General features: G+C 55.1%; 54 protein-coding genes and 2 pseudogenes (1 of these 56 running past the window's edge). 37 read left to right on the plus strand and 19 right to left on the minus strand.

From position 1 onward, the window contains the following. Window positions 1–48 precede the first annotated feature (48 nt). Both PKO02S_RS10470 and PKO02S_RS32315 read right to left on the minus strand, forming a co-directional pair. Window positions 49–789 carry a MarR family transcriptional regulator gene (locus PKO02S_RS10470; protein WP_127582260.1) on the minus strand — a complete coding sequence of 247 codons (741 nt, stop codon included), beginning with the start codon at window positions 787–789 and terminating at the stop codon, window positions 49–51. Window positions 790–969: 180 nt separating this feature from the next. Next, the gene (locus PKO02S_RS32315; protein ID WP_164821382.1) at window positions 970–1,125 is read right to left on the minus strand and encodes a hypothetical protein; all 156 of its coding nucleotides are present in this window, start codon (window positions 1,123–1,125) and stop codon (window positions 970–972) included. A 287-nt stretch (window positions 1,126–1,412) separates the two neighbouring features. On the opposite strand from PKO02S_RS32315, the gene speD reads away from it, so the two are divergent. Beyond that, on the plus strand, window positions 1,413–2,213 hold the full coding sequence (gene speD / locus PKO02S_RS10475) for an adenosylmethionine decarboxylase (protein ID WP_127582440.1): 801 nt from the start codon (window positions 1,413–1,415) through the stop codon (window positions 2,211–2,213). Between the two features lie 130 nt (window positions 2,214–2,343). On the opposite strand, the gene PKO02S_RS10480 is transcribed toward speD, so the two are convergent. Further along, entirely contained in the window at window positions 2,344–3,672 is a 1,329-nt protein-coding gene (locus PKO02S_RS10480) for an NAD(P)-binding domain-containing protein (RefSeq protein ID WP_127582263.1), read from the minus strand. Between the two features lie 184 nt (window positions 3,673–3,856). Here PKO02S_RS10480 and PKO02S_RS10485 point away from each other — a divergent pair, with 184 nt between their 5' ends. The 6 genes from PKO02S_RS10485 (at window position 3,857) to chrA (ending at window position 9,068) form a co-directional block, all read left to right on the plus strand. Then, window positions 3,857–5,212 (plus strand): glucose-6-phosphate isomerase, encoded by a 1,356-nt coding sequence (locus PKO02S_RS10485; protein WP_127582266.1) that lies wholly within the window; start codon window positions 3,857–3,859, stop codon window positions 5,210–5,212. Window positions 5,213–5,258: 46 nt separating this feature from the next. After that, window positions 5,259–5,912, plus strand: a complete 654-nt coding sequence (locus PKO02S_RS10490) for a YigZ family protein (protein WP_127582269.1) — start codon at window positions 5,259–5,261, stop codon at window positions 5,910–5,912. Continuing rightward, on the plus strand, window positions 5,881–6,690 hold the full coding sequence (locus PKO02S_RS10495; RefSeq protein ID WP_127582271.1) for a thiamine diphosphokinase: 810 nt from the start codon (window positions 5,881–5,883) through the stop codon (window positions 6,688–6,690). Before PKO02S_RS10490 ends, PKO02S_RS10495 begins: the two co-directional genes overlap by 32 nt. Before the next feature lie 128 nt (window positions 6,691–6,818). Continuing rightward, window positions 6,819–7,190, plus strand: a complete 372-nt coding sequence (locus tag PKO02S_RS10500; RefSeq protein ID WP_127582274.1) for a DUF4383 domain-containing protein — start codon at window positions 6,819–6,821, stop codon at window positions 7,188–7,190. A 157-nt stretch (window positions 7,191–7,347) separates the two neighbouring features. Then, window positions 7,348–7,746, plus strand: a complete 399-nt coding sequence (locus PKO02S_RS10505; RefSeq protein ID WP_127582277.1) for a LysM peptidoglycan-binding domain-containing protein — start codon at window positions 7,348–7,350, stop codon at window positions 7,744–7,746. A gap of 131 nt (window positions 7,747–7,877) precedes the next feature. Further along, window positions 7,878–9,068, plus strand: coding sequence for a chromate efflux transporter (gene chrA / locus PKO02S_RS10510; protein ID WP_127582280.1), 1,191 nt, complete (start codon window positions 7,878–7,880; stop codon window positions 9,066–9,068). 253 nt (window positions 9,069–9,321) lie between these two features. Here the strand turns inward: chrA and PKO02S_RS10515 are convergent, their stop codons facing one another. Next, window positions 9,322–10,380, minus strand: coding sequence for an acyltransferase (locus PKO02S_RS10515; protein ID WP_127582284.1), 1,059 nt, complete (start codon window positions 10,378–10,380; stop codon window positions 9,322–9,324). Window positions 10,381–10,534: 154 nt separating this feature from the next. Here PKO02S_RS10515 and map point away from each other — a divergent pair, with 154 nt between their 5' ends. The 7 genes from map (at window position 10,535) to PKO02S_RS10550 (ending at window position 19,501) form a co-directional block, all read left to right on the plus strand. Further along, window positions 10,535–11,290 (plus strand): type I methionyl aminopeptidase, encoded by a 756-nt coding sequence (map, locus tag PKO02S_RS10520; protein ID WP_127582443.1) that lies wholly within the window; start codon window positions 10,535–10,537, stop codon window positions 11,288–11,290. Between the two features lie 1,040 nt (window positions 11,291–12,330). Further along, the gene (locus PKO02S_RS10525) at window positions 12,331–13,323 is read left to right on the plus strand and encodes an ABC transporter ATP-binding protein (RefSeq protein WP_246066913.1); all 993 of its coding nucleotides are present in this window, start codon (window positions 12,331–12,333) and stop codon (window positions 13,321–13,323) included. Next, window positions 13,320–14,444, plus strand: coding sequence for an ABC transporter permease (locus PKO02S_RS10530; protein WP_127582286.1), 1,125 nt, complete (start codon window positions 13,320–13,322; stop codon window positions 14,442–14,444). Before PKO02S_RS10525 ends, PKO02S_RS10530 begins: the two co-directional genes overlap by 4 nt. Window positions 14,445–14,587: 143 nt before the next feature. Next, the gene (locus PKO02S_RS10535; RefSeq protein WP_127582289.1) at window positions 14,588–14,839 is read left to right on the plus strand and encodes a hypothetical protein; all 252 of its coding nucleotides are present in this window, start codon (window positions 14,588–14,590) and stop codon (window positions 14,837–14,839) included. Between the two features lie 152 nt (window positions 14,840–14,991). After that, window positions 14,992–16,776: a B12-binding domain-containing radical SAM protein gene (locus PKO02S_RS10540; RefSeq protein ID WP_127582291.1), complete on the plus strand. Its 1,785-nt coding sequence runs from the start codon at window positions 14,992–14,994 to the stop codon at window positions 16,774–16,776. A gap of 80 nt (window positions 16,777–16,856) precedes the next feature. Then, window positions 16,857–18,707: a sensor domain-containing diguanylate cyclase gene (locus tag PKO02S_RS10545; protein WP_127582295.1), complete on the plus strand. Its 1,851-nt coding sequence runs from the start codon at window positions 16,857–16,859 to the stop codon at window positions 18,705–18,707. Between the two features lie 29 nt (window positions 18,708–18,736). After that, window positions 18,737–19,501, plus strand: coding sequence for a Rossmann-fold NAD(P)-binding domain-containing protein (locus tag PKO02S_RS10550; protein WP_127582297.1), 765 nt, complete (start codon window positions 18,737–18,739; stop codon window positions 19,499–19,501). 121 nt (window positions 19,502–19,622) lie between these two features. On the opposite strand, the gene PKO02S_RS10555 is transcribed toward PKO02S_RS10550, so the two are convergent. Together PKO02S_RS10555 and PKO02S_RS10560 are read right to left on the minus strand one after the other, a co-directional pair. Continuing rightward, window positions 19,623–19,934 (minus strand): dehydrogenase, encoded by a 312-nt coding sequence (locus tag PKO02S_RS10555; protein WP_127582300.1) that lies wholly within the window; start codon window positions 19,932–19,934, stop codon window positions 19,623–19,625. Between the two features lie 66 nt (window positions 19,935–20,000). Next, a complete protein-coding gene (locus PKO02S_RS10560; protein ID WP_127582303.1) occupies window positions 20,001–20,447 on the minus strand; it encodes a cupredoxin domain-containing protein in 447 nt (148 codons plus the stop codon). Between the two features lie 187 nt (window positions 20,448–20,634). Between PKO02S_RS10560 and uptA the strand changes: the two are divergent. The 4 genes and pseudogenes from uptA to PKO02S_RS10575 form a co-directional block, all read left to right on the plus strand. Continuing rightward, window positions 20,635–21,237: pseudogene (gene uptA, locus PKO02S_RS33200) on the plus strand (undecaprenyl phosphate transporter UptA); the annotation flags it as partial. A gap of 45 nt (window positions 21,238–21,282) precedes the next feature. Next, window positions 21,283–21,759: pseudogene (locus PKO02S_RS33205) on the plus strand (nuclease-related domain-containing protein); the annotation flags it as partial. A gap of 99 nt (window positions 21,760–21,858) precedes the next feature. After that, the gene (locus tag PKO02S_RS10570) at window positions 21,859–22,428 is read left to right on the plus strand and encodes a thioredoxin family protein (protein WP_127582306.1); all 570 of its coding nucleotides are present in this window, start codon (window positions 21,859–21,861) and stop codon (window positions 22,426–22,428) included. 17 nt (window positions 22,429–22,445) lie between these two features. Beyond that, the gene (locus PKO02S_RS10575) at window positions 22,446–23,072 is read left to right on the plus strand and encodes an MBL fold metallo-hydrolase (RefSeq protein ID WP_127582309.1); all 627 of its coding nucleotides are present in this window, start codon (window positions 22,446–22,448) and stop codon (window positions 23,070–23,072) included. A gap of 68 nt (window positions 23,073–23,140) precedes the next feature. Here the strand turns inward: PKO02S_RS10575 and PKO02S_RS10580 are convergent, their stop codons facing one another. Continuing rightward, entirely contained in the window at window positions 23,141–24,037 is an 897-nt protein-coding gene (locus tag PKO02S_RS10580; protein ID WP_127582312.1) for a LysR family transcriptional regulator, read from the minus strand. Between the two features lie 128 nt (window positions 24,038–24,165). Between PKO02S_RS10580 and aroA the strand changes: the two genes are divergently transcribed. After that, the gene (gene aroA / locus PKO02S_RS10585; protein ID WP_127582315.1) at window positions 24,166–25,530 is read left to right on the plus strand and encodes a 3-phosphoshikimate 1-carboxyvinyltransferase; all 1,365 of its coding nucleotides are present in this window, start codon (window positions 24,166–24,168) and stop codon (window positions 25,528–25,530) included. Here the strand turns inward: aroA and PKO02S_RS10590 are convergent. Further along, complete coding sequence (locus PKO02S_RS10590; protein WP_127582318.1) at window positions 25,501–25,731, minus strand: cysteine-rich CWC family protein; 231 nt, start codon at window positions 25,729–25,731, stop codon at window positions 25,501–25,503. The two genes, aroA and PKO02S_RS10590, sit on opposite strands and share 30 nt — an antisense overlap. A gap of 165 nt (window positions 25,732–25,896) precedes the next feature. Here PKO02S_RS10590 and PKO02S_RS10595 point away from each other — a divergent pair, with 165 nt between their 5' ends. Continuing rightward, complete coding sequence (locus PKO02S_RS10595) at window positions 25,897–26,880, plus strand: RpnC/YadD family protein (RefSeq protein ID WP_127582321.1); 984 nt, start codon at window positions 25,897–25,899, stop codon at window positions 26,878–26,880. 9 nt (window positions 26,881–26,889) lie between these two features. On the opposite strand, the gene PKO02S_RS10600 is transcribed toward PKO02S_RS10595, so the two are convergent. Together PKO02S_RS10600 and PKO02S_RS10605 are read right to left on the minus strand one after the other, a co-directional pair. Further along, window positions 26,890–27,084 carry a hypothetical protein gene (locus PKO02S_RS10600; RefSeq protein ID WP_127582325.1) on the minus strand — a complete coding sequence of 65 codons (195 nt, stop codon included), beginning with the start codon at window positions 27,082–27,084 and terminating at the stop codon, window positions 26,890–26,892. 187 nt (window positions 27,085–27,271) lie between these two features. Next, entirely contained in the window at window positions 27,272–27,730 is a 459-nt protein-coding gene (locus tag PKO02S_RS10605; protein ID WP_127582328.1) for an SRPBCC domain-containing protein, read from the minus strand. A gap of 151 nt (window positions 27,731–27,881) precedes the next feature. On the opposite strand from PKO02S_RS10605, the gene PKO02S_RS10610 reads away from it, so the two are divergent. Continuing rightward, window positions 27,882–28,718: a helix-turn-helix domain-containing protein gene (locus PKO02S_RS10610; RefSeq protein WP_246066914.1), complete on the plus strand. Its 837-nt coding sequence runs from the start codon at window positions 27,882–27,884 to the stop codon at window positions 28,716–28,718. Between the two features lie 52 nt (window positions 28,719–28,770). On the opposite strand, the gene PKO02S_RS10615 is transcribed toward PKO02S_RS10610, so the two are convergent. The 6 genes from PKO02S_RS10615 to PKO02S_RS10640 form a co-directional block, all read right to left on the minus strand. Further along, complete coding sequence (locus tag PKO02S_RS10615; RefSeq protein WP_127582331.1) at window positions 28,771–29,808, minus strand: aldo/keto reductase; 1,038 nt, start codon at window positions 29,806–29,808, stop codon at window positions 28,771–28,773. 32 nt (window positions 29,809–29,840) lie between these two features. Beyond that, window positions 29,841–31,076: a peptidase T gene (gene pepT, locus PKO02S_RS10620; protein ID WP_127582452.1), complete on the minus strand. Its 1,236-nt coding sequence runs from the start codon at window positions 31,074–31,076 to the stop codon at window positions 29,841–29,843. A 51-nt stretch (window positions 31,077–31,127) separates the two neighbouring features. Beyond that, the gene (locus tag PKO02S_RS10625) at window positions 31,128–31,694 is read right to left on the minus strand and encodes a hypothetical protein (RefSeq protein WP_127582334.1); all 567 of its coding nucleotides are present in this window, start codon (window positions 31,692–31,694) and stop codon (window positions 31,128–31,130) included. A gap of 2 nt (window positions 31,695–31,696) precedes the next feature. Next, on the minus strand, window positions 31,697–32,416 hold the full coding sequence (locus PKO02S_RS10630; protein ID WP_127582336.1) for a hypothetical protein: 720 nt from the start codon (window positions 32,414–32,416) through the stop codon (window positions 31,697–31,699). A 297-nt stretch (window positions 32,417–32,713) separates the two neighbouring features. After that, a complete protein-coding gene (locus PKO02S_RS10635; protein ID WP_127582339.1) occupies window positions 32,714–33,943 on the minus strand; it encodes an aspartate aminotransferase family protein in 1,230 nt (409 codons plus the stop codon). Between the two features lie 64 nt (window positions 33,944–34,007). Then, the gene (locus PKO02S_RS10640; RefSeq protein ID WP_127582342.1) at window positions 34,008–34,853 is read right to left on the minus strand and encodes a helix-turn-helix domain-containing protein; all 846 of its coding nucleotides are present in this window, start codon (window positions 34,851–34,853) and stop codon (window positions 34,008–34,010) included. A 165-nt stretch (window positions 34,854–35,018) separates the two neighbouring features. On the opposite strand from PKO02S_RS10640, the gene PKO02S_RS10645 reads away from it, so the two are divergent. Then, entirely contained in the window at window positions 35,019–35,864 is an 846-nt protein-coding gene (locus tag PKO02S_RS10645) for a phytanoyl-CoA dioxygenase family protein (protein ID WP_164821385.1), read from the plus strand. Window positions 35,865–35,910: 46 nt separating this feature from the next. Here PKO02S_RS10645 and PKO02S_RS10650 read toward each other — a convergent pair whose 3' ends face one another. Both PKO02S_RS10650 and PKO02S_RS10655 read right to left on the minus strand, forming a co-directional pair. After that, a complete protein-coding gene (locus PKO02S_RS10650; protein ID WP_127582348.1) occupies window positions 35,911–37,203 on the minus strand; it encodes a hypothetical protein in 1,293 nt (430 codons plus the stop codon). After that, window positions 37,193–37,723 carry a sigma-70 family RNA polymerase sigma factor gene (locus PKO02S_RS10655; protein WP_246066915.1) on the minus strand — a complete coding sequence of 177 codons (531 nt, stop codon included), beginning with the start codon at window positions 37,721–37,723 and terminating at the stop codon, window positions 37,193–37,195. The genes PKO02S_RS10650 and PKO02S_RS10655 overlap by 11 nt, the downstream gene beginning before the upstream one ends. 337 nt (window positions 37,724–38,060) lie before the next feature. On the opposite strand from PKO02S_RS10655, the gene PKO02S_RS10660 reads away from it, so the two are divergent. From PKO02S_RS10660 to PKO02S_RS32335, 14 genes are all read left to right on the plus strand, one after another. Continuing rightward, window positions 38,061–39,728 carry a hypothetical protein gene (locus PKO02S_RS10660; RefSeq protein WP_127582351.1) on the plus strand — a complete coding sequence of 556 codons (1,668 nt, stop codon included), beginning with the start codon at window positions 38,061–38,063 and terminating at the stop codon, window positions 39,726–39,728. Between the two features lie 77 nt (window positions 39,729–39,805). Beyond that, window positions 39,806–40,546 carry an oxygen-insensitive NADPH nitroreductase gene (nfsA, locus tag PKO02S_RS10665; protein ID WP_127582353.1) on the plus strand — a complete coding sequence of 247 codons (741 nt, stop codon included), beginning with the start codon at window positions 39,806–39,808 and terminating at the stop codon, window positions 40,544–40,546. 283 nt (window positions 40,547–40,829) lie between these two features. Then, window positions 40,830–42,059: an S-layer homology domain-containing protein gene (locus PKO02S_RS10670; RefSeq protein ID WP_127582355.1), complete on the plus strand. Its 1,230-nt coding sequence runs from the start codon at window positions 40,830–40,832 to the stop codon at window positions 42,057–42,059. A gap of 630 nt (window positions 42,060–42,689) precedes the next feature. Continuing rightward, window positions 42,690–49,085 carry a PKD domain-containing protein gene (locus PKO02S_RS10675; RefSeq protein WP_164821386.1) on the plus strand — a complete coding sequence of 2,132 codons (6,396 nt, stop codon included), beginning with the start codon at window positions 42,690–42,692 and terminating at the stop codon, window positions 49,083–49,085. Window positions 49,086–49,250: 165 nt separating this feature from the next. Next, a complete protein-coding gene (locus PKO02S_RS10680; RefSeq protein ID WP_127582362.1) occupies window positions 49,251–49,961 on the plus strand; it encodes an SAF domain-containing protein in 711 nt (236 codons plus the stop codon). A 36-nt stretch (window positions 49,962–49,997) separates the two neighbouring features. Beyond that, a complete protein-coding gene (locus tag PKO02S_RS10685) occupies window positions 49,998–51,272 on the plus strand; it encodes a CpaE/TadZ family protein (protein ID WP_127582365.1) in 1,275 nt (424 codons plus the stop codon). Then, the gene (locus tag PKO02S_RS10690) at window positions 51,260–52,732 is read left to right on the plus strand and encodes an ATPase, T2SS/T4P/T4SS family (RefSeq protein ID WP_127582368.1); all 1,473 of its coding nucleotides are present in this window, start codon (window positions 51,260–51,262) and stop codon (window positions 52,730–52,732) included. Before PKO02S_RS10685 ends, PKO02S_RS10690 begins: the two co-directional genes overlap by 13 nt. After that, the gene (locus tag PKO02S_RS10695) at window positions 52,726–53,697 is read left to right on the plus strand and encodes a type II secretion system F family protein (RefSeq protein WP_127582371.1); all 972 of its coding nucleotides are present in this window, start codon (window positions 52,726–52,728) and stop codon (window positions 53,695–53,697) included. The genes PKO02S_RS10690 and PKO02S_RS10695 overlap by 7 nt, the downstream gene beginning before the upstream one ends. Before the next feature lie 47 nt (window positions 53,698–53,744). After that, window positions 53,745–54,656 (plus strand): type II secretion system F family protein, encoded by a 912-nt coding sequence (locus PKO02S_RS10700; RefSeq protein ID WP_373865205.1) that lies wholly within the window; start codon window positions 53,745–53,747, stop codon window positions 54,654–54,656. A 29-nt stretch (window positions 54,657–54,685) separates the two neighbouring features. Beyond that, entirely contained in the window at window positions 54,686–54,835 is a 150-nt protein-coding gene (locus tag PKO02S_RS32325) for a hypothetical protein (protein ID WP_164821387.1), read from the plus strand. A 29-nt stretch (window positions 54,836–54,864) separates the two neighbouring features. Then, complete coding sequence (locus PKO02S_RS32330) at window positions 54,865–55,011, plus strand: hypothetical protein (protein WP_164821388.1); 147 nt, start codon at window positions 54,865–54,867, stop codon at window positions 55,009–55,011. Window positions 55,012–55,041: 30 nt separating this feature from the next. After that, a complete protein-coding gene (locus PKO02S_RS10705) occupies window positions 55,042–55,467 on the plus strand; it encodes a hypothetical protein (RefSeq protein WP_127582377.1) in 426 nt (141 codons plus the stop codon). 39 nt (window positions 55,468–55,506) lie between these two features. Then, entirely contained in the window at window positions 55,507–55,989 is a 483-nt protein-coding gene (locus PKO02S_RS10710) for a hypothetical protein (protein ID WP_127582380.1), read from the plus strand. Window positions 55,990–56,088: 99 nt separating this feature from the next. After that, window positions 56,089–56,253: a hypothetical protein gene (locus PKO02S_RS32335; protein ID WP_164821383.1), complete on the plus strand. Its 165-nt coding sequence runs from the start codon at window positions 56,089–56,091 to the stop codon at window positions 56,251–56,253. 98 nt (window positions 56,254–56,351) lie between these two features. Here the strand turns inward: PKO02S_RS32335 and PKO02S_RS10715 are convergent, their stop codons facing one another. Beyond that, entirely contained in the window at window positions 56,352–57,206 is an 855-nt protein-coding gene (locus PKO02S_RS10715; RefSeq protein WP_127582383.1) for an SMP-30/gluconolactonase/LRE family protein, read from the minus strand. Window positions 57,207–57,334: 128 nt separating this feature from the next. Between PKO02S_RS10715 and PKO02S_RS10720 the strand changes: the two genes are divergently transcribed. Further along, window positions 57,335–57,671, plus strand: partial view of a M24 family metallopeptidase gene (locus PKO02S_RS10720; RefSeq protein WP_281280422.1) — the 5' end (the start) only. 935 nt of this gene lie beyond the right edge of the window; the window shows 337 of its 1,272 coding nt (coding positions 1–337); the start codon lies at window positions 57,335–57,337; its stop codon lies beyond the right edge, outside the window.

The following is a 57,671-nucleotide window of genomic DNA, read 5'->3' on the forward strand; positions in this document are numbered from 1 at the left end:
ACTAACTCGAGCTCGGGAGCCGCAGGGAGCAGGACAGATCTGGTTTCTCTACCGACCTAACACCAGTTCTCGTCCTTTTTCCTCTATCGTGAATCGATGAAAACGATGTTCGCCACCCCCAACAGACCGAATCAACCCTTTTTGATGGAGCTGAACAAGCAATTTACGGCATGTTGGCTTACAGACCTGCAACACCTCCCGAATCTCCTGAATCAGCACCGCCTCCGGGGAAGAAACCAACAGCCGCAGCACCTCCCGCTCGTACACGGACAATTGCATAAACTCGACCCTCTTGTTCACCCCATACTGTCCAAGCTGCTCGTAGAACGAGCGGAGGCAGGCATCGGGCCGCTTGTCGAGCTCGTCCCAGCTGAAAGGCAAGTACACGAACCGCTTCCCGCCGATGGACCGGATCTTCATCTGTTCGAACGAGTACCGCTCGCGTGTAATGGTCTCGACATGCGACACATACCCGTTCGCCTCCAGAGCAAACCATAGCGGCGTATAAAACGCATCGATGTAAGCCTTCACCCCGTTGCTAGTTACTAACTCCTTTTCCAGCACAATACCTTGCAGCGACTTAAGCGCTGGCCACACCGCCACCTCCAGCAGCTTTCGGGTCCCGGTCAAATCCCGATGCAGCATCTCCAGCCGTTGCCCGCTCGCCTCCGCCCGCTGCTCCTGCAGCAGCCGCTCAAAGGCTAGTTGAAACTCCCGTTGAAGCTCCTTCTCAAACACTCGTCCTAACTCTCGATTCCCCGAACTCATTCCCGATTCTAATGCCGTCATCCCAAACACCCTCCTGTCTCCCAACTCCATAAAAAAGCCGCCTACCTCCAATATGGAGACAAGCGGCGTATGCTTTACGCGCGTTTCATGCGTGTTCGTTCTGGTGTACTAACTAATAGTGTAACAAGCCGATGGTATCATTTGCAACCGCCGCGGGGAAAATAAACCATCGCAACCAAATCAACCCGCCAAGGAGAACGCTCGTGGACCCGACATTGACATCATCACCTGCAACTGCGCCAGATCTAGCGCATACTCCTGCTTCAGCACCAGCATCTGCGCCATCATCACCTGCACCAGATCTCGCGCTTCCGCCTGCCCCAACATCAGCACCATCTGCACCTACGCCAGATCGCGCGCGTACTCCTACTTCAACACCTGCACCATCATCACCTGCACCTACGCCAGATCGCGCGCCTACTGTTGCTTCAGCACCATCATCACCTTCACCTGCGACATCATCATCTTCACCTGCACCGGATCTCGCGCCTAGTGCTGCTTCAGCACCAGCATCTGCGCCATCTGCACCTGCACCAGATCTCGCGCCTACGCCAGCCTCAACACCAGCACCAGCATCTGAGACTTCACCAGCATCTGAGCCGACACCGACACCGAAACCCGCCATCGCCTTGCATGGCTTCAACAATTTGACCAAGACGCTCAGCTTCAACATGTACGACATCTGCTTCACCCGTACGCGCGAGGAGCGCGAAGCATACTTGGCTTACATTGACGAGCAGTACAACGCCGAACGGCTGACCAAGATTCTGAACGCCGTCGCAGACATTATCGGAGCGCATGTGCTGAACGTGGCGAAGCAGGACTACATCCCGCAAGGCTCAAGCGTCACGATGCTGGTGTCCGAAGGGCCCGTGGAGGAGGCGCCCGATTCGTCGTTCGAGGAGTCGCCGGGACCGCTGCCCGATCATGTCGTCATGCACCTCGACAAAAGCCACATCACCGTGCATACATACCCCGAATACCATCCGGACGAGGGGATCAGCACGTTTCGCGCGGATATCGACGTGTCTACCTGCGGAGAAATTTCGCCGCTCAAGGCGCTGAACTACTTGATCCATTCGTTCGACGCCGACATCATGACAATCGACTACCGGGTGCGGGGCTTCACGCGCGACACGAGCGGCTACAAGCTGTTCATCGACCACGAGATCAGCTCCATTCAGAACTACATCCCCGATCAAGTGCGCGACCGTTACCAGATGATCGACGTGAACGTATACCAGGAGCATATTTTCCACACGAAATGCAAGCTGCGCGCCTTCGATCTCAACAATTATTTGTTCGGGTACACGAAGGACCAGCTGAGCGTCGAGGAGCAAAAGGAAATTACCCGCAGCGTCCAGTGGGAGATGGATGAGCTGTTCTACGGGACGAATATGGATGCGCCCTTCACCGCGAACTAATGGAGCTACCAGCCGAGAAACCGACGACCGGGCCGCTAATACCCGACATGGCCGAGCAACGATTGACTGACTTAACGAACGTCTAAAAAGCCGCCTGCCCCCGGCCGGGAACAAGCGGCTTCTTCTCTTTTTACTCCGAGGCTTCCGACTCCGCCAACTCCGCCTGCTCGACTTGCTCCTCCTTGGGCTGCAGCTGCTTGCGAATGTACTCCTCCAGCTTGATGCGAGTGGAAGGGGGTAGGCCGGACAGCATGCAGCCATAGTGGAACGTGTCCTCATCCGGCTGAATCCGGATAATGCGTCCGGTAATCGGCGGCAAATCCGCCTCCTGCGGAAAATGAATGACAATGAACATATCCTGCGCGAGCGGAAAGGAGCTGGCGATATGCAGCCCGCTCTCGGAGATGTCGAACAGCGTGCCGGCGATATTTTGACCGGAAAACGCGCCTTCCTGCTCCCACTGATACACCGACAGCAGCAACGGGATGTCCATCATCAGCCGGATGCTCTTCCGACGATCGACGAATGAACTCTCCGCCTGCAAAATGGCCTCAATGTTCGACTCCACCTTGGAACGCTGAATCGGGGCGCCCATCCAGTCCTCGTATACTTGCACGACCGCGCTCAAATCTTGCTCCCCGAGCCCTTTGCTAAGCCCCATCTCGAACATGTTCTTGGCCATCCCGAGCATCGGCGTCGTGAGCTGAAGCAGGTCGGTGAGCTGAGTGGCGATCCGCAAATCCTTGTGCATCAGCTGCATCGAGAACTGGACGTCGAAATTGCGGTCGAGAATTTTCTCGCCCTTCAGCTCCGCCTGTCGGCTGCAAGCGCTCCCAGCAAGAACGATAGCTAAGAACTTCTCCATATGAATGTTCGCCTTGGCCGCCAGCGCCATTCCTTCGATAAACCCAAGCGCATTGATGCCGACCATCGTATTGTGCGCGAGCTTGGCGTAGGAGCCGGAGCCGGCAGGGCCCATATAGATCACCTGGCTGCCCATCGCCCGGAACACATCGTCCTGCGAGGCCAGCACATCCTCGTCGCCGCCGACCATGAACAGCAGCGTCCCGTCCATCGCAGCCGGCTTGCTGCCCGTGACCGGAGCGTCCAAGAAAAAAGCGCCTTGTTCGCCGAGCTCGGCATACAGCGTCCTGCTCGTGTGAGGAGAAATGGTGCTGCAGTCGATAATCGTCATACCCGAGTGAAGCCCTTCCAATACGCCATAAGCGTCGTAGAACACTTGGCGAATCGCCGTATCGTTGCTAAGCATCGTGATCAGCACGTCGGCATCTCGCGCCGCTTCAGCCGGTGTGGTAGACACAGTAGCGCCTAGCGCGACCAAATCCTCCGCTTTTTCCAACGAGCGATTGTATACTGTAACGGGAAATCCTTTGCGCAACAAATTCTTCGCCATCGGGGCTCCCATCGTACCTAGTCCGATAAATCCGATCGATTTCATACTCCATCTCCTCAACCGTACGAATATGCCCCCAAGGGAGACCGAGACCCCAAAAAACCGTACAGACCTCATTGTAGCATTTCTTCCAGTCGCTGTGAAACGACTCTTTCACTTGTGTTGCGGGGGCCATTCTAGTATGCTAATTTGCAAGGCATTTTGAATAAAAATGGAGGGGTGTTTCATTATGACAGAAAAGCTTCATTTTGATTACAGCAAGGCGCTTGGCTTCGTTCAGCAGCATGAAATCGATTATTTCGCGGAACCGGTACGGCTCGCGCACGAGCAGCTTCACAACGGGACGGGAGCGGGTTCCGACTATCTGGGCTGGATCGAGCTGCCGAAAAATTACGATAAAGAGGAATTCGCCCGCATCGAACAAGCGGCCAAACGGATTCAAGGCCATTCCGACGTGCTGGTCGTTATCGGGATCGGCGGCTCTTATCTGGGCGCGCGGGCGGCTCTCGAAATGTTGTCCCACTCCTTCTATAATATGCTGTCGAAGGAAAAACGGACTACTCCCGAAATTTATTTCGTAGGCAATAACATCAGCTCTACATACGTGACGCACCTATTGCAGCTGCTGGAGGGCAAGGACATCTCCGTCAACGTCATCTCGAAATCCGGGACGACGACGGAGCCGGCGATTGCGTTCCGCATTTTCCGCGAGCTGCTCGAGACGAAGTACGGTAAAGAAGGCGCTCGTGAGCGCATCTTCGCGACCACGGACCAAGCGAAGGGCGCGCTGAAGAAGCTGGCCGACGCCGAGGGTTATGAGACGTTTGTCATCCCGGACGACGTAGGCGGACGGTATTCGGTACTGACTGCCGTAGGCCTGCTGCCGATCGCTACCGCGGGTATTGATATCGGCGCAATGATGGAAGGCGCGGCGGATGCGGCGACGGCGTATTCGAGCCCGGATCTTGGCAGCAACGAGTGCTATCAATACGCGGCTGTCCGCAATGCACTATTGCGGAAGGGCAAAGCGATCGAAATTCTCGTCAACTACGAGCCTGCGCTTCATTACGTGTCGGAATGGTGGAAGCAGCTGTACGGCGAGAGCGAAGGCAAAGACGGCAAAGGGCTGTTCCCGGCATCCGTCGACTTCTCGGCGGACTTGCACTCCATGGGGCAGTTCATCCAGGAAGGGTCTCGCAACTTGTTCGAGACCGTCATCCAGGTGGCGAATGTGCCCCACCAAATCGAGATCGGCACGGACGCCGACAATTTGGACGGGCTGAACTTCCTGGCCGGCAATACGATGGACTTCGTCAACAAGAAGGCGTTCCAGGGCACGATGCTCGCGCACAGCGACGGCGGCGTGCCGAACCTGATCGTGACGCTGCCTGATATTTCGGCTTACTCGTTCGGGTATATGGTGTATTTCTTCGAGAAAGCTTGCGGTATCAGCGGCTACTTGCTCGGGGTCAATCCGTTCGATCAGCCTGGTGTCGAGGCGTATAAGAAGAACATGTTCGCGTTGCTCGGTAAACCTGGTTTCGAGAAAGAGAAGGCGGAGCTGGAGGCGCGGCTGAACGATTAGTCAGCTAGCATGTGCTCGGAATGTGGAAAGGACGGTGCATTCGCCGATGCTGGAGTTGTATCGAACGGTTCGACGCTCGAATTCGGCGGAGATCGTCATCAAGAAATCCCGCTTCATCGGCCATGTGCTGCCGGTGGAGTCGGAGGACGAGGCGCTGCAATTCATCGAGCGGATCAAGAAGGAGCATTGGTCGGCCAATCATAACTGCTCGGCCTACGTTGTCGGGGACAAGGACCAGTTCCAGAAAGCGTCCGACGACGGGGAGCCGAGCGGTACAGCGGGCAAGCCGATGCTCGAGGTGATCAAACGCCAGCAGCTCAAGAACGTGTGCGTCGTCGTCACCCGCTACTTCGGCGGCATCATGCTGGGGGCGGGCGGTTTGATCCGCGCTTACACGGACGCCACCGTGGAGGGGCTCGCGTCTGCGGAGCCGATGTATCGGGCGCTGCACCAGGAGGTGCGGGTGTCGATCGATTACACTTGGCTCGGCAAGGTGGAGAACGAGCTGCGGAACCGCGCGATGTGGATGGACGAGACGGAATTCACCGACAAGGTGACGCTCGTCTGTTTGCCTCTATATGCGGAGCGAGAGCGGTTCGCCGCTTGGATGACCGACTTGACCCAAGGGCAAGGGGAAATCGTCATGGGGGAGGCGCGCTATGTGGAGCATGAGCAAGATCCGACCGCGGTGGAGCCCTGACGAACGGGCTGGTGGCGGCGGATTTGGAGGGATTGCCGGCGACGGTTTGCTGGAGAGTGCGCCGCGGAGTTCGGCGGTCATCGATCTTTCGCTCCGTTCGCGGGCCGACCTCGTCGAAGCCGGCGAACCGCGCATCCTGATCTTCACCGGCGGCACGCTCGGCTCGTGGGCGCTGGAGGAGGTGCGGCTCGGGGACATCTTGATCGGCGCCGACAAGGGCGCGCTTTTCCTCGTACGGCACGGCTTGCGGCCGGACTTGGCGCTCGGCGACTTCGACTCGGTCGACGAGGGCGAGCTGGAGGAGATTCGTTGCGGCAGCGTGCGATTCGAGGACTGCGATCCGATTATGAAGGATTACACCGACACCGAGATGGCGTTTCATCGGGCGCTGGAGTGGCCGCTGCCGGCTGGCGCAGTGCCTCGCGAGATCGTGCTGCTGGGTGCGCTGGGCACTCGCTTCGACCACTCGCTGGCGAATGTGCATCTGCTGCGCATAGGGCTGACGCGCGGCGTCGTCTGCCGAATCGTGGACGCCTACAACGAGGTGCAGCTGATCGACCGATGCGTCGAGCTCGAACGCGGGCGATACGCCAACGTCTCGCTGCTGCCGCTCACCCCGGAGGTGCGGGGCATCACGCTGCGCGGGTTCTTATATCCGCTGGAACGGGCTACGCTTGCGATCGGCCAGTCGCTCGGCATCAGCAATGTGCTGGTCGATCCGATCGGCCGAGTGGAGCTGGAGCAGGGCCAGTTGCTCGTCATACGCAGCCGGGACTGATGCTTGGGCTTCCGTCGATGTTCCTTCTCCATGAACTTGTACTGTTTTCGCGGACAGGTTCATATGGTTAGAGTAGATCAACTACGTTTCTACTCGATGCGGGACCATTCACGGAGGAGGAGAAGGATATGGTAAAAGCGTATGCGGGCGTGGTCGGAGTGTTGTTTTTGCTGCTCGGCGTCATCGGCTTTTTCATGAAAGAGCTGTTCGGCATGATTCATTTCGACCTCACGCACAACATCATCCACCTGGTGTTCGGGGCGATCGGCATTGCCGCGATGCGGACCGACGACAACGCCGTCCGGTTCGCCAAGAGCATCGGCGTGCTGTATGTGGCGCTCGGCTTGCTGGGCATGGTCAGTCCGAACATGTTCGGGCTGATGCACATGGAGAATGCCGAGAACGTGATTCACCTGATCATCGGAGTGATCGGCTTGTACCTCGGCTTTACAGCCGCCCAGACGATCCAGACGATCAAGCTGAAGTCCAAGATGAATTGAGTGAGTCGCATCCCACGAAAGCAGAAACGAACCCTTCGTCGCCGAGATCGGCAGCGGGGGTTCGTTTTGTTATGGGCGTTTGTCCCGGGCAAAGCGCCTATAGGCGGCATACACTACCGTATCGGCAGTAACCATACATCATGTCGGAGGGATGGCCATGCATTACGTAGTGAACCCAGGCGACAGCCTGTACTCGATCGCCAGCTGGAACGGGCTTAGCGTGGAGGAGCTTATAGAAGCGAACGGGCTTACCGAGGCGGATCCTCTTTATGTGGGACAGACGATCGTCCTGCCTCGGTCTTTGTTCCCCGGTCCGGGTCCTGGTCCAGGTTTTCCAGGTCCGGGTCCGGGCGGTCCGGGGTTTCCGGTACAGAACTTCGCGCTGCAGCAGCGCATAGCTCGACTCGAGCAGCAGAACGCCGCCCAGCAGAACGAGATCCAGCGTCTGAATCAGCGGGTGAATCGGCTGGAGAACGAGGTGGACCGGTTGCGCGGAAGACTGATCAATCTAGAGCAGCGGGTGGACCGTCTGCAGCCCTATCCGCAGCCCAGATAGAAAGAGGAAGGGCGAGCTTAACAATATCTTCATAAAGTGGCTCTCCATCGCCTAATGAACTATGATAAGGGAGACTTCATCGGGATCGCAGCAGCTTTTGATACAATATTAGTACGAAGGAGTTCTCCTTTATGCATAAGGATATAACGGTGAGAAGGCTGGTCGAAATATGGCTCGTCGCCACCAAGCTCGGGCTCACCTCGTTCGGTGGACCGATCGCCCACTTGGGTTACTTCCATGAGGAGTACGTTCGCAAGCGCAAATGGCTGGATGAGCAGTCCTACGCGGAGCTAGTGACGCTCTGCCAATTCTTGCCCGGCGCGGCGAGCAGCAAGGTCGGCATCGGCGTCGGCGTCTTCCGCGGCGGTCTGCTCGGCGGACTGGCCGCCTGGCTCGGCTTCACGGCGCCGTCGGTGGCGGTGCTCGTCCTCGCCGCACTACTCATCCGCGGCGCGGATGTCGGCGGCGCCGGCTGGGTGCACGGCCTCCACCTTGCCGCCGTCGCCATCGTCGCCCATGCCGTGTGGGGCATGGGCCGCAAGCTGGCTCCGGACGCCCAGCGGGTGACGATCGCGCTGCTGACTGCCGTCCTGCTGCTGCTCGTCGAGTCCGCTTGGACCCAAGTCGCCCTGCTAGCAGCGGCAGGGGTGATCGGCTACGCCTTGTACAGGCGGAAGGCGATCGCGGACTCGCCCGAGCTGCCGATGCCGATCGGCCGGCTGTTCGCCACGGTGTGCCTCGTGCTATTCTTCGCGCTGCTCGTGGGGCTGCCGCTGCTCAGCCGCGTGGCGCCCGGCGAGTGGCTGGCCGTGTTCGACGCGTTCTACCGCACGGGCTCGCTCGTCTTCGGCGGCGGGCATGTCGTGCTGCCGCTGCTCGAGCGGGAAGTCGTGCCGAACGGCTGGGTCGACAGCGGCAGCTTCCTCGCCGGCTACGGCCTCACGCAGGCGATGCCGGGGCCGCTGTTTACGTTCGCCGCCTACTTAGGCGCGGTGACGGGCGGCATTCCGTACGCGCTGCTAGCGACGGCGGCCGTTTTCCTGCCGTCCATCTTGCTGCTCTATGGCGTACTTCCGTTCTGGGGCGTGCTCCGCCGCAGCCCCAAGGTGCAAGGCGCGCTCGCCGGCATGAATGCGGCCGTGGTCGGCCTGCTGCTCGCGGCGCTGTACGACCCCCTCTGGACGTCGGGCGTACGGAGCCCGACCGATCTGGCTCTCGCGCTCGTGCTATTCCTGATGGTCGCCTTCTGGCGGCTCCCTCCATGGCTCGCCGTGGTCGCCGGAGCGGCCGGGGGCATGCTGCTGCAGGCAGTTGCGCTGTAAAGCGAACTGAAAAAACCGCCAATCGGCGGTTTTTTCAGTAGAATGGAGGCAGTCAGCCATCAGCAAATTCAAATAAACGCTACGGCATATACGGCATATCGCTACTTTCTTCAGTTCCAACTCCACTCAGCATAACTCAGCATAACTCAGCATAACTCAGCATAACTCAGCATAACTCAGCATAACTCAGCATAACTCAACCCAACTCAACCCAACTCAACCCAACTCAACCCGACTCAACCCGAAATCCCCGTCACTTCCCGAACAAAATCCAGCTCCCCGGCACCCGCTTCAGAATCGCGACGATCAGCCACGGAATCGTGAAGATGACCAGCAAGCCACCCACGACAACCCCGTGATACTGGAAGCTCATCGGCGAGGCGACCACATACGACATCCACACGTACAGCAGGGCCGGATGAATAAAGTAAATGCCGAACGAATTCGCGCCCATCGACGACAGCATGCCGGACAATCGAGGCGACGTCTCCAGCAGATGCCGGCCGATCCAGATGAAGCTCGCGGCCACGCCGACAGCGTACAAGTTGAACAACAGCTCGAACAGATGCTGACTGTACACGATGCCGTGCCTGCCGAGGATGCTCAGTCCGGTGAAGATGGACCCTAAAGCTACAGTCGCCGCGGTCACCCACCAGACATTGCGGTTCAGCCACATGATGAAGCCGCTATAGTACATGCCGATCGAACCGCCGATGCAGAACAGCCCGATGTATGTCGGGAACAGCGTCACGCGGTGATCAATCGGATGGACATATGTGTGGAACAGATAGGCGCCTACCTGAATCAACACCCCGAACACCCACAAATAGCGGCGGAACAAGCCCCAATATTTTGCAATTGTCACGAGCAGTGGAAAGACCAAGTAGAACTGCATAATGATAATCATAAAATATAAATGGTAGCTCGTGTCTCCCCAGCGAATGTCACTCAGAAATTTCATCCAGTCAAGCTCGACGCCCCAGTCCGGGGTAATCGCAGGGTAGAACAAGTAGTAGAAGAACGACCAGATCAAGTAGGGGATCAAAATATACTGCAGCCGTTTCCGGTAAAACGTTAGGATGCTGCTGAGCTTCCAGTTGTCCATGTAGCTGTAGAACAGCACGACGCCGCTAAGCAGGATGAAAAGGAAGACAGCGAAATAGCTCAGCTTGTTGACGACGTCATAAAGCACCTGAGCTCGGCTGGTGAAAGGAATGTCCACGGTGGCGGATGCAGTGGCGTGGATGAGCAGGACAGCGGCGATCGCGACGGCGCGAACGAGGTCCAGCTCGAACAGCTTCGGTTTTCTCACTTTGAATGTCTACCCTTCGTTTGGTATGTAAGGACTGTCAATAGTATACTTGAAAAAAATGCAGATGACCACGTGGCAGCAACAGGTTGAGGGGCTGCAACGGAAACAATTCGCGCGTTTCAAACAAAGGAGGCTAATCGCGAGTATGTCCAGAATGCTGGAATTGAAAACCGCCGCGCAAATCGAGGCGATGCGTAGCGCCGGCGGCGTGCTGGCCGCCTGCCACCGCGAGCTGCGCAGCCGCATCAAGCCGGGCGTGACGACGGCCGAGCTCGACCGGTTCGCCGAGCAGTTTATGCTGGACCACGGCACGAAGCCGGAGCAAAAGGGCTATCACGGCTACCCGTTCGCGACCTGCGCGTCCGTCAACGATGTGATCTGCCACGGCTTCCCGGACGACCGGCCGCTCGAGGACGGCGATATCGTCACGATCGACATGGTCGTGAACAAGGACGGCTGGCTGGCGGATTCGGCTTGGTCGTATCAGGTCGGCAGCGGGGTATCCGAGCAAGCGAAAAAGCTGCTGGAGGTGACGAAGGCGGCGTTGTATTTGGGGATCCGGCAAGCGGTTGTGGGCAATCGGCTGGGCGATATCGGCCACATCATCCAGTCGTTCGCGGAGGCGCATGGCTACGGGGTCGTCCGCAACTTCACGGGCCACGGCATCGGGCAATACATGCATGAGGAGCCGACGGTGCTGCATTTCGGCAAACCGGGCAAAGGGATGCGGCTGAAGCCGGGCATGGTGCTGACTATCGAGCCGATGCTGACGACCGGCACCTACGAGACGTTCATCGATGCCGACGGCTGGACCGCGCGGACGATGGACGGTAGCCTGTGCGCCCAGTACGAGCATACGATCGCGATTACGGAGGACGGTCCGGTCATTCTGACCGATCAAGGCGACTGAGCGAAGAACGCCCTGAAGCTAAATACAATAAAGAAAAACCGTCCTGGCGGACGGTCCTCTGGCATAAGTGTTCAGTTGGTGCGTGGGGAGGGCAGGAAGCAATGTTGTCAGGTTAAGGACAATAAGCACACTCGCTCTGCTTTTAGTGGATGGAGCTATTTGAAGGGAAAGGGGGCGGGTGTTTCGTCAGGCCGAGCTCGGAGCGGACACAGAAGCCCTTATTTCATCCTAAAGTAGCTTGAGGGTTGGATTGGCGGACACAGATGCGCTTATTTGCCCTTTCGCCCCCTCAAAACCTCACTTTTGGCCCCAATAACGCATCGTATGTCCGCTTACCCCGTAAAATAGCCATTTTGTTCACAAATAAGGGCCGTATGGTCCGCATACTCGCCGCTGTTGGAGTCCCTAACCTGACAGCATTGGGGCAGGAAGAGGGGTTCCGAGGTTTAGTCGTTGTTGGGCCACGCTGTGGGAGACGGACGCTTCGCTTCTCCACTCCCTCTTCCCGCCCTCTTCGCTTCTGCTTTCGTTCTTGGCGTTCCGTTTTTTCTGAAAACCGTCGTTTTCCAGAGGGAGTGTGCGGAAACAGCTCCGCAAATGGGAAAATTCGGACTTGAGACCGATTCCCCCTCCGCTTCTGACACACAGTCCGAAAAAGTCGGACTAGAGCGTATACTGCCTTTTCATGCGCTCTATAAGAAACCCGGATCGGAACAATCACCGGTCCATTTTTTGGCGGTTGTGTTTAGTTGGCGCGTAGGACGGAGGGCACCTTTCTGATATGTTGAAAAAGGAGACCTCTCTCGAGGCCTCCTTTCCGTCCCAGCGGGTGGTTGGCCGAAGCCAGAACCCTGCTACAGGACAACCACCCTATTCGTCTGTGCCAAATTGCATCACACTCCTTTCTGACGAGATTAACCTTACTATAACCGATGGCGAGTCCGGCGGGTAGGGAGCGTTTGGTTAGAAGAAAGCATTCCGCCATTCGTGCTATAATGGAAGGCGTACCCATGGACAGCGGTACGGACAGGAGGCGTAGGATGGCGAAGGCAGATCCGATGGAAGCGGTCAAACAAACAGACGGGCCGGTCATTCAAGTGCAAGGGCTCGTGAAACGATATGGAGAGTTCACTGCAGTAGGCGGTGTGAGCTTCGAGGTGCGCCGGGGCGAAGTGTTCGGTCTGCTCGGGCCCAACGGCGCCGGCAAGACGACGACGATGGAAATGATGGAAGGGCTTCGCAAGCCTGACGGGGGCGTCGCTCGGATCGCAGGCTACGATACGCAAACGGAATTGCAGCATGTGAAGCGGGTCATCGGCGTGCAGCTGCAGTCCACGTCCTTATTCGATTTGCTCAAGGTAAAGGAGATCGTGCGGATGTATGCCAGCTTTTACCCATATTCCGTGCCGATCAATCCGCTCCTCAAGGATATGATTCTGGAAGAGAAAAAGGACGACCGCGTGCGGAACTTGTCCGGCGGGCAGAAGCAACGGCTCGCCATCGCGCTTGCGCTTGTGAACGACCCGGAGGTCGTGTTCCTGGACGAGCCTACGACGGGTCTCGATCCCCAGGCGCGGCGCACGCTCTGGGACATCGTGCTGAGCTTGAAGGCGCGGGGCAAGACGGTTGTGCTCAGCACGCATTACATGGACGAAGCGCATGTGCTGTGCGACCGCATCTGCCTGATGGACCGCGGCCAGGTCATCGCCCTCGACACGCCGGAGCGGCTCGTCCGCAGCCTGCAGTCGGAGAGCGCCGTCGAGTTCCGCCTGCCGGACCTGGAGACCGAGTCGACGGCTCCCGAGCAGCGCGAGGCGGTGCTCGAAGTGCTGCGCGGTCTGGCCGGCGTGAAGGAAGTGGAGCAGCGCGTGGAGGTTTACGTCATGTACACGGACTCGCTGCAGCAGACGCTCACCGATTGGGTCCGCCGCGCGGAGGAGCGCGGGTATAGCTTCACCGACTTGCACACCCGCACCGCTACGCTCGAAGACGTCTTCATCCACATGACGGGAAGGAGTCTGAGGGAAGCATGAAAGCTTATATCCAACTAACGCTGGCTCAGCTCCGTCTGTTCGGGCGCAATCGGCAGGTGCTGTTCTGGACGCTGCTGTTCCCGGTGTTCTTCATGGTCATGCTCGGCTCCTTCATGGGTAAGAACGGAGGCGTCTCGCTGAGCGGCATCGTCATCGACGAGGACCGGACGACGGCATCGGCGGAGCTTATGCATACGTTGATGTCGCAAGATCATCTGATCGACTTCGAGTCCGCCGATAACCGGACGGATGCCCTGAAAGCGCTCAAGGAAGGCGATGTGCAGATTGTTGCGATTATCCGGCACGGGTATGACGCCAGTCTCCAGCAGCACATCGGGCCAGGCAAGGGCAGCGCCTCGTCGGAAGCGGCGGCGATGGTCGAAGCGCATTATGACGAGACGAATATGACGATGTCGCAGCTCGCCCTTACGCTGCTCTCCGAGGAGGTCGACGCCGTCAGCAAGAAGCTCGCGAACTACAAGCCGGTCGTCGCCGTCGAGGCGTTCGCGGTGGAGTCGCTGCACCTGGAATACATTGATTTCCTCGTGCCGGGCATTCTCGCGATGATGATCATGTCCAACAACCTGAACGGAGTCGCAGGCCAGATTGCTTCCTGGCGGGAACGCGGCATTCTGCGGCGCATGCAGAGCACGACGCTTCGCTCCGGCACGTTCATCGCCGCCCAGATTACGGCGCGGCTCGTCATGAACAGCCTGCAGGCGCTCATCGTGCTGGTCATCGGCTCTCTCTTTTTCGGAACGCAAGTAAATGGCTCCTGGCTCCTCTTATTCCTGTTCGTCGTGCTTGGCACGCTTACGTTCATGTCGATCGGCTTCATCATCGCCGGTCTCGCCAAGACGCCGGAGAGCGCGGGACCGATCGCCGGGTTCATTTCCTTCCCGATGCTGTTCGTCGGCGGCGTATTTTTCCCGATCAAGAACATGCCGGAAATCGTACAAGTCATCGTCAAGCTGCTCCCGATCGCCCATTTGTCGACGGCGCTTCGCCAGGTGATGAATGTAGGGGCCGGCATCGGCGATTTGTGGAACGAGGCGCTGCTGCTCAGCGTCTGGATGGTAGCGGCCTTCTTGATTTCGACATTTACGTTCAAGTGGGAGTAGCTTCCGCCGATAGTTGGCAATAATAAACAAGGAGGCCGTTAACGCATTTGTCATGAAATGTTAATGTCCCGCTAATCTTCCGCTAATGCTGCGTTCATGTTCGCCTAGTACAATGAGAAGCAGAACGGGAAGGAGTGGAACGGATGATTTTGTACCAGTTGACCAAATGGATGGAAGAGCGCAAGCGGCTCAAAACGATGATAGCGGAAACCGAGGGAGACGCCAGGCTGCTGCTGCACCGCAAGGAGCTTGTCGAGCGTCATATGCTGCTGCAGGCCGAGAAATGGCTGGAGCCCGAGCGGGTAGAGCTGGAGTCGGTGCCGATGGCGTATCTGGATCCGGCGCTGGACCCGTCCGTGACCGCATCCGAGGAATTGGCCGCCGCCTTGCAATGATCGAAGCACCGGGGCATAGCACCCGTCAGCCAGTCCAATCCTTGTCCATGACATTGTCTGTGACAAGGCTGGGGCTGGTTTCTTTTGTATTGCGGCGGGTTTCCATGTAGAATGAGAATGGCACGGCAAATCCCCGAAGAAGGTTGAGTCACATGAACGTTGTCGTATCGAGCTTAAACGCGAAATATATTCATACATGCCTCGCCCTGCGCTACCTGAAAGCGTTCTGCGGCGAGGAATTCGACGTGGCAATGGTCGAATATACGATCAAAGATCCGGCGATGAACATCGTTTCCGATCTTTTTCTTAAAAATCCCGAGGTTCTCGGCTTTTCGTGCTATATTTGGAATATCGAAGAGACGATACAAGTAGTGAGGATGTTAAAAAAAATTAAACCGGAGCTGAAAATCGTCTTGGGCGGGCCTGAGGTTTCCTACGATACGGCGTATTGGATGGAGCGGGTGCCGGAGGTCGATTTTATCGTAATAGGTGAAGGAGAAGAGACGTTTCTTCATTTGCTGCGGGAGCTTCGGGACGAGCGGAAGTTTCATTTCGTATTCGGTCTCGCATACAGGTCCAAGGGAGAGGTTGTGATCAATCCCGGACGGCCCAAGCTGGATCTTGCTGCGATTCCATCCCCTCACCGGTTTGAAGAGGATTACCCTGCATTAGCCAACCGGGTCGTTTATTTCGAGACGAGCCGCGGTTGCCCGTTCAGCTGCCAGTTCTGCTTGTCCAGCATCGAGGTTGGGGTTCGCTACTTTGACATGGAGCGGACGAAAGCCGATCTGCTTCACTTGATACATTCCGGAGCGAAATTGATCAAATTCGTAGACCGGACGTTCAATATTAAGCGGGACTATGCGATGGAAATTTTTGAGTTTCTGATCGCCAACCACGGCGGCTCTTGCGTCTTTCAGTTCGAGATTACGGCTGACATCATGCGTCCCGAGGTGCTGGATTATTTGGCGGAACACGCTCCACCCGGCATTTTCCGGTTCGAGATCGGCGTACAATCTACTAATGACGCAACCAACGAGCTCGTGAAGCGCCGGCAAAATTTCGCCAAGCTGACGCGCACGGTGACCAAGGTGAAGCAAAGCGGCAAGATCGACCAGCATCTGGACTTGATCGCCGGGCTGCCCGAGGAAGATTACGACTCATTCCGCAAGACGTTCAACGACGTGTTCGCCCTGGGGCCGGAGGAGCTGCAGCTCGGGTTCCTGAAAATGCTGCGCGGTACCGGACTTCGCCACGATGCGGACAAATACGGATATGTCTACATGGACAACGCCCCCTATGAGATTTTGGGCAACCGGATTCTGCCGTTTTCGGACATAGTGCGAATCAAGCGGGTGGAGGATGTGCTCGAGAAATACTGGAATGCTCACCGGATGGATCATACGGTCGGTTATTTGATCCGCGAGCATTTCGAATCGCCTTTCGATTTTTTCCAAACGTTCGGCGACTACTGGGAAACTCAAGGGTGGCAGCGCATCGGGCATCAGCTGGAGGATTTGTTCACACGGCTGCTGTCATTTCTCGAGTATCGAGGGACGCCTGGAATGGATGTTGTTGCAGGGCTGCTGAAGCTCGATTATTTCCTGAATCATAAGTACAAGCCGCGGAAAACGTGGTGGGCTGTGTCCTTGTCGAAGAGCGAGCAAACGGGATGGTTTCGCGCGATCGCCGAAGCCCCCGACTGTGTGGAAGATAAGAGCTTCGCGCAGCTCGGTCTGGAGGAGAAAGATTTGCACAAACATGCGTATTTGGAAACGGTGCCCTTCGATCTCCATGCTTACTTGACGACCGGCGCGATCGATTCCGCCAACCCGTCGCTGCTGATCGCTTATTTCGAGCCGGATTCCCGTTCCGCTTCCCGCATCTTCGCAGCGCCTCTGGACAGCGGCTTCAAGAGCGCCGTTACGGTCCAATAGCGCTCGGCGGAATGCCCGCATCGCCCCGTTTTCCAGAACCAACCTAGTGAGCCGACGCAGGAGAGGGTGAGTCGCCTATCGTGAAACCAATTCGACATTTGTTTCGTATTTCTACCTTTAAGGGTCGCGTTCGATTCTGGGTGGGGGCGCTCATTGTGGCGATGAGCTTGCTCATCGTGCTCTCCTTGTCTTTTCTTGTGTATAAGATTAAGGAAGATGAAACGGCGGTCTACCTGCAAGAGACTGTCGAGCTGCAAAGCCGGTTCATTGACAGGTGGAAGCGGGAGCGGTTGGTGGACGTTCGCAATCTGGCTGCGCTCTATACCTCCTTCGATATTCAGGCTGACAAGGCGCGAGTCAAAACCGAGCTTGAGAACCTGTTAGAAGCTCAGATGGAATTCCGGTCGGTCTCCTTTGCGGATGCCTCTGGTGTCGTTAGGTGGAGTATTGGCGGAGCTGTAGGTACCAGTATGGCGAACCGCGATTATTTTTATCAGGTACAGAGCACGAAGAAGGAGTATATATCCGAGCTGATCGAGAAGCGCAACGTCGGCGAATCGGTTGTTGTCTTCGCGGTGCCCGTGATGAGAGGCGAACAATTCCAAGGCGTCGTAGCCGCGGAGGTAAGCCTGGAGCTGCTGATCCGCTTGATCAGGGAGATTCAGCCGAGATCCTCGGTCGATACGTATATCTTGAACTTTGAAGGATACTTGCTGACCGGGACCGATTCGGTGGCTGCGACCACCCCGGTTTCGACAGCTACGGCTCTGGGCCGCAAGTTCGATACTGCCGTCCTGGAGCGTGCCCTTGCCGGTCGGCAGGAGAAATCGGCTTATCGGAATCTGGAAGGGGTGAAGGTGTTCGGGGCTTTCGCCTGGACGCCGGATCGGTCGTGGATACTGGTAGCCGAGATTCCGCATGTGGAAGTATTCGAGCCCTATTACACGTTGATCAAGCTCATGTTCGCGATTACATTGATCGTCTTGATGGTAAGCTACGTGATCGCCATCGGCTTGACGAGCAAGATGGAGATGCTGATCGAGCATTTGCGCCAAGGGACGAAGCATATTCGGGAAGGCCACTATGGGCACCAGATCGACCAGAGCTTGATCAATTCTGCACCGGCCGAGCTTCGGGAGCTGTCCGAGAATTTCAATGTGATGTCGGAAAAATTGAAATCCACTGTAGTGCTTCTCGAAGAATCGGCTGTCATCGACCATCTGACCGAAGTGTACAACCGCCGGTTCCTGATGAACGAGGGGAACAAAATGCAGATGGCGGCGATGCGGGCGGGCAGCCCGTGCTGCATTCTGCTGATCGATGCCGACTACTTCAAATCGATTAACGATCGATACGGCCATCTCGTCGGCGACCGGGTGCTGCGGCATATCGCGACGGTGCTGATCGGCTGCGTCCGCACATCCGATGTCGTCGCGCGTTATGGCGGCGAGGAGTTCGTCGTGCTGGCGATGAATTGCGACCTGCAGCAAGGTCAGGAGCTGGCTGAGCGGATCCGCGCTTGGATCGAGAACTCCCCGTACCGGGAAGATTCGTTCACGATCCGGATCAGCGTCAGCATCGGCGTCACGCAGAACAGCCGCACCCGCAAGTTCGGCACGAACGTGCTGGAGGATATGATCGAGCGCGCCGACAAGGCGTTATACAAGGCGAAGCATCGCGGCCGCAACCGGGTCGTGGCGGAGAGCGACGAGCTGGAGGAGGCGGACTCCGATCCGTTGCAGGCGGAGCCCGGGTATAGCCGCAGGCGAGGGCAGGATCGGCTTCCTGCGAGTGAGAGCAAGGAGAAGAGCAAGGGCTCGAAAGAGGCTTCGGACGGGAAAGAAGGTGCCGCCGGAGACGGGGATGCTCCTTCACAAGGTTCGGAGGCATCTGGGAAGCCCTCAGGCGACGGTGGAGACGGCGGCGATTGAGGCCGACGGTTAGATAGGAGGAGCCGAATGTGAGTGGTAGAGGTCGCGAAGAGCGGCTTGGGCGGCAGCGTGTGGCGGTAATAGCCGGGTCTACGGGTTTGATCGGGACGCAGTTGGTCCGGTTGCTGCAGCAGCAGCGGGCCGTGTATAGCCGAGTGATCGTGCTGACCCGCCGACCTCTGCCTGCCGAGGTTCTGGCGAGCAAGTCGCCGGTACCGCTCGAGCAGCGGGTGATTGACTTCAATCGGCTGACGGAAGCGTTTCCCGACGGCTCAGAGGTGTTGACCGACGCAGACGTGTACTGCGCGCTCGGCACGACGATCAAGAAAGCCGGCTCGCAAGCTGAGTTCCGGCTGGTCGACTATGAGTATCCGCTGGAGCTCGGGCGTCTGGCTTCGCAGTTCAGCGCCGCGAGGTTCCTGATCGTGACGGCGATGGGGGCGGATGCGCGTTCGCGGATTTTCTACAACCGGGTGAAGGGCGAGGTCGAGCGGGAGCTGCGCGCGCTCGAGTTGCAGGCGCTGCGCATCTTCCGTCCGTCGCTCCTGCTCGGGGAGCGGGAGGAGCACCGCACCGGCGAACGTATCGCCGTTGCTCTGGCGCCGCTGATGAACCTGCTGCTGCGAGGCCCGCTGGCGAAGTACAAGCCGATCGAAGGCTTGGCCGTGGCGCAGGGGATGACTGCGGCGGCGACAGCCGGGTTTGATGTCGGTGTGGGTGAAGGTGAGTCTGCGACGATCGTGTTCGAGTCGGATCAAATTGCAGCGCTTGCACGCGCGTGGTTCTCTCGCTAGCCGATAGGCAGCTTCTAAAAAAGCTCCGTCTCCCGCCGATGCGCGAGCCGGTTGATCCGGCCTCCGCTCGGGTGGAGAAGGAGCTTTCTCTTTTGGTGCGTGTGCTGCCGTGGTTTCAAGGTCACCCGCCGAAAGCGTCCCGGAAATGCCTGGACAGGTGAGCCTGTTCGACATTCCACAGCTCGGCGATTTCGGAGCAGACATTCTCGTCCCACCAATCGCAGAGCAGCTTGCGGTTGCTGCCGTTGTCGACGATGAACTGCAGGTTCAGCACTACTTTTTTCAGGTACAAGTCTTCGGCGGCTACGAGCTGGGCGGGGGGAATCCATATTTTCATCCGCTTCACCGTCCGGTACAATTCGTTGTTGCAGGCCCGTCTGAGCTTGCGCAGCGTCGGTAAAGCGTTTTTATGCTTCTCGTTTGTCGGTTGCACGCTTCGGGTCACATCCTCTCCGTACCACATTATGCAGCAGGGAGACGATAGGCTACTCGGCAGAGGCTAGTCGACGACAATGTATCCGATCATCGGTCCGTTATGGTTCATGTCGGGGTGGGTGAGGCAGATGATGCGGTATACGCCTTCTTTTTCAATTTGGAGCGGGACGATCGTTTCTTTCCCTTGTTTGACCTCACCCTTGATTTGGGTGCCTTCGATGATAAAGGGGTGGCTGGCGCCGTTCACGCCGCGGATGCTCAGCTTCACCTTCTCGCCCTTGTCGACGTAGATCGTCCCGGGATCCCAGCGGTAAGCTTCGAGCTTCGTTCCGTCCGGCATCGTGGCGTTGAACTCGCCGGTCACCAGGTGGATGACGCGTTCCTCCCGCATCGCTCCGGTTGCCGCGCGCAGCTCGTTGCGCTGGAAGTACAGGATGGCGGCGGCTGCCAATATGGCGATGCCGAGCGTCAGGATCAGATGCTTGCGGTGAATGACATAGAATTTGGTCATCGGACTTGATCTCCTTCTCGGTATGATCAGGCGCTGGCGATGCGGCCTGTCCTTCCTCCTATTACTTATGCGGGGGCTTGTCGCCTCATGACTGGGCCGGATGCTGGGTGGGGGATAATTATGGTAGAATACATGTAGGCTCTGGAAGCAATTTATTTCATAGGAAAGTAGGCTTGCTAACGTTATGATGGATTTCCTTCACCAAATCGTCGATTCGGTCATGTCCTGGATCACGCATCTCGGGCATTGGGGCATTATGCTGGGTTTGATGATCGAAATTATTCCGAGTGAAATCGTACTCGCGTTCGGCGGATATCTCGTGTCTACGGGCGATATCAACTTCTGGATGGCGGTGCTGTTCGGCGTCATCGGCGGCGTTATTGCGCAGATTTTCGTGTATTGGATCGGGCGTTACGGCGGCAGGCCGTTTCTGGAAAGGTACGGCAAATATATTTTCATCACCAAGCATCACATCGACGTCTCCGAGGATTGGTTCAATAAATATGGGACCGGCGTGATCTTCACGGCTCGTTTCATCCCGGTCGTACGCCATGCGATCTCGATCCCGGCGGGAATCGTGCGGATGCCATTGATGAAATTTACGATATTGACGACGCTGGCTATTATCCCTTGGTCGATTCTTTTCGTGTACCTAGGTAAGACGCTGGGCGAAAATTGGAAAACGATCGATGAGAAAGCGGCGCCTTATGTGCACTGGCTCATGTATGCGGCGATTGCGGCAATCGTGCTGTACGTGGCGTACAAGCTATGGAAGCGCGGCAAAAAGAAGTCTTATAGCCAAGGCTACGAGACTTCCGAGAAGCAGCATACGGCTCAAAAGCTGCGGTCGCTCGGCGCCGATTATCGCGTGCTGAACACGCTGACGGTTCGCTCGAGCAGCTCCTCGCAGTCGATCGACCACGTTGTGGTCGGGCCGAACGGGGTGTTCCACGTCGACACGAAGTGGAGCACGGGCAATGTGTATTTGGCGGAGCCTGCGGACGCGGCGCTCTCGGTAGGCGAAGCGGGCGCGGCCAAGCCGGGCGAGGATCCGACGGCGCAGCTGTACCGTCACGAGTTCGCGCTGAAGGAGCTGCTGCGGGAGCAGCAGCTGCAGGCCGACGTCGTCGGCATTTTGCTGTACCCGCACCCGGAGGTGCGCCTGATCGGCAAGAGCCCGGCGTTCGCAGCGATGAAGCCGGATCAGCTGGTGGCGTACATCCAGGCTTCTAAGCCGAAGCATCCGCTAAGCCAGGAGCAGGTCGCCGAGATTGCGAAGCAGATCGAGAACCGCAGCAAGCCGGTTCGGTAGTGGCGATTGGTGCAGACGGTCGGATTTTGCTAATATAGAAGGATGGAATTCAATATTAGGGCGGTCTTCTGGACTTGCCCGACCGGGAGGGTACATACGATGAGCACCAACAACTTGTCGGCCAAAATTGGCAAAGGCTTGACGCCTTCGCAGTTCGTCGAGGCGATGACGAAGAACCAGGAGCGGTTCCATGAGCTGCAGAGCGGCTTTGAGTGGGGAAGCGAGGTTGACAAGAGCTTCTACGAATCGCTCAGCAACCGGGATGACTTGCGCTGCTTGATTCTGGCTTCGGACTGGTGCGGCGACGTCGTGCGCAACGTGCCTGTCGTGTTCCGCGCGCTGGAGAATTCGGGTATTCCGGTTGAAGTGCTGATCATGGAAGAGCACACGGAAACTATGGATCAATTCCTGACGATGGGCGGACGGGCGATTCCGATCGTGATCTTCGTGGACACCGGCGGTTTCGTGCTGGGCCAATGGGGACCGCGTCCGAAGCATGTCCAGGCCGTTATGACGGCGTTCAAGCAAGCGAACCCGGACCGCCATGCACCGGACTACGACGAGAAGATCAAGGTGGCCCGCACCGAGATGATGGCGCAATACGGGGAAGGCACGGCTTATCAGCAAGTGATCGTTCGCGAGCTGCGGGAGCTGCTGTCGCAGTTCTGAATGTTGCGGGAGGCGCTATGCTGAAGATTGAGAAATTCGAGCTGGGACCGGTTCAGACGAATGCGTACTTGCTCAGCACGGAGGACGGGAGCCGCGGCGTCGTCATCGACCCGGGGATGAACCCGAAGCCGCTTCTGAAGCGCATCGAGGGGATGCAGATCGAGGCGATTCTGCTCACCCACGCGCATTTCGATCACATCGGCGGCGTGGACGAGATTCGCAAGTGGAAGGGCTGCCCGGTTTACTTGCACGATGCGGAGGCCGACTGGCTGACGGATGCGCGCAAGAACGGATCGGCACGGTGGCCGGAGCTTGGGGCTCTGATCGAGAGCGAGCCGGCGGACTATGCACTGGACGAGGGTATGACGCTCGAGGTGCTCGGCGAGCGGCTGCAGGTGTTCCACACGCCGGGGCATTCGCCCGGGAGTGTGAGCTTTCTGTACGCGAACAAGTATTTGTTCAGCGGCGATGTGCTGTTCCGGCTGTCGGTTGGCCGGACCGATCTGACGGGCGGCAGCGAGCGGGTGCTGCTGGAGACGATCCACGGCAAGCTGTTCGAGCTGGCCGACGACGTTGTCGTCTACCCCGGCCACGGCGGCAAGACGACGATCGGGTATGAGCGCGAGCATAATCCCTATGTTTGACTGGTTGGTGGGAATCGGACTGGAGCAGTTGGCTCCAGTCCGATTTTTTGTCGAGCGGCGGCGTGCCGCTATTTACAGAGAAAGTCCGCCAGCTCCAGCGAGAACAACGCGGCCGCATGAGACTGTGCCCCCTCGGGCATCGTAACGACACCGATGGATCTAGCGGGAATCAGCTCCACCGCGCGCAGCTCGAACAGTCGGCCGTCGGCGAGCTCTTCCACCACGAACTCACGGGTCGTGAGGGCGACTCCCATGTCCCTGCGCACGAACTCGAGGAGCAGGTCGACGCTGCCGAGTTCGATGTCCGGGACGAGCGAGAGGCCGTAGCTGTGCAGCAGCGCATGGAGATAGGCGCTAGTCCGGCTATGAGCCGAGAGGGTGACGAACGGATGCCGGATGAGCTCGGCGAGCGAAATCGGACCATTCCCAAGCTGTCGCGCTAGGGCCGGGCCTGCGATAAAACAGCTCTCCAGCTCGCGTGAGGCGAGGACATTCACATGGGCCCCGTCCTCCGCCGGTAGATGGACGATTGCGCAGTCGATCTCACGTTTCACGAGCCGTGAAGTGAGTTCGGCGCTTTTCCCGTGAGAAAGCAGGATGCGGATGCCGGGGTGAGCCCTGCGGAATCGCTCCAGGAACGGCAGGGCGAAATGCTTGCACAACGAGTCGCTGGCTCCCAGCCTCACAACCCCGGAGGCAAACGTCTTCATCTCTCCGATTTTGCGCTCCCCCGCCTGCAGCAGCCGGTACGCCTGCTCCACGAAGTGAAACAGCGCCTGGCCTTCGCCGGTCAGCTCCACGCCCTTCGCCTTTCGCTCCAGCAGCCGAACGCCCAATTGCTCTTCCAGCTGTTTGATCGCGTAGCTGGCGCTCGGCTGGGTGATGTACAGCTCTTGCGCCGCTTTTGTCAGGCTGCCGCTCAGCGCCGCTTGGTAGAATACTTTGTAATAATCCATTGTACTCATCAGACATTAATCCTCTCTATGGAATGAATACAAAATTTTAATTTTATCTATACCAATACTCCTTTTATACTATAGAAAAAGAACCCTTAAGGCAATTGTTGTTGGCCAACAAGGGAAAGGAGACGCGTATGGATCCCGTACTGACGTGTAATCAGGAAGCAATCGGAGAGGTGGAGCTGCAGCCGCCGCCGCATGCTCCGAGCGGGGCGACGATTATGGTTCCCGGCAGCAAAAGCTATACGAACCGGGCTCTTTTGCTCGCCGCTATGGCGGAAGGGACTACCGTCCTGCGCAACATCCTGCGAAGCGACGATTCCGCCTGGTGCTTGGATGTGTTGACCCGGCTAAGTGTGAAGTTTACGATTGATCCAGCCGACCCGACCACTCTTGTCGTCGAAGGCACTGCCGGACATTTTACATCCGCCTCGCTGTACATGGGAGCCGCCGGCACGATCGCTCGTTTCTTACCAGGGTTGCTTGCCGTCAATGGAGTTAGGGGAGCTGCCGCTGCTTGGACGCTAGACGGCAGCCGCAGGCTGCGGGAAAGGCCGATTGCCCCGTTGGTGGAGGCCTGGAGGCAATTAGGCGCTCACATCCGCTACGTCGGGCCTGAGGGGATGCTGCCGATCGAAGTGCTATCGTTGACCGGCGGTATCCGAGGAGGAGAAGTTACGATGTCTGGCGCGGTGTCGAGCCAGTTTATTAGCGGCTTGTTGCTGGCGGCTCCCTATGCACGAGAAGGCGTAACGATCTGCTTATCCGACTCGATCGTACAGCTTGCCTACGTGGAGATGACGATCGACCTCATGCGCCGATTCGGAGTCCATGTCGAAGTAAGCGACACATTCGATAGATTCCATGTGGCTCCCGGGCAGCGCTATCTCGCACAGGACATACAACTGGAATCGGATGCGTCTACGTGCGGTTACTTTTTGGCCTATGCGGCCGTAACGGGTGGACATATTCATCTGGCAGGGCTAGATCCGGCAACCAAGCAACCGGATATCGGGCTGTTGTCTATTTTGGAACGAATGGGTTGTCGAGTAGAATGTTCGGAAGGAGCGGACGAGGGGATCGACCTATGGGGGCCGCAGACGTTGAAGGGAGGCTTCACCGTGAGCCTGCGAGAGTTGTCCGATCAGACGCTTACGATTGCCGCGCTGGCACCGTTCGCCGACGGACCGATTACGATCACGGGAGTGGAGCATATTCGCCAGCATGAATGCGATCGGATCCGAGCGATGTGCGAGTCCCTGACCCGGCTGGGCATTGAAGTCGATGAGTATCCAGACGGGTTGAAAATAGTCCCGAGCCGACCTCAGCCTGCGGTCCTGGACACGTACGACGACCACCGGATGGCGATGTCTCTCGCTCTGGTCGGCGCCAAGGTCGGCGGCATCCGGCTGCGCGATCCAGGCTGCGTGGCGAAAACATGTCCGGACTATTGGGAGCGGATGCAGCAGTTAGGGTTGATCGTCAGGAGGCTGGCTTAGCCACTGCCCAGCCTTAAACTGCTCCAAGCAGGCTTGGCAAATGCACGCCTTCCCTCTGAGCTCGGACGGGATCAGTTCGAAAATCCCTTCGGGAAAGCCGGCGTTCAAGCACCAGCAAGATTCGATCGGCTGCCCGTCCAATACGCCGCACTTGTTGCTTTGTTTGCAGATGGAGCAAAGCTTAGGATCATGTTCCGACAAACGGCACTCTCCTTTCCGTCACACAAATGATCTTTCTTTCCAATGTTTCCTATGATATCCTTAACTTTAGCGGAAGCACCGCCATTCGTAAAGCCTAGCTAGTCTAGCGTTTTGCGAGTTGGCCGGTGCTTATTTTTGTTTTGGAGAAGAGGAGGGATCGGAGGTTTGGCGGTTGATCATGATCGATTGTTTAAAGAGCTGCTTCAAACGTTTTTCGGAGAGTTCATTCATTTGTTTTTCCCGCAAGCCTACGAAGCGATCGACTTCGATCAGCTTAAGTTTTTGTCGGAGGAGGTGTTTACCGATGTGACGGCTGGAGAGAGGAGACGCGTCGATTTGCTGGTGGAGACGAGGCTGCGGGAAGAAGATGTGCTCATCCTTGTGCATGTGGAGCCGCAAGCGTACTACCAGAAGCTATTTGCCGAGCGGATGTTTATTTACTCTACTCGCTTGTATGAGAAGTATAGGCGGCGTATTATGCCGATCGCCATCTTCAGTTATGATACGCCGCGGCATGAGCCGAGTTCATTTGGCTGGGGCTTCTCTTTTTTGGAGGTGCTTCGTTATCATTTTTTCAGCGTCGAGCTGAAGAAATGCAATTGGAGGGAGTACATCCGACAGGACAATCCAGTGGCTGCTGCGCTTTTGAGCAAAATGGGCTATACTGAGGAGGAGAAGGTGCAGGTCAAATTGGAGTTCCTGAAGATGCTCGTTCGCATGGAGCTGGATCCGGCCAGGATGCAGATGATCGCGGGCTTTTTCCACAATTACTTAGTGCTGAATGAGGCTGAGGAGCAAACGTTGAGGGAGGAAATCCGAATGCTGGATCGCAAAGTGGAGGACATCGTCCATAACAATCTAGACTATTACTGGGATAAGGCTACGCTTCAACGAGGTGTCGAGCAGGGCATGGAGGAAGGCCTGGAGAAAGGCATCGAGCAAGGACTGGTACAAGGCAAACTGGAAGAAGCGCGCCGAATCATCGGCAAGTTCCTGGAAGCCCGATTCGGAGAAGCAGGCGTACGTATGACCGACCAAGTTGCCGCCATAGACGATCTAACACAACTCGAGCGTATGGCAGATTCGCTATTCATGGTGAACCGGCTTGAAGAAGCCGAGCAACTAATTGCTGAAGCGTCCTCGAAATAAGCGCAGACTTCAGCCACGCTTCGAGAAAAGTTGCATGATTTTGTTTTTCTTCCGGTTCTGCAGCTCCTTCTTGAGCGCCGCTTCCACGGATTCCGCAAGCATATCGAATTTCTCCGCAACGGTATAATCGATCACTTTCCCGCAATGGGCGCAGTTCCGCCACTGGAGATCGGTTACTTTGGAGCAATGAGCGCATCGAAACATTAGAATCCCACCTTCAGCCGAACAAGTCGGAAGCGATTGCACAACCTTTATAGCATTATATCGACAGGTTAACGGTGTTTTTTGACAGGTGGTATCATTTTTTTTGTATGGAAAAATTGGTGAAATTCGCCTAATAATTATAAAACCCCTATTCCTCTGGCGAGGAACAGGGGTATTTGCTAACTCCCTACCACTGAAAGTTCATCGGCTTCCCGGTTTCCGCGAGCGTCTTGATGTTGCTCAAGATCAGCCACCAATCCTGTGAAACGCGTTCGTAAGAAGGATGACCGTCCGTCCACTCGTCATTTACGAACGTCAGCTTCGTGCAGTTGTACACCGTCTCCAGCGTGTAGGTCATGCGGGTTTGCAGCTCGGCATGGTTGTCCCAATAGGAAGGTCCCGGATGTTCGGTCATGCTGATGCGTTTGTTCGGCTCATACTCGAGGATGGTGCCATAGACGTGAACCGTTTCGTCGCCGTCTTTGCCGGGTCCCACATATTGATAGGGCTCTCCGACTGCGAAAGAAGAACGGAGCTCGCTGCCGAAAAAAATTTGACGCACGCCTTCTGGCGAGATGAATGTGTTCCAGACCGTTTCCAGCGGAGCATCGATATAAAACTCATATTTCAAGGGGGTCAAGCTCATTGTGCGTTTCCTCCTGCCAGATATAGATTGGATGAAGACGGAGCATGCAATTGCAGAGGTTGTAAAAGGTTGTTAGTATGAAGTATACAGGTTGTCCAAGCGCATTGTCTTGTAAAAACGCGACACCCATGCCGAGAGGAGTGACCGTTCCGTGACTCAAGTCCAATTGAAGCCCAGCATGGGCGTGTTGAAGCTGCATCAGCAGGTGGAGGCGAATCGATTTCGGCTGGTGCGGTACGCGCCGTCGGAGGAAATCGGTTTTTTCGTGAAGCATTATTGGATCGTATCCTGGGATTTGACCGCAGCGGGGGATGAACCCTTCCTGCAGGAAGTCGTGCCGAATCCTTGCGTCAATCTGGTTGTGGAGCGAGGAAAGTCCGCTATTTTCGCCCCTGCGAAGCAAAGGCATGCCCACTACATCGAGGGGAAAGGAACCGTGTTCGGCGTCAAATTCAAGCCTGGCGGGTTTTATCCGTTCGTGAAAACAGCAATCTCCGGCATGGCAGAGCATCCTCTTGGCTTGCATGAGGTGTTCGGAGCGGAGGCAAGGGAGACGGAGCACGCCTTCCTGACGGAGGCGAATGGCGATGAGCGGATGGTGGAGTTGGCGGAAGCCATGATTCGACCGAAGCTACCCGTGCCGGATGAGAATGTGACGCTGATCAATCGGATCGTCGACCAGGTGTGTGAAGATCGCACGCTGACCAAGGTGGATGAGCTGTGCGAGTCGTTCGATCTTAACAAGCGCAAGCTGCAGCGGCTATTCGAGCAGTATGTCGGGGTTAGCCCGAAATGGATGATTCGATTGTATCGAATTCAGAATGCCGCTGAAGCAATCGACCTCGGCGAGGAGCACGACTGGCTGCAGCTGTCGCTGAAGCTGGGCTATTACGATCAAGCGCATTTCACGAAAGATTTCAAGCTGCTGGTCGGCAAAACGCCTGAAGAATACGGCCGGAAGCAAGCGGCGATTCATGATCCGGCGTAACAGCAAACCCTCCATCCCCCTGATTGGGAGTATGGAGGGTTTTTTGTGTTTACTAGGCAAGAACCTCTCTAATAGCGGCCGATTGTTCTGGCTGCAGGATGAGCTTGCCTCCGGCGGCATTCGATTCGAGCTGGCGGATCGAGGTGGCGGATGGGATGACCGGCCCCATTCCGGGCAAGCTCAGCATATAGGCGATCACCAGCTCGCTAAGCGGCATCTCCCATTTACGAGCAAGTCCGCTCAGGCGGTGCAGCTTGTCCATGTCGGCAGGCGAAATCTGATCCGCGACACCTTCATCATACAGTCGATCGCCTGGCCCGACATTCGCCAGATCCAGGTAGCGATCGGTCAGCAGGCCACGAGCTAGAGGGCTCCAGGCAATGAAGGAAGCGCCGCACGCCGCGCAGTAGTCGAGTACGCCGGCCCGCGCGGGCTGCTCGCCATGGAGCAAGTCGAACTGGTTCTGCACGGCGACGAACCGCGAGCGCAGGGAAGGCGAAGCCTGGCGATATTGCTCCAGCTGAGCGATCGTGAAGTTGGAGACGGCGAAGTAACGCACTGTTCCGCGAACGACCAAGTCTTCAATGGCCAGCAAGCTTTCCTCTACAGGAGTTCCCGCGTCATATTGATGGAAGTACAGCAGATCGATCCGATTCGTCTGCAACCGTTCCAAACTCGCTTCCACGGAATCGAGAATGCTCAGGCGGGACAGCCCGCTATGATTGGGCGTGATTCCGTCCATGGCGCCGCATAGCTTGGTTGCCAGGACGATGTTCCGGCGCTGGTCGCCGTTGTGGCGCAGCCAGCGGCCGATGACGCGCTCGGAGTTGCCGGACGCGGCATTATAGCGGTTGGCGGTATCCCAGAACGTTACGCCCAGCTCGACCGCCCGGTCGAATAGCGCGAACGATTCGGCTTCGCCGACCCGTGCCCCATCGCCGGTTTCGGGCAACCCGAGCTTCCAGGTCCCCAAACCGACGGCGGAAACTTGCAGTCCCGAGCCTCCAAGCCGCCGGAAGGGCATGCCCTGGAAGTCGGCGTTCGTGAAAGGAATGTTGTACAAGTCAGGCCGTGGAGTTAAATAATCCATTGGATTGATCCTCCTTTGTGTTTCGAGTTGATTTATTCGGCGCGTTGCTCGAACAAACGAGCGATTTCGATGATCACGCTTACCGCTTTCTCCATGTTGTCGACGGAGACGTATTCGTAGCGGCCGTGATAATTTTCGCCCCCGGTAAAAATATTCGGAGTAGGCAGCCCCATATAAGACAGTTGCGAACCATCAGTTCCTCCGCGAATCGGATGGACAATCGGCTGAATGTCCAAATTCTCCATCGCCTCACGGGCGATATCGACCACTTCGCGGACCGGCTCGATTTTCTCGCGCATGTTGTAATATTGATCGTTCATGTCCAGAGTGACGCTGCCGAAGCCGTAACGCCCCTGCATTTCTTCCACGATCGAGACGATTTGCGCCTTGCGCGCCGCGAAACGGGCTTTGTCGAAGTCACGAATCAAATAGTGCAGCTTCGTCTCCTCCACATCTCCGTGAATCGAAATCAGATGGTAAAACCCTTCGTAGCCGTCCGTAAACTCCGGAGCTTCGTCAGCAGGCAGCCGGCTTTGAATTTCCATGGCAATCTTGGCGGAGTTGACCATTTTGCCCTTGGCTGTCCCCGGATGAACGATTTTGCCGCGGCACGTGATCAGCGCCCTAGCGGCGTTGAAGCTCTCGTACTGCAGCTCGCCGAGCGGGCCGCCGTCCATCGTATACGCGAAGCTCGCGTCGAAAGCTTGTACATCGAACCGATGCGGCCCGCGGCCAATCTCCTCATCCGGCGTAAAAGCAACCCGGATTCGTCCATGTTTGATCTCCGGCTGTCGGATCAGCGCCGCCATCGCGGTCATGATCTCCGTAATCCCTGCCTTATCGTCAGCTCCGAGCAGCGTCGTGCCGTCGGTCGTCACTAATGTATGCCCCTTATAACGGGACAGCTCCGGGAACTGGCTCGGGGAGAGCACGATGTTCAGAGCTTCGTTCAACACGATGTCTTGGCCATCGTACTGCTCCACCACCTGCGGCTTGACACCGTCGCCGGTGAAGTCCGTCGCCGTATCCAAATGGGCCATAAAGCCGATCGTCGGAACTTGCTTGTCGGTGTTCGCGGGCAAGGTCGCCATCACGTAGCCGTTCTCGTCCATCGTCACCTCCGCCATGCCGATGCTCTTCAGCTCCTCGACGAGCTGGCGGGCCAGCGTCAACTGACCGGGCGTTGTAGGGCATGTCGTGCTCTCATCGCTTGATTGGGTATCGATAGTAACATACGAGGTGAAACGCTCGATAATCTCTTTTTTCATCCTATAGATCATCTCCTTGCCCCCATTATAGCCCATTTCCGAGCCTCCAGCCTAATGGTCAGGGGTTGTCCGGTTCAAGGCTCTGGCCGCATCGCGGCATAGGAGGAAGAGCAGCAGCATGGCGATGATGCTTATGACAGCCAGGACAATCGTCCCGCCCTGTAGAAGATTCGGCGAAAGATTGATCGTGAACGGCAAGAAGATGAGCATGGCAGCGTAGGAAAACACGACAAACCGTCGTCCCCGATCCACCGTTGTGGCGAAACTATGTGCCGACAGATCAAGCGCATGCTGAGTCATTTGGCGCAGGAACGTCTGGTTCAGCAATAAACCCAGGATCACGGTGACGCTCTGGTAGACGAACCACGAGATCGAGATTCCCGTCCCCTGCTCAGGCATGCCGGCTATAGGAACTAGTTCATGAATCGAGAGGACCGTTAAGAGTCCCGCCCAGGGGACCGCCTTCCGATACCCGGCCTTGACTTGATTCAATTGGAGCAGCGCACTCCAGACCAATCCATATCCCACAACATCCGGCAGCACATCGAAATTTTGAAGACGGAAGTCCAGGATCACCAGCAATAATCCCCAGGCATAGCGATGAAAGGCAGCTGACACGTTTATGACTCGTCACCTCCCTGTCGGTACTTTTTCACGTAGAACGCGAGGTCGCTCTTATATAGTTCCGGGCGTTTATCGATGAATTCGGTCGCCACCCGCATTCCGTCGATGTCCCAATAATGAATCATCAGCTTGTAGGCATTAAATCTTCTGCTGTCCTTAGGCGGTAGTTGGAATCGATAACCTACATCGATAGTGCTTCCGGCAGGCAATACGATTGGCCAGCTACTGAACCGTTCTTCTGACGTTGACTTTTGCATCAATTCAATAACATCTGCCAATTGCTCTTGGAAGCTGTAAGAAGCGGAGTGCAAGGTAACGTCCTTCTCTGCTTGAAAAACGCTGTGACCTGTGCCGTCGGATGAGCTGCCGCCTGACAGCATGCGGAGATGGTTGGGACTCCTTGGCAATATTGTCGGGTGTATAAGGAGTTCGCCGATCTCAACCGTGTCCACCGTTCCGTCGCTGTACCAGACCTGTAGCTGTTTTAATGTTCTCGGTTCGGCTACACGGTCCATAGTTTGTTGATCCAACGAGACCGTCACTTGATATAATTGCAGTCTGCCGGAATGATCAAGACTCTGGGTGTGCGAGACGTTCATGATCAGACCATTCGATAAATCGAATCGGAACGGTTTTCGTGTAGCGTCGCGATTATCAATGTAGTAGAAGTTGCTCATGTCCAATATGTTCACTGGATTGTCATAGCAATGCTTCAAGAACAGCGGTTTCTCCAGTTTCTGCGAATGATATACCCATCCGTTGCCAACCCAGGCTGCCGCCACGATTACGATCAGCAGCGAAAAGGAAAGATACCTCCTCATAGGATCACGAAATGCCGTTCGCCGGTGTAGCGCAATTTGCCTTCCTCCCTTTTCGTTGGTACACGCATAGAGCGTCCTCCTTCCGGATTCGCTGCATTTTGTTCTGATTGTATCATCATTAGGCAGAGAAATCTTGGGAAATTATGCAGGGGTTATATAAGACGAGGTGCTATATACGATTCGACAACTAGGCTAGCGACCTTCAGAGGGGGCTTCGGTTCGATCCAAAACCGATTCTAGCGTCTCCAGCATCGTATCGATCTCCGCTTCCGTCACAATCAACGCCGGCATTAGCCGGATGGAGCGCGGATTCGGCGAATTGATCAGGAGCCCCTCAGCCAAACAAGCGGCTGCGACCTCTGCCCCTTGCTCCCCCGGGAGATCGAAAGCGAGCAGCAGCCCTTTGCCGCGAATGCGAGTCAAGCCGTACTTGTCGGCCATCTGATGAAGCCGCTCGACTAAATATTGCCCCATCCGAGCCGCATGTCCGGACAAGTCGTGCTGCACAATCTCGTTCACCACCGCGTATCCTACCGCCATGCCCAACGGCTGCCCGATATAAGTGCCGCCTTGGTCGCCCGGCTCGAACAGGTTAAGCTTCTCGCGCGTCAGCACCGCAGAGAGAGGAAAGCCGCCGCCAATCCCTTTACCAAGCGTCATGATATCTGCATCAACGCCGTAATGCTCGGAGGCGAACAGCTTGCCGGTCCTCCCCAACCCCGTCTGAATCTCATCGAAGATCAGCAGAATGCCGACTTCATCGCAAACCTTCCGCACCTGCTTCAGGTACTCCGTTTCGACCGCGTGAACGCCGCCTTCGCCTTGCACGAGCTCGAGCATGACGGCGCAGGTGTCAGGACCGATCGCAGCGAGGAGAGCATCGATATCGTTCTGGGGAACATGTTTGAAACCCGGTGTTTTTGGCGCGAAGAGCGTCTCCCAATGCTTCTTCCCGGTTGCCGCCATCATCGCGAGTGTACGCCCATGAAATCCGTTGATCGTGGTAATGACCTCAAAAGCCCCTTGACGATGCTTCGCTCCGAATTTGCGGGCCAGCTTGACCGCGCCTTCGTTGGCTTCCGCACCGGTGCTCGCGAAGTATACCCGATCGTACCCCGATAAGCGAGTGAGTAAGGAGGCGAATTCGATTTGCCGCTTATTGTAATAGGAGGGACTTGCGTTCACAAGAGTGGTCGCTTGGTTGAACAATGCATCGCGTATCACGACAGGAGAATGACCCAGACAGGTCACCGCCCAGCCGCCGATAAAATCCAGATACTTCTTTCCCTCCGTGTCCCACAAATACATGCCTTCCCCGCGCTCCATCACGATGTCCGGGCGATTGGCGGTAAATAGGAGCGACCGCTGTGCCTCCTCCAACAAACTGGCGGTGTCTTGATGAGTCGATGTATAAGTATTCATCCATGCATTTCTCCTCGTATCATGATGTATTATTATACATTTATATGAATATAAATACAATCCGTTATTCCCACTTTTCTCTAGCTTGTTTCCGGTACAAGGTTGGACTGCATCCGAAATGCGCATTAAATTTTCTTGAGAAATAATAGGGAGACTCGAACCCGACATCGACGCTGATTTCATTCACTTGTCGACCGGTATATTCCAACAGCTTGGCCGCTTTCTGAAGTCGGAGGGTAAGGAGGGTGCCGATAATGCTGTCGCCGTACTGCTCTTTGAACAAATGGCACATCCGCGAGACCGACAAATGGAAGCGCTCCGCCAGTTCGGAAAGCTGCTGCGGTTCCTGCAGATGCTCGATCAAGTAGCTAAGAATCTGATTTGCTCTGCCGTCTTGAGAACGCTCGTGCAGGCTCAGATGCTCGGAATGAAGAAGGACAAGAATTTCGGACAAAGCGATGGAAGCGAGCTGCTGATGCCAAACGCCTTTGCGCGAGCTGTCCTGAATCAAACGACGAAACGCGTCTTGAATGCGAGCCTTCACCGACTCATCTTGCAAGGTCAAATAAATTAACTGCTCCTTCGTTCGCGGCAGCTGGAGCCATTCCAACCAATCCGGGAGAGGGACGAAATGCACCCACAATAACTCCCACTGGGAATTAGGCGCGGTTGCATAATGATGCGGCATGCCTGGGGAGAGGATGGCTACATCGCCGGCGGAGCAAGTTTGGATATCTCGATCGATTCTAAATTGTCCGGCTCCCGAGACGGTGTATACGAGCAGCCAATCCTTAGTCCCTGCCGGCCGATGCCCGTAAAACCCGTAGGTCTCCCGGAAATGATCCGCAATCAGAATGCCGTATGGCGGCGATGAGGTCGCTTTTTCGCTTACATGCAAATATTCGTTCATACAGCTCACCCTCCTATTTTGAGAGTATCGCTCTCCTTGCGGGCCGTCAATAAGTGAGGATTGGATCTAGCAAGATAGTGCATGCGATCAGCCAGCGGGTCCATTTATTTCAGGATGGGGCGGGATTACAATGTGGCTAAAAGCACTATGAGGAGTGTGGGAGATATGTCGATCGATCACGGACGTATGAAGGATGCAGGGGGAACAAACGATTGGCTGACCTCGGGGAGAAAGCTTTATTTCGATACGGAGGGGTACTGGGTGGCGCGAGGGCTGTTTACAAAAGCGGATGTGGAACAGGTGCTCGGCATTATGCATGCGCTGAACGATAGAAAGCCGATCGAAGGCTGCCACGAAACGATTGCCGCTAACGTGCCGTTGGATGATCCATTGAGGATTTACCCGAGAATCCTTTATCCTCACCGTGTGAACGAGTGGTTGCTGGGCAAGCTGCTAGAGGCCAAGCTGATGGACGTCCTGGACGAGCTGTTCGGCGAAGAGGCTTTGCTCGCGCAGAGCATGCTGTATTTCAAACCGCCGGGGGCACGGGGTCAAGCGCTGCATCAAGACAACTACTATTTGAAGGTGTCACCGGGAACTTGTATGGCCGCCTGGGTCGCTCTCGATGCAGCCGATCAGGACAATGGCGGGTTGGTCGTTGTGCCTGGGACGAACCATATGGATATCGAGTGTCCGCATGAAGCCGACAGCAACGAGTCTTTTTTTCGCGATGAAGTTCATTTGCCGCCTGGTGCCGCCGTCGTTCCGATTCAGCTGCAGCCTGGGGATGTGCTTTTTTTCAACGGCAGCACCATTCACGGCTCTTATCCGAACCGGTCGAAGGATCGATTCAGACGTTCGTTCATCGCCCACTATATCGGTCGCTCTACCGTTAGTACGAATCCTTACATTCGAGATGATCTGTATAACCGGCATGGCGAGCGGGTGATCAGAGAAGCGAATCCGGACGGAGGGCCTTGCGGGACGCCCTTTACGGGAGGAGCTCATTAATAAAGCTGAGGCTGCTGAACTAAGTTCAACAGCCTCTCTCTATGTCTTAACGTTGCTGGAAATAACGGGTAGCGGGTAATTGGAATATCCACGGCCCTCGTACTAGAATTTGTGGATTTGTTAATTTTAGCTTCATCTGCTTGGCGTCCGGATTTTCAAGGCTAAATTCGATGTACTCGATCGCACCGGTTTGATCGTTCATTCGGGCCATATGACTCCTAGCATCGATTCTGAAGTTGTGCAACGATTTCGAAGCTTGGGGATCAAAGTGCAAATCCAGATACAGGCGCAGCCCTGGTCCCTTGTCGGTTAGCCGCTCTGTACGAGTGATTGTAACCGGAAACCCTGCAAGGTTAAACGGTATGTTAAGATTGTCGACGGAATGTGTAGGTACTTGAATCGTAACTGTGTCGTCAACCTCCATATTAATCTCCGGGATCGTAAGCGTGTAGACTTTTTCGGCGGCGTTAGCGTCTGCTCCCAAGCGGAAGTGGAAGTCTCTGGCGGGACTAAACAGTCCCGGGATTAACTTCATCTGCATCGGCTGACCGGTCTCGTCGGTAACACTCAGCTTTTTCCCGTTGTGAATCCCATACCATCCATAATCCGCTACTCGCATATCGTCCGGATGCTGGGAGAGCAGCGACAAACGCCCGTTCTCTCCCTCTCTTGAAGCTACGGCGGTGATGGTGATTCCGTTCATCGAGACCGTTTCGCCCAGTTCTTCATAGCTGCCGACGGTTTCCGCCTGAACCAGTGTGAATGGAATTTCATACTTATCCGATTCTCCAAGCACAATTTTTGCAGGTCCAGCATGGATGTCAAGCTTCCCATTATACCAGTAACTAGCGGACCACTCGGCAGTTGACCATGTGGAAGTCGATCGTTGAATTTGGAACTCGACACCGCTCGAGTCGACCAATTCCAGCTGATCAGCCCTCTGGGATGGTTGGTTACCGGATAAAATCAGGAAAGTCATCTTGTCGTCTATTTGTACGCCGGAGAGGGTAATTTTGCCTTCGCCAATCTGGGTTGTCACGGAATTCTTCAGGATGAGACGCTTGAGTGGCTTCTCTTCCGTCTTCACAATACCTACCCCTGGCACGAATTGAAGCGCCTTCTGGATCGCAGCTCTTACTTGCGGCTGGAGCATAGCCGTTCCGACGAAGAGCAACAACAGGATACATAGGGCTCCCACCCACGGGCGTGGTTTCGCAAGCCGGGTCCGCCTTCGTTGCACACTTTCGGCTTGAGCCCGTTCAATCCCGAGGAGACTGCGGCTATGCAGATCGGAGGGCAGGGGGATCGACTCGAGCTCTTTTTTCCAGTTACCGTTCATTCCAATCTACCTCCTCCGCTTGTTTCCGCAGCTTTTTTAAGGCGCGATACAGAATCGTTTTGGCCGAACCTAGCGGCAACTCCAGCAGCTCAGCCGTTTCCCGAATCGTGTAATCGTAGTAAAATCGAAGTAAAACTACACTTTTCTCCGACTCATCCAGCAAATCAATCATGTCTTGGAGTGAAATAGATAAAGGAATATCCGGCGGCGAATGGTCATCGGCCAGATGCTCTTCGAACTCGTGTGAGAGGGGGACGAACCTCTGACGGCTTCGCAGCAAATCGATCGAGCAGCGAATAGTGATCCGGATCAGCCACGTTTTGAAAAACGAAGGTTCCCTGAGCTCCGGCAAAGATTTGTAGGACCGATATGCCGTCTCCTGCACCACATCCAGCGCATCCTCCACATGGTTCAAGTAGACGTGTGCAATCCGGTAAATATCCGCCTCGTATTGGCTGAACAACTGGAGATAGGCGTTCTGATCGCCCCTCTGGGCCAACTTCACCAAGCTTGAATTCAAGCTGCGCTCACCTGCCTGTACATGCTTTCTATAGATTAGACGGAGGAGATTCTGTTTTGGCTTTCGTGAAAATAAAAACTCTTGGTAACTTTCCGAGGTGAAGCCGCGTCTATATGTAAGGGAAATTATTCCATGCTTGTTTGGAGGGGCCGATATGCGTCGAAAGCTATGGTTCGGAATTTCTTTCATTATGCTGGTATTGGTTTTGGGATGCAAAGAGGAGTCCGTTTCTCCGACGGAAAGTTTCCCTTCACCCCCTCCGCTGAGCTATAATGACACCTCGACTAATCCGCCAACACCATCTCCTATTGGGACATCGTCACCGCAGACGTCGCTGGTGTTAGCGCAGGTTAGCTTCCGAGAATCGCTTGTTCAGCTATCGTTTGGCCAGAGCAGTGAGCAGTTGGGCTATGTGTTCCAGACCGTAGCGCGCGGGCAGCTTACGGAGGAGCCGATCAACGTGGTGAGGCATCTGGATAAGGAATTTTCCATTCGAATGGATTTGATGGACATGGAGCCTCCTGTGAAGGATCAGCTCTTGACACAAATTCGCACGGAGGGGAGCGTCGAATCCAGATTGGTTCCTGACTCTCAGGGGGCCGTGCTGCGCTTGACCGGGATGGCCGACACGTTCCAAGTGCGGATAGGCGATTTGCCTCCCATCCGTGTCACTAGGGCGGAGCCGTTGGACATTACCTTGGATTTGTCGGCCATGCAGAGGCCCGTGTTGGCGCTTTTCGGCCCGCTAGAAACCGTTGGGTCCGCCAGAACCGTTCTGCTATCCGAGCACGAGACGCAGATGGTCTTGGTGTTTTCGGAAGATATGAATCGAGCCTTCCCGATCAATCGTGAGCTGACAGGGGAGTGGCTGGATAACAGGCGATTTCGGATCGATCTTCGAAGACCGCCGCAGCCCCAGGTGCCTGAGCGAATCGAGACGGAGATCGATCTGACCACGTTCCGATCGCTTCGGGGCAATTATACGGCTGCTCATGATTGGGGGCTGAAGCTGTTTCAAGTGAGGGAGGGCGAATGGCGGGACGTAGTGAGCGGGGAGCGGATGGGATGGTCGCCAAGAGATCTATTCTATGAGACAATCGCTTTCGCGCCGGATGGGAAGAAATATGTCGGGGCGGTTAGGGTCGGGATGCCGGAAGGCGATGGAATCGGGCTATACTATGCGTTCGTTCTCGAGGAGGAGGGGAAAGCGCCAATCGTGATTGAAAATGCCTTGTTTACCAACTTTACACAGCAAGGCGTCCCGATTCAATGGTTGGATAACGATCGGCTTCTTTATGGCAGCAGCAATCAATTGTATGTTTACTCGATCGGCAAGGGGAAACGCACGACGGTTAGCGGGTTGGAGAATTTGGGCAAAGACGGCACTTGGCTGCATGCCGCGGCGGCGGATGCTTATAGAGGCTTGCTTCATATTCTGACGGGATCTTACGAGAGTGTGAACGGGGATGAGAGGGTTGTGATTCATGTCTATACTTATAGAGACGGACAGGAAAAGCCTTTGGAGGTCAGGAAGCGATGGGCGAATGTGCCTATCCATCAAAGTCGAATCGGCTACCTATTGTCGGTCGTTCCGGTTGAGAATGGGCTGTTCAGGACATTGATCAATGATGCGGAACAGATGGTTACGCGCTACGAAGACATGCAGGGGGCGGTGGTGGAGCTTCCGGGCTTTGTGCAGTATGCAGACAATGAGATTGTGTATCTGCTGGAGAATGTCCCAGGTATGGCTGGAGCTCCACCGTTTCAGCGGCTATGGACGTGGCGGTACGGGTCTGAGACGGACTTGGTGCAGTTGCCTGCATCGAGCGGTTGGATGCAGATGGTGGGCCGGCTGCCTGTAGCGGTGACGGAGCAAGGCTTTGAACGTTATGATGCGGATACTAACAGCTGGGTACCATGGGTGAGTCCGGAATTGGGGCCGATTCTGGCGGTTTCGGCGCAAACGAGGAAAGGGATGTACAAGGTGGGCGGCGTGGATTCTTGACTTGCCGGTTCGGGTTTGCTAAGTTAAGTTCAAAATTGGGGCCTATACTTTAGCAACCTTGGAAAGAAGGGACATTCGTGAAAGAGCTAGTCGATCTTCTGCATGCTCATCGTTCGATCCGCAAATTCAAGTCGACTCCGGTGCCGGACGAGGTTGTGGCAGCCATTCTCCAGTCCGCCCAGTCCGCTTCGACGTCAAGCAATGTTCAGGCTTACAGCGTTATTCGGGTCACGGATCCGAGGATTCGGGCGGGCATTCAGGCCGTTACCGGGAATCAGCAGGCCGTGGGAGAGTGCCCGTTATTCCTGGTGTGGTGCGCGGACCTGCATCGGAATAAGCTTGCCTGTGAATGGAACGGGGCTTCCATGGTCTCGGAAGGGATGGAGAATTTCATTATTGCCACAGTAGACACGACTCTTGCAGGACAAAATGCGGCCGTGGCTGCTGAGGCGCTTGGTTTAGGCGTGGTCTATATCGGTGGAATCCGCAATGATTTGCGTGAAGTGACGCGGTTGCTGCAGTTGCCGGAGCTGGTGTATCCCGTGTTTGGCATGTGCATCGGCTACCCGGACCATGATCCCGGCCAGAAGCCTAGATTGAGCGGCACGGCTGTGTTGCACAAGAATGTTTATGCGGACGACGAGGCGGTCAAGCAGGGAATCCAAGAGTATGACGAGCGGATGCATGCTTACTACTTGGAGCGCACGGGCGGGAAGCGGGATACGACTTGGTCGAACGAAATGGCGGACAAATTCAAGCGCAAGCCAAGGGCTTATATGAAGGAGTATTTGGAGGAACAAGGCTTTCGTTTGGATTAGCGATTGATCTTTTTGCGAGAAGGTGCTTGACAGCATTTGTCGGGTTATGGTATTTTTTGTATTACAGACGAATACGTTCGGAGCGGAAGCACCGCCTGGAATCGCACACTGAAGTTGAGGTGTCGGTTTGGGGCGGTTTTTTGTGTCGATTGGCGAGCTAAGGGGAATGAATGTGGTTCGGTTGGAAAATTGTGGTGGACGAAAGGAGGAGGATGTGATAAAAGAGAAATTGGATGAATTGATTGTGGAAGATAATGTTAAATATTAATAGGAGTGATGGACTGTGAAGAAGAGTTGGGGGAAGGTTGTTGCTGTTTGTTGTTTGGTTGTAGGACTTTGGGGGGCGGTGCCGCCAGGATTCGAGGTATCTGCAAGCTCTGAAGGTCCGTTGACCAGCAGTTCCCCCGCGAAACTCCGGTCGTTTTCCGATGTGGAGGGGCATTGGGCAAAATCGTCGGTCGAGACTTCGATTGCCAAGGGATATGTGGACGGCTATGAGGATGGAACCTTTCGCCCGGATCAAAGTGTGACACGTGCCGAATTTGTGAAAATGACGGTCACGGCTATGAAATTGACGGTTGGTGGTATTGGAGGCGGAGGCGAGTGGTATTTGCCATACGTCAACTCTGCGGTTGGTGCTGGGATCCACAGGTGGTCCGACTTCGGTACGGGTGACTGGAGCACGCCGATTACTCGGCTTGAGATGGCGCGTATGATCGTTCGAGCTACGGACAAAGGACTTCAGAAACCCGAAGTGATCAAGTCGGATGCGGAGATGTTCTATCTCGCGACGAAAGTCGGATTGATCCAAGGTTTAGGAGCGGGAGTGCTCGGCGAACAGGAAGCTACTACTCGAGCTCAATCGGTGACGGTCATTGAGCGTATCCTTAAGCTGAATGCCGGCGGTCAGCTTGAGGTAGATCCATACGCGGTAAACCGGGCGGACTTGGCTTGGCGAAAGACGAATATTTTTACGGTGATGCCGCACGTGTTCGGTGGGGAGATGTATCCGGGCGGGACGCTTTGGGACCCCAACAACTTGCGATTGGACACACCGGACGGGTTGTGGAGCGGGGAGTTGGAAGCCTTGATCGCGATCGATCTCGAGGATCCGAACGATCCTCACCGCGCGCTGCTGCCGCCGATTTCGGAGTTGAAGTGGTACAAGTCGGCCCGGTTCCCTCAGCCTATGGAAGAGATCATGCCTGCTTATTTGTTGTTGTTCAAGAGCAAGGTGCATTGGAATTATGATCCCCAGTTGTATCCGGGGGATCGGTTAAGGCATGGGATCTCTGGGATTGATGATTGGACTTCTAGAACGACTTATGATGTTTTAAGTGGTACAGCCATTGTGTATCAGCATACAGTTTCGGATCTCCCGGCTATACTTCTGCCTAAAAAACTAAAAACTCGTGGTTATATTTTAGTAGACTATCATGAGCCAATTATTGCACCTAATTATTTTCACGATACCAGGGTTCATTGGGTAAAGGCCCCAGAATGGATCGAATAGGAGGCGTGATTGAAAAGAAACAGAATAAGAATCCTGCTAGTCATTTTTGTTTTTTTCATTTCTGTGATATCAGTAGTTTCTACTTGGTCTCCTTCCAATGTTCGGGCTGAAATGCTTGAACTAGAGTCCAGCACTTCTGCCTTAAATCAGAATCGAATGAATGCAAACAAGGCGCTGACATTAAATAAATCAATTTCAGCTCTTGCAGGTGAGCGCATCAAAAAAGTTGATCTTATTAACACCAACAATTCTAGCAGAAATGAGATAGTAGATGCTGCTGGAGAAATCACATTTAACTTTATAAAAGAATTAAATGGAATTCAAACTCCAGTCAAGTCAGTGACAAATAAGACTGAATCAGGTTACTATGCTTGGTACAGATATGGTGTACAAAGTGGAGATCCGCTTTGGTATGCTAATTTTTCTGTAATTGATGATAGCTATAGTATGTATAACACTCATCGAACTTGCGGTAGTGGAAGCGATCCTGTGTATCCTTCATTAGCTTATTTTCCAGGTTGTATTGATACAACACTCACACTCACTGGGAGCAGATCAACAGATTTTTATACGATAACTACAAATCTTAGAGTAGAATCTCAGTTTATTAATATTGAAGATGTCAGCGGCTTGTGGAGAGTAAAAGATGATCAAAGCATTGACGGTCCTGAAGGACTTAATGGACTCCCGGACCCAGGCACCTTCACCGACCAGGTCGTAGACGTCACGCCCGACTTCAACACCGTCATCGTCCGCCATACGGGCCACTTTGACTATGAATCGCCCTACTCCAAGGATCTGGCGGCTCCAGGCGCCAAACTAATGGTCTACTTCAGCATGTACGAGGTCGATATCATCTCCAACACGTATCAATACCCCTACGTCCTAGAAGTTACTTACGAGCAACTGGAGAAACCCGACCTGGCCGCGATTCAAATCCAAGCGACGACCCCGCTGGTCGTGAACAGCAACTCTACGTTCCAAGTGAAATTCCAGAACGGCAGCAAACCGACCGGCCCCTTTAACGTTTATCTGTACCAAGGGACAGCGGAGTGGGGGAGATGGGGGTATACGTCAGGCGCCAGTCCGAACCAAGTGTTCACAGAGTCCGTCACTAAGCTCCTTCCCGCCGCAGGCAGCTTGACCCTCACCCTGGTGGTGGATGGCGACAATCAAGTTACCGAGTCCAGGGAGGACAACAATACGCTCAGTGTCACATTTACCGTCAACACCGGCACCATCACAGGCGACTTCGACGTTGTGCCGAGCACGATCCAGTATCGCGAGCCGTTTCAACTGGTTCCGAAGAACATTTCTGGAACGGCTGGTTGTACGTATACTTCGCATATTTTTCGCTTGAGCAAAGGCTCTACATGGGATTCGCCCTGGCAATACGCCCCCACCGCGGCCTATACATTTACGTATCCGAGTCTCTACCCGTCACCTATAGCAGCAGGAACAGTCGACGTCATGATGAAGCTAAAAGGAAGCTGCGGAGAATCGGGCTGGATCAGCAAAACGCTCAACGTCAGCGCGCCTTCGGCGAATAGTCCGCCTTTTTTCAAAATTGGCTGGTTCCACAACGGTGATCACTCAAGCCTAACCCCGCTCACCAAAGTTGTTCTCGGAACCAAAGTTTTGGCACGAATCATTGAAGACCCTCTATCCCTGCCTTATCCGTCACCCAGCGATCCAGAACAGGATGCCATCACGTTCACCGGTTGGGACTTCAATCGCAGTGATACATGGATCAAAGGACTGCCGGCTCGTTATGGATTCGATCCCGGACAATCCTACTTGCCCAATATCGACACAGACGCGCTTGGATTCCATACGATCTTTGCCACGTTGACCGACACGTTCGGAGCGGCCTACACGGCATCCAGCACCATCGAGGTCATTCCACCGAACCCGGTACCAGTAGCTGTTTGCCCGCCAACCGTAAAAGAAAATCGACCGATTTCGCTCCAATCCTTTGATGCCAGCCAAAGCTACAGCCCAATGGGCCGCACGGTTGACCATGCCCGTGATGAATGGACCAACAGACTCACCGCCTACACCAACGGAACGCTCCAAGATATTACCGTCCAAGCCTCGCTGCATGTATGGGACAACGGAACACCGGCGCTGAAGTCCGTAACTCCTGGCACTTGCAGCATAACGGTTAAGCCGGATCTCGTCCCCATCGGGAAGCTCGACGTACCGCCGCTTGGGATAAGGAATCAAGGGTTCGATCTCTTCAACAAGTCCTACAGTCCGGACGGCGATTTCCTCATCAGCGCCACTTACCGATATAAGTACGATGCCGCCAATGATGGGTTTACCAACGACAGCTGGGTGACCCTTACCGGTTCCAATCTAACGAAGGCATCCTTTACCCCGACGAAGGTCGGTAAATATTTGTTCGATGTGACGGTCTGCGAGGACTTTGGCAAATGCGCGAGCGCTTCAGCGACCCAACTGATCACCAGTCTTACACTGGATACGACGAATTTGGGGCCTCAAGTCTCCTTCACCGTGTCGGGCAAAAACGAACAGCCAGACATGGCGCCACCAAGCAGCTATAGCCCCTCCACCATGTTGAACAACTGGACGCTTACCCAGACCAACAGTATGAGTTCCCCAATACTCAAGAGTTGGTCCCTCAAAAACAACATGCTGTATGGCGGATTAGGGCGTGAACTGGAGCAGCAGCAGGGTTATTCGTACTACTATACCGATCCTTACTGGGGATGGTCCTCGTCCTACAGTTGGATTTATCCCTTGAATGACAAAGGCTGGGGTCCCAATAACTTGTCCCCCTACCGATCGATAGCGGCACTAGACGTCAACTCCTATACAGCCCCGCTCCTAGCGCTGAAAGCAGACGGCAAGTATGAGCCGGTCACTTTCACACAGGATGCTGGATACGGTCAGTACACGTCCATGAAGCTGCAGACCACGAAGACGCATCTATTTTATATGCGAACGAATGCAGGCTTCGGCAACAATGCCGTTTACGCGATGAGTAAAAGCAAAATGAGCCCGGCGATCGCCACTCAACTGTTGGCGGGGACCGAACCGTACATCATTGCGAATGGCACCGCTTGGAGCTACAGAGACGGCAATCCTTACGACATGGTCCTTTACGACGGAGATTACAAAAATAACCCGGACTGCACATGCCGGTCCAAGCTGGTCGATTACGCGATTTCCGATACGTCATTGCTCGTTGTTTTCCAGTGGATGGGCATGGATGAAGAGGGCTACTATCGCAATCAGTCAGGCATGGAGGCACGTGTTTACGATCTGAAAACAGGGCAATGGCGGGGAAGCGTTGGAATCCCGAGCTACTATCCTAACGCCAACACCGCATCGATTACGACACATGGGGACCAGTTCCGTATCCAAACATCGACGGACCGGATCATTACCGTTAACGGAAATGCTCAGCTTGTCTCGGACGCGTACATTCCAAGGATGAGCACATATACAATCAACGGTTCTACCGCCTACGGAACATACCCCTTCTATTGTAATGCAGTTCCGTCCAATTGGTTCAAGGGGGTGAACGGGGAGTACTTTCGATACTCCGCTTTTGTTTGCCAAGTGACCGGCGCATATCCGGATCAGGAAACTTGGCCAAACCCGATTTATGGGCAAGACATGTACCTGGAAAAGCTAGGGGCCAATCTGCAGATTACATGGAGGGCCAAGCTGCGCGGCCATTACTGGAACTGGGGACCGGTAGGGGTAGGCTCGAATGCTTTCAATGCCATTCAGGAGAGATGGCCGCAGATGGTGATAAATCCCATCACCAATGAAATCGTTGTTCGCAGCTTTACTACCAACGGTACGCCATTAGGCTGGAAATACGATGTCGTCAACATGTCGAGTGGCGCCGTGGCTGCATTTCCATATGCGTTTGGGCTCGGTGGGGCTAACTTCTCAATAGATTGGCAGGGCAACTATATTCCGAGCGATGGGAATGCTCCTCCTACTACAGTCGCTACTCCGATTAGAACAATAGACGGACGTATCACGACCGACGACAATGCGCAGAGCGTTACGATCCATGACGGGAACGGCACTGCCCTCCTGAGCTGGATTCCGAAAACCCATGCGCCGAACGGCGGAAGCTTGGATATCAAACACGGTGCCGTCACTTATGTGAACGCGATTTTTGATGAGCAGTATGTCGGGGACGGGTTGCTGGCTTCCTTCTACAACATCGGGTTCGGTACTTCGGGAGGCGGCGGACCGACGAATGATTTGATCGTCCTGATCACGAAAGGTGTTCCGTCCTCCAACCCTACAGTAGCAACGCCTTATCAGATCGGCCAATTCCAGTCTCCTTTTGCTTTAAACAATCATGAAATCAGCTTCTCGCTGCAAATGGAGCATACGAATCTTGATCAGGAGCTAGCCGGATTTTCTTTCCGGATGCAGGATCCAATGAACCGCTATGCTGTCGAGACGGACGGGACAACAGTCTATCTGAGCCGATACATCAATGGCGTCCGTACGGTGCTGCAGCAATCGCCCTACCCGTTTCAGAAACAGACATCCTACTCGTTCAAAATAAAGACAGTTGGCCAACAAATCGAAGTGTTCGTAAATGAAGTGCCTTATTTTGCGGTGTCGGACGGCTCCTTTGCCGGAGGGAAAATCGGACCGTTTACCAACAAATCGTATGTAAGCTTCGGAGCGGTCTCGACCAAAGAAGTGCAGCTGAACAATGTGGAATGGATGACCAACTATGCCATCTGGGAGGCGGGTACAGCTCGGGCTGAGGTCCGTTATGAAAGCATCCAATATGCCGACCCGGAAGGCGACCCGCGATCGGGCAGCAACAATTGGAGCTTTACCCACACACCCAAGTTTATGAATCATCAAGGCGTTTCCACGCTAGACGGTCAGTCCCAAACCGGAGAGCAGCTGCTCTTCGATAAAGTAGGCGAATACTGGATCACGCTTAGGGCAAGGGATGACCCGCATCCCGACTTCCGTTCCCCCAGCATGGTATTCGACAGCTACAGGAAACAATCGAATGCGTTCCAGCAACGTATCATTGTGCACCGAAGACCGATCGCTTCCTTCACAGTTCATCTGAACGGGGACGGAACTCTCGCCTATACGGACAACAGCTATGATCCCGATCGATGGGTCACGGCTAGCCAATACTCTCCACCCGACGCTACGGGCATTAACTATGGGACGACGCGCGGCATAATGGAGCGCAAATATTACTACATCGCACCGAGCGGCACATATGTGGAGGCGAAGCTTACACGTCCCGCAGAAACAGGTGCTTACATCGTGGGACTGGTGGTTCGCGACGAATACGGGGCATGGAGCTCTCCCGTAACCCAGACGATATCGACAGCGGTAATTCCCGTTCCCAATACGAAACCGACGGCCGTTCTTACTTATCCGACAGGCACAATCGGCACCCCTACGATGGTGTATACCGCGAGGCCAACGATTCATTGGACGCAGCTGGATACGCCAGGTACGGTGTTCAAGGGCTACCATGTCACGATTCGAAAAGAAAACGGCCAGCTAGTGGCGGAAAGCGGGGAAGCGGCGCAGAATACGACCAGCAGCAGCGGGAGTTGGGCGGTGCCTATCGATTTGCCTATCGGGGTCAAGCTGCAAGCTCAAGTCCGCGTAAGCGACGGGGAAGATTGGAGCACGTCCAATATCGGCTGGCTGCAAGTCAACTCGCCTCCCTCGGTAGTGCTGACATACCCTGCCGGATCTCGGAGCTCGCCAACCATCGTACAGGAAAACCGCAGACCGACCATTCAATTCGTGCAATCCGATCCGGATCCCGGTACCTTGTTCCAAGGGGCGCAGCTTGTTATTCGAGACGAGTGGGGAAGCGTGGTCGAACAGAGGAGCTATAATTATTCCACGCTGGCTAACGCTCATCAACTTCCAGTTCAGGTGGACTTGCCGACGGGTATTCCTCTTCAAGTGTCGGCCCAAGTTTCCGATGGAGCGGCTGTCTCCGAGTGGTCGATTACAGGATGGATGTGGATCAACTCTCGTCCCGAAGCGGCTGTAATTTCACCGACCGGCACCTTTAACGCGCCTGCGGCTGGTGGAGTGCGACCGCAGCTTACATTCCGGCTGACGGATCCGAACCCGGGCTCCACCTTTTCGCAATACGAAATTTGGATCGGGCGAGCGGACGGATCGACGGTCCTCCAAGAGCTGCGCACCGGCTTGTTCAGCGGACCGGATTTCAGCTATCAGCCTGATGTCGATCTGCCCTCCGGAGCTAAGCTTCAGGTTCGAGTTAGAGGCTGGGACCAGCACGGGCTCGACTCTTTCTGGTCTCCAGCGCAATGGTTTACGACCAATCGTCCGCCGGATGCGGACTTTACGTGGACTCCCAACCGGGTATGGGAAGGCGATCTAGTTACGCTAACGAACTTGTCCAGCGACCCTGACGGCAATCCGCTAACTTATGTGTGGGATATTGCGCTGCCTGACGGGACGACGATTTCAAGCACATCGGTCCATGTAAGCCGGATTTTCGCCGCGCCAGGAAGCTACACGGTGAAGCTGACCGTCTCGGATGGATGGGAATCCGACAGTGTAACTCGAACGATCCTCGTCGAGGCATTGACCATTATCGCGTCCGTCCATCACACCTCAACCTGGCTGGCTCACCATAGCGAAAAAGGGCACGAGACGATTCAACCTCCAAAGGATTTCTACTCCGGTGAACGATTTCAGCTGGTAGCCGAAGTGTCTGATGCGCCGGTTCAGAGCGTAAAAGCCTGGATCGACACTATAGGACGTGACGGAGGCAGCTTGATTGCGGAGACTGCGTTAACCAACCGAGTTGGTGATGGCAGCTACTTGGGTGAGCTATTTGACGAGCGCTTTGTTTCCGCTGAGACCGGACTTGAGGAAGGACTGTTGCCGGTTCATTTTCAAGTCATCTATTCCAATGGAGTCGTTCGTACGCAGATCGTGCCGGTCCGTATTATTGGTAGTGTGCAGGAAATAGTGGGTGTGCATCGCCAAAGATAAATACTCCAAATCATGTAGAGAAATGTCGCAAAAGGTGGTTTACATAATAAAACAAATATGGTAATTTAGATATATCCAATTCAACAAGTTTGCGAAGGACGCAAATGACCGGATTAACCGGCATTGCGTCCTTTTTCATTTTCCCCTTAGAAGGAGGTGAGGACCATGAGTCGCGGGAAAAGCTTGCTGATCAGCCTGACGGCGGCCTTGTTGGCTGGGGCGCTCGTTTACGGCGTCTACGTCCTGCAGCTGAAGCAAGTTCAGCTGCAGGAGACGGTAAGCGTCCTGGCGCCCAAACATTTTATCCCGGCAGGCACTTTGATTACAGCCGAGATGGTGGAGCGGATCCCGGTCACGGCAGGGTCATTTCGTGCGGGAATGGCGGCCGACGCTTCTACGGTCATCGGAGCGGAAGCGATCGTTCCTCTAGGTACGCGCGAGCCGATTTGGCTGTGGAAGGTAGATCGATTTCATCTGCTTCCTAATGCCTCCCAATCCACGTTTCAAATTCCTAAGGACTATATTCTTTCATTATCCAACGGGATTCGGGCAGGCGATTCGGTAGAAATCTATTTATCTTCGGGAGAAGGCGACTCGCGCAAGCTGTTTGACCACGAGATCCGCGTAGCATCCGTCAAATCTTCGGCCAATGTGGAGGTGGATAATCCCAAACAATCGAACCTGATGTCCAGAATCAACTCGGATGCGGAGATGATGTATGCCTCCAGAACGGAAGCGAACGGACCGATCGATCAGATCAACTTGAATTTGACGGGGGCGGAGTGGTTGGAGATCGACCGGATTTGCAAAACCAAAAAAGCGAAGCTGGTCATCGCCCTAACAGCCTCGTCGATCAAAGGAGAGGCAACCCAATAACCATTTCATGAAACTAAAGGGAGGTGCAAACCGCACATGTTGGCGTTATTGTCTTCGGACGAAAGCTTGAATCATTTATGGCTGTCTCAGAGAGAACAGTCGCCGCCGGAACTCGAGACAAGCTTTGTTGTTTATACGGAGCCGCATGAGCTTCTTACTGCTGTTGAGCGGGGAGGCGGCATCGACTATGCGGTGCTTTCCGATCGCTATTTCGATTACGGTGCCTTTTGCGAATATACGGAAGCGCTAAGAGAACGCCAACCGAGCTTGAAGCTGAGCGTTATGCTTAGCGACCGCCACGACCGGCTAGTGAACGAGCGATGGATGAAAACCTGTTTGGCGAATGGGTTCAACTGGATCTCGCCGCATCGTACACGCGACATGATTTTGCAGCAGCTGGCTGAACACCGTGGTGCCGTTCGTTCGGCGGATATGGGAAGCGGCTCGAAAATGCTTGTTTTCATCGGCTCCACCCCGAATATAGGCACTACGTTGACCGCTTTCGGTACCGCTCTGCGGCTCGCGCATGAAACGATTCATCGGATCGGGTACATCTGCTTGAATTTGAAAAGCTCCAAGCTTCACCGCTATATCGGCAACGACAAGCCGGCATTTACTCTGGATCAGCTGCGGGCGGAGCTGCGCTCCAGAAGTCTGACGTCGGAACGATTGCAGAAAGCATGCGAATCGATACGGGGGAACCCCAACCTGCATGTCCTCTATGGGAATATGCTGCGGGAGCAATCGGAATATTTTATGCCGGAGGATATCGAGTTTCTGCTTCGAGTGGCGCGAGGCGCCTTCGAGCTAGTCATCGTTGAGGTCGGAGCTTATTGGGACAATGCGGCGACGCTGTGCAGCTTGCTGGGGGCGGACGGTCGATACTGGGTGACGACGAAGGAGATTGCGCATTTTCAGGAGGATACGAATCGATGGCTGTTTAACCTAGGTTCGACTTTTGGCATTGCACCTTCCTCCTTCGATTTAATCGTAACCCAGACGGACAAGCAGGAGGGCAGCGGTCAGCTCTCGCTCAAGGATGTTCGGCTGGAAACCGGCATGCAGCTGGTTGGCCAAATTCATCGGTATCCTTATGTAGGCTCCTTATTGAATCAAGGCAAACTGTTGGAGCTGCTGACCGGTCGTCAACCGATTCGGCAAGAGCTGGCGAGAATTGCGGACGGCGTCATTCGCTACCATCAGTTGACGCGGAAACCGGAGCCTGTCCCCGAGGCTTCTACGGTGCGCAAGTGGATGGCGGGCATGAACTCCTTGCGTTTGAGAGGCAAAGCAACCAAATGGGAGGCGTAGTCGGAGAAGAGACGAAATTTTCGCTGCTTCTTTATTCCGCGGAGGCGAGGAGGGCTAAGAAGACAGCACAGGCAGTCCCGGATAGTGGGCATAAGCCTTCAACCACTGAGAAAGAGCTTTTTCAGACGACCCTGGCAGAAGATCAACCGGAATACGAGACTAAAACCGAGGACTTCGAGCGATGCGTGGAAGAAATTCGTGCCGTTCTCGTCGCCGCCGCAGGCAAAACCGACGAAGACAAGCTCAAATACAGTGAAGCCTTGAACCGTGCGGTATTGGGGTTCGAGCAGGAGCGTGGACAGTTTCTAGCGATCGTGAGCGATCAACTGGCTAAGAAACGGTTGAACCACATCCAGCCCCCCAACCGAGTGTACGAGACACTATCGGAAGCGGTATTTGCGGAAGTGATAGGTTTGCATGTGCTGGAGCTGGTGATGAAAAACCGGGACGGCTTGGAAGAAATCCAAGTTGTAGGCAGGGATATTTATGAAGTGCGTGCCGGTCATGCCATCGTTTCACCTTACAAATTCCAAAATGTGAAGGAGGTAGAACGGATCCAGCAAAATTTGGTCCTGTTCAACAATGAGGTGATCAATCCTCGCAAACGGTGGGCGGAAGTATCGCTCAAGGACGGATCTCGAGTCACAATGACCGGGTTTGGATTTACTGCAGAGCCTACGCTAACGATTCGTTTTTACACGCAGCGTTATTACAGCTTGGACATGCTGTGCGCTCAAGAATACGGAACGATTAACGAACCCGTTCGACAATTGCTTCTTACTTTGCTTCGCAGTCGATTCAATTTGGTCATCACAGGCCCTACGAACTCGGGCAAGACGAGCCTGATCAAGGCTCTGATCGCGGAACTCCCCGACGACGAACGATTGATTACGATTGAATCCCGATACGAGCTGATGCTGAAACGGGATTTTCCCGCCAAGAACATCATTGAATATGAGATAGATGAGGAGGATCGGCAGCATTCGGGGAGTCAGGCGTTCAAGCTGGCGCTGAGACAGTCGCCGAAGCGAATCTGTCATGCCGAGATTAGGGACGAGGACGCTAATATTTACGTGCGTGCTTGCACGCGTGGACATGAGGGCAGCATGACATCGGTGCATGTGAATGCGCTCGAGGATGTGCCTGATGCAATCACGGATATGTGCATGCTGGATGGGAGGGGGATGAATCCGCGGCAATTGATCAAGCGCATTACGGAGTACGTCACGCAGATAGGCATTGAGATGGGACTTGTAGACGGACGAAGAAAGGTACTGCGTATCGGTGAGTACGTTTTTGCGGAAGAGGAGGTTCGCGTGCGGGATCTTGTCCGGTATGATCATACAACAGGTGGCTGGACTTACCCGGTGCAACTGTCTAATAAAGCGTCCGATCGCGTGAAAAAGTATAATGCCCTCGATTCCGCTGTGGTGAAGAGTGGCAGTGAGGAGCGATGCTGACAAGTTTTGGGCTCGGATTGAGTGAGGGCGTCTTGCAAATCGTGAAGCTCGGATTTCTACTGGTGCTGTTCCTGCTTCTCTATGGTGCGCTTCGGCTATTGCTGTTGGCATCGCTATGCCGCTCGGCCGCTCGGCAGCGGCTTGCCTATGTTCACGAGACGGCAATTTCCAGCCGGATAACGCGCTATATGAGCCGGTTTCGCCCGCTTTACGGGCATTTGACCGATTTGCTGGAGTCGCTACGATCTTCGATGTCACTAGGGATGTTGCTTTATATGATGGTGCTGTTGACGATTGGGGGAGCCACAGCAGGAGCTTTTCTGTTCGGCAGCATCAAGGGAGCTGCGGTTCTGGCTTCCATCTCCGGGACGATGCCCTATTTGGTGCTGCGCATGAAGCTGATTGGTCTTCAGATGAAAGCCCGGCTCGATTTTTTGCCTGCGGTGGAGCTATTTTATCAATATTATCTCGTCTCCGGTCAGCGAAGCATTCGAACCGCTTTGCATGTAACCCTGGAGGAGGACCGGATGTTGTATCCGATGAGGAGCGTCTTTGAGCAACTGCACCGTAACTTGGCCACGAATCGGACTGCGGACGACAGTCTGAGGGTGTTCACCGTAGCGTTGGGCCATTTATGGGCCGTCTATTTTGCTAATATTCTACGAATCGGCCTATCGGAAGGGATCGAAATCGGGGACCCGCTGCGGGAGCTGATCCAAGACATGCGCCGCGCCCAGCGGGCCGATCAAGCCGAACGCAATCGATTGTTGGAAATACGGATTGCCAATTTTTCTTCGGTCTTTTTTCTAGTTATTTTTTTGGGCGTTAATTTCAAGCTGAACTTCGAGAACGCATGGCGCTATTATATAGACGATCCTGCGGGGCGAAATATGGTGTTGGACGGGGGATTGTTCATTTTCGCTTCGTTTTTGATGGGCATTTATTTGTCGATGCGAAGAATGTAGACGACTGTCTCATACATGGAAGGAGAGTGGAAGCAAGATTGAAGGATATGCCATTTTGGGGGTACGGCTGGTTGGATGTAGCGATTTATACCGCTTTGTTCGGCTTAGCGTTTGCGGCGTTTTATTATGCGCTGTTGTCAGTGTCCAGAAGGCGAGCCCGTTGGCCGTCCCTTGTCTGGAAAAGATGGCTGCGGCGGCAGCGTGTGCCGAAGGTGTGGCTCCGCTTGTTAGCGATCCGCACGGATTCGCCTGGCGTGGAATACAAACGGCAATTGCTGGCGAGATGCGGAGTTCGCTTCGATGCAATCGGTTATGAAACGGGAAGACGTTTGGGAATGGTCGGCGCAGGCGCCACTGTCGGTTTGATTGTTTTCGGAAAACGATTCGGATTCAGCGAGCGTCTCGATGCAGCGGGCCTTCCGCCCGTATATGTTCTACTGATCGGATCGATTGTTTTCCTGCTGCTGGTTGCGGATCGAGTGCTTTTGGAGTCCATGGGCAAATATCGCGCTCAGCAGATCATGAAAGAAATTTACACTCTGAGCCACCAACTGCTCTACTATAACGGGTCGAAAATGAATCTTCATCATAAGCTCACGCGATGCCTTCCTTTCACTAAAATGATTCGCCAAGAGCTGCAACTGCTGCTCAACGAATGGTATGCAGGCGCCGAGTCCGCGCTGAAGCGATTCAAGGAGCGGCTTGGGACAGAGGAAGCGTACAGCTTCGGGGAAACGATCAATTCCATTCGGTTGTTCGAGAACAACGATTATTATAGCTTGCTTCGCGAAAGGCTCCACGACTACAAGGAAAAGCTTGAGCTGGCCAAAGACAGCCGGAAGGAAACGACCTCTTATGCGCTGTTTGTGATCGCAGGGTTGCCCATTTTGAACACGTTCCGCATTTTTATTTATCCATGGGTGATGGAGGGTCAGAAGCTGTTTCAAACGTTGCAATAAACCCATTTATATAGAAGGGATGAATCTAATTGAGGAATATTTTGGTAACTGTCATGATGCTAATTGTAGTTGCTTTGCTCTTCACCTCCATCATCAACGACAACAACACCGGCATGCGTCGGAACATCCAGACACACGGAACGACAGCCAACACGAATATTACATCGCTTGCTCCGTAAGCAAGAGAGGTAGCGGCGGACATTCACAAATGAAGCAGATTTTGGCGGCAGTTATGCTGATCTTGGTCATCCTGGTCATCTACAGCGCATCGATCGGTGGAGAGGAGGGAATGCGTGCTCGGGTGCGCGGCAGCGGGAACACCGTAGGGGATGTCATTGAATCGATAGATCCGTGACCATTTTTTTCAGAGACGGGAGGGGGCCTGGTGAAACAAATCCTAGTGTTCGTATTATTCGCAGGGATATTGTGCTGGGCGATGTTCGCTCCGGTGTATAAGCATGTGCTGATGGTGCGAAATGCGGTGCTGCAGCAGGAGGTAGACTATTTGCTCGAGATGGGGGCGAACGGCGCTCACGGGTATATCGACAATGCGGCTATCGCGGCTTCCAGGATACGGTTGGAGCAGAAAGGATTCACGCCTTCCTTGCTTCAGTATGAGGTCGGCACGACCAGCGGTGTAGACGGCGCGAACCCGGTGCGGCCAGTCAGGCGAGGTGTCGGGTTGCAGCTCCGGATCAGCTATCCGTACGAGCGATTGTTCGAGCTGGACCGCTTGATAGGCGTTACACCTCCTGTGGCGGGAGCCCGAATGGCGGCCTCGGGAGTGAAGATGAGCGAGTACGTACCTTGACCGCAGACAGGACTAGAGAAGGAGGCTGAGAAAGAAAGCATGCACAAACTGCTGCTGTTCGTTCTGCTGTTGGCATTTTTGCTCGTAATGAATGCTTTGCAGACGGATGAGCAAGGGGCGCTGCAAGCCCTGTTCGAAGGCAAACGAGCGGTCAACCGGGCGGCTCATGCGGCGGTGCAGCAGGTGGATCAGGCTAAGCTGGCGGATGGTATCTTCGCTTTGGACGCCGTGCAGGCGGAATCGGCGGGACTCGCCTATTTGCAAGCGAATATGCATCTGGATTCGGCGAATGAGCCTTTGCCCGGAGCTTTCTGGAAGGCAGGGGCGGAAGTCGTCGTGTTCGAGGTTATTAATGAAGACAGAGCTTTCCCTTATACGTATACGAATGCCTCTTACGACGTTGAGGTGACGTTGAATCGGCCAGGTGTCGTTATGGTCGTGCATGTGGAATACCCACGAGTTTTCCGTGTGCTTCGTCCGGTGGAATGGCATTTGAAAGGTGTTGGGGAGCTGGTGTATTAGCTGCGGTGCGAGGTGCATTTGTTTCAAGAGGGGGCGGATCGGGTAGTAAGAAGCAAGGAAGCGAATCCCAAGTGTAAGATGGAAAGGAGATGTTTGATCATGGCGATCAACGAAAACCGGAATGTAGAAATCGACCGTACGACTGTCGAGAAGCGGATGGACTCCAGTCAAGTCGCTTCGACATTCATCAAGTACGCCGCTTACATTGTCATCTTCTTCGGAGCGCTGTACTTCCTCGTCCGATACGTATTCCCAATGTTCTAACATGGCGTAATTGAAAGACGGCCCTCGGCGGTGTGCTTATTCGGCACCCGCCAAGGGCTGTTTGGTTTGGTTCTGGACGAGAGCGAGCGGACGGGCGATTACACGCGATGCATCAGCTGCCACTCGCGGCCCGGCCGATTCGTTCGGAATGTCTCGATGTTGCCCTGATCCTGCAGCATCACGTAGCACGTACAGCCGTCGGGGCCGCCGAAAGTAATGTTGCTGCAGTTTTTGCCGTGCAGCTGCACTTCCCGCAGAAGCTCCCCGGCAGGCGAGACGATGGCGATCGTCCCTTTGCCATAACGGGTAATGAACAGATTGCCGTCGACATCGCAGCGCATGCCGTCCATCCCGTGATCCTCGAACTGGATGAGCAGCCGTTTGTTGCTGATCGATTGGTCCGGCGCCAAGTCGTAAGCCCATACGTTGCGCTGGCGGGTTTCATTGACGTACAGCGTCTTGTTGTCGGGGCTTACTTCGATGCCGTTCGTCGTGCCCATCCCGGCTTCGAGCAGCGTCGTCGCCCCGTCCCGATCGATGCGCCACAGCTGGCCGGTGCCTTCCTTCCAGTTCGGGTCGCTGGCGAACAATGTGTCGTCATCGGCGATCGCTACGTCGTTCGGCTGATTCATGGACGGCTGATGGGCAAATACGCTGATCGAGCGAGTGTCCGTATCGACCTTCAATATATTGTGGCCGGTGTAATCGGCTATGAACATCGCGCCGGCCCGGTTAAACCGGATGCCGTTCCCTTTGCTGCCGGCCGGCAGCTCCACGAACAGATCCGTCTCTCCAGCCGGCGTTACGCGGCCGATCGTGCCTTCTCTTGCATAATTGACGGCATATACAGTGCCGTCTTCGGCGGTTGCAGGTCCTTCGATGCCGGACGTAAACCCTCCGACCGGCGTCAGGACGGAGCTTTGGAACAGCTCGTCGGAATGTGTGGCGGTCATTTTTGTGTTCTCCTTCAGCTTTTTCCGTATAGTTTCGATGTTTCGCGGCTCGTTTCCTGCTTGACGCGCTTCCGGTGTATAATGGAAACGATAAAACTAGCCAGGGAAGTTGGAAGAGGAGAGCTGCAATGATGGGATGGAATATGGCGACTACAAGCCAGGCGTCTGACCAGACGAATGACCAGAGGAACGAAACGCTGCTGCGCCGGCGGCGGCTTCAGGATAAAATGCGTGCGCAAGCCATGGACGGCATGATCCTTACGCAGAACGTAGATTTGTATTATTTCACCGGCTCGATGCAGACCGGGTATTTGTTCATCCCGACGGAGGGCGAAGCGGTGTTCTTCGTCCGCCGCAGCTTGTCGCGGGCCGAACGCGAGGCCGCCGTCCCCGTGCGCGAGCTCGGCTCGCTGCGGCAGTTCATGGCCGGGCTGGCTGCCTGCAGCCCGCAGCTGTTCGGCGCCG

The sequence above is a fragment of the Paenibacillus koleovorans NBRC 103111 genome (assembly GCF_004000845.1).
Lineage (GTDB): Bacteria > Bacillota > Bacilli > Paenibacillales > NBRC-103111 > Paenibacillus_AA > Paenibacillus_AA koleovorans.

Bases quoted from the DNA above. Each gene is read 5' to 3' on its own strand.
- PKO02S_RS10470 (WP_127582260.1), bottom strand. From the start codon at position 789: ATGACGGCATTAGAATCGGGAATGAGTTCGGGGAATCGAGAGTTAGGA.
- PKO02S_RS32315 (WP_164821382.1), bottom strand. From the start codon at position 1,125: ATGGTGCTGATGTTGGGGCAGGCGGAAGCGCGAGATCTGGTGCAGGTG.
- PKO02S_RS10480 (WP_127582263.1), bottom strand. From the start codon at position 3,672: ATGAAATCGATCGGATTTATCGGACTAGGTACGATGGGAGCCCCGATG.
- PKO02S_RS10485 (WP_127582266.1), top strand. From the start codon at position 3,857: ATGACAGAAAAGCTTCATTTTGATTACAGCAAGGCGCTTGGCTTCGTT.
- PKO02S_RS10490 (WP_127582269.1), top strand. From the start codon at position 5,259: ATGCTGGAGTTGTATCGAACGGTTCGACGCTCGAATTCGGCGGAGATC.
- PKO02S_RS10495 (WP_127582271.1), top strand. From the start codon at position 5,881: ATGAGCAAGATCCGACCGCGGTGGAGCCCTGACGAACGGGCTGGTGGC.
- PKO02S_RS10500 (WP_127582274.1), top strand. From the start codon at position 6,819: ATGGTAAAAGCGTATGCGGGCGTGGTCGGAGTGTTGTTTTTGCTGCTC.
- PKO02S_RS10505 (WP_127582277.1), top strand. From the start codon at position 7,348: ATGCATTACGTAGTGAACCCAGGCGACAGCCTGTACTCGATCGCCAGC.
- chrA (WP_127582280.1), top strand. From the start codon at position 7,878: ATGCATAAGGATATAACGGTGAGAAGGCTGGTCGAAATATGGCTCGTC.
- map (WP_127582443.1), top strand. From the start codon at position 10,535: ATGCTGGAATTGAAAACCGCCGCGCAAATCGAGGCGATGCGTAGCGCC.
- PKO02S_RS10525 (WP_246066913.1), top strand. From the start codon at position 12,331: ATGGCGAAGGCAGATCCGATGGAAGCGGTCAAACAAACAGACGGGCCG.
- PKO02S_RS10530 (WP_127582286.1), top strand. From the start codon at position 13,320: ATGAAAGCTTATATCCAACTAACGCTGGCTCAGCTCCGTCTGTTCGGG.
- PKO02S_RS10535 (WP_127582289.1), top strand. From the start codon at position 14,588: ATGATTTTGTACCAGTTGACCAAATGGATGGAAGAGCGCAAGCGGCTC.
- PKO02S_RS10540 (WP_127582291.1), top strand. From the start codon at position 14,992: ATGAACGTTGTCGTATCGAGCTTAAACGCGAAATATATTCATACATGC.
- PKO02S_RS10560 (WP_127582303.1), bottom strand. From the start codon at position 20,447: ATGACCAAATTCTATGTCATTCACCGCAAGCATCTGATCCTGACGCTC.
- PKO02S_RS10570 (WP_127582306.1), top strand. From the start codon at position 21,859: ATGAGCACCAACAACTTGTCGGCCAAAATTGGCAAAGGCTTGACGCCT.
- PKO02S_RS10575 (WP_127582309.1), top strand. From the start codon at position 22,446: ATGCTGAAGATTGAGAAATTCGAGCTGGGACCGGTTCAGACGAATGCG.
- PKO02S_RS10580 (WP_127582312.1), bottom strand. From the start codon at position 24,037: ATGAGTACAATGGATTATTACAAAGTATTCTACCAAGCGGCGCTGAGC.
- aroA (WP_127582315.1), top strand. From the start codon at position 24,166: ATGGATCCCGTACTGACGTGTAATCAGGAAGCAATCGGAGAGGTGGAG.
- PKO02S_RS10600 (WP_127582325.1), bottom strand. From the start codon at position 27,084: ATGTTTCGATGCGCTCATTGCTCCAAAGTAACCGATCTCCAGTGGCGG.
- PKO02S_RS10605 (WP_127582328.1), bottom strand. From the start codon at position 27,730: ATGAGCTTGACCCCCTTGAAATATGAGTTTTATATCGATGCTCCGCTG.
- PKO02S_RS10615 (WP_127582331.1), bottom strand. From the start codon at position 29,808: ATGGATTATTTAACTCCACGGCCTGACTTGTACAACATTCCTTTCACG.
- pepT (WP_127582452.1), bottom strand. From the start codon at position 31,076: ATGAAAAAAGAGATTATCGAGCGTTTCACCTCGTATGTTACTATCGAT.
- PKO02S_RS10635 (WP_127582339.1), bottom strand. From the start codon at position 33,943: ATGAATACTTATACATCGACTCATCAAGACACCGCCAGTTTGTTGGAG.
- PKO02S_RS10640 (WP_127582342.1), bottom strand. From the start codon at position 34,853: ATGAACGAATATTTGCATGTAAGCGAAAAAGCGACCTCATCGCCGCCA.
- PKO02S_RS10645 (WP_164821385.1), top strand. From the start codon at position 35,019: ATGTCGATCGATCACGGACGTATGAAGGATGCAGGGGGAACAAACGAT.
- PKO02S_RS10650 (WP_127582348.1), bottom strand. From the start codon at position 37,203: ATGAACGGTAACTGGAAAAAAGAGCTCGAGTCGATCCCCCTGCCCTCC.
- PKO02S_RS10680 (WP_127582362.1), top strand. From the start codon at position 49,251: ATGAGTCGCGGGAAAAGCTTGCTGATCAGCCTGACGGCGGCCTTGTTG.
- PKO02S_RS10685 (WP_127582365.1), top strand. From the start codon at position 49,998: ATGTTGGCGTTATTGTCTTCGGACGAAAGCTTGAATCATTTATGGCTG.
- PKO02S_RS10690 (WP_127582368.1), top strand. From the start codon at position 51,260: ATGGGAGGCGTAGTCGGAGAAGAGACGAAATTTTCGCTGCTTCTTTAT.
- PKO02S_RS10695 (WP_127582371.1), top strand. From the start codon at position 52,726: ATGCTGACAAGTTTTGGGCTCGGATTGAGTGAGGGCGTCTTGCAAATC.
- PKO02S_RS10700 (WP_373865205.1), top strand. From the start codon at position 53,745: ATGCCATTTTGGGGGTACGGCTGGTTGGATGTAGCGATTTATACCGCT.
- PKO02S_RS32330 (WP_164821388.1), top strand. From the start codon at position 54,865: ATGAAGCAGATTTTGGCGGCAGTTATGCTGATCTTGGTCATCCTGGTC.
- PKO02S_RS10710 (WP_127582380.1), top strand. From the start codon at position 55,507: ATGCACAAACTGCTGCTGTTCGTTCTGCTGTTGGCATTTTTGCTCGTA.
- PKO02S_RS32335 (WP_164821383.1), top strand. From the start codon at position 56,089: ATGGCGATCAACGAAAACCGGAATGTAGAAATCGACCGTACGACTGTC.
- PKO02S_RS10715 (WP_127582383.1), bottom strand. From the start codon at position 57,206: ATGACCGCCACACATTCCGACGAGCTGTTCCAAAGCTCCGTCCTGACG.